Source organism: Rhodoblastus acidophilus (assembly GCF_025961575.1).
GTDB lineage: Bacteria > Pseudomonadota > Alphaproteobacteria > Rhizobiales > Beijerinckiaceae > Rhodoblastus > Rhodoblastus acidophilus_C.
Genome location: NZ_JAOQNX010000003.1, coordinates 1 through 57,671, shown reverse-complemented (window position 1 = coordinate 57,671; position 57,671 = coordinate 1). Strand labels below are relative to the sequence as shown.

Annotated in this window: 44 protein-coding genes; 17 read left to right on the top strand and 27 right to left on the bottom strand. The window is 64.7% G+C overall.

Features of this window, described 5'->3' with window-relative positions; translation table 11 throughout:
* Positions 1 to 58: 58 nt before the first annotated feature.
* The 3 genes from tatC to M2320_RS02635 are packed head-to-tail and all read right to left on the bottom strand — an operon-like array spanning position 59 to position 1,534.
* The gene (gene tatC / locus M2320_RS02645; protein ID WP_184425600.1) at positions 59 to 829 is read right to left on the bottom strand and encodes a twin-arginine translocase subunit TatC; all 771 of its coding nucleotides are present in this window, start codon (positions 827 to 829) and stop codon (positions 59 to 61) included.
* The gene (gene tatB / locus M2320_RS02640) at positions 826 to 1,242 is read right to left on the bottom strand and encodes a Sec-independent protein translocase protein TatB (RefSeq protein WP_264595971.1); all 417 of its coding nucleotides are present in this window, start codon (positions 1,240 to 1,242) and stop codon (positions 826 to 828) included. Before tatB ends, tatC begins: the two co-directional genes overlap by 4 nt.
* A 46-nt stretch (positions 1,243 to 1,288) precedes the next feature.
* Positions 1,289 to 1,534 (bottom strand): twin-arginine translocase TatA/TatE family subunit, encoded by a 246-nt coding sequence (locus M2320_RS02635; RefSeq protein WP_264595970.1) that lies wholly within the window; start codon positions 1,532 to 1,534, stop codon positions 1,289 to 1,291.
* Positions 1,535 to 1,756: 222 nt separating this feature from the next.
* On the opposite strand from M2320_RS02635, the gene accB reads away from it, so the two are divergent.
* From accB to M2320_RS02615, 4 genes are all read left to right on the top strand, one after another.
* Entirely contained in the window at positions 1,757 to 2,254 is a 498-nt protein-coding gene (gene accB, locus M2320_RS02630; RefSeq protein WP_264595969.1) for an acetyl-CoA carboxylase biotin carboxyl carrier protein, read from the top strand.
* Positions 2,255 to 3,613: an acetyl-CoA carboxylase biotin carboxylase subunit gene (accC, locus tag M2320_RS02625; RefSeq protein WP_184425592.1), complete on the top strand. Its 1,359-nt coding sequence runs from the start codon at positions 2,255 to 2,257 to the stop codon at positions 3,611 to 3,613.
* Between the two features lie 3 nt (positions 3,614 to 3,616).
* Positions 3,617 to 4,045, top strand: a complete 429-nt coding sequence (locus M2320_RS02620; RefSeq protein WP_264595968.1) for a hypothetical protein — start codon at positions 3,617 to 3,619, stop codon at positions 4,043 to 4,045.
* A gap of 186 nt (positions 4,046 to 4,231) precedes the next feature.
* Positions 4,232 to 4,435 carry a hypothetical protein gene (locus M2320_RS02615; RefSeq protein ID WP_264595967.1) on the top strand — a complete coding sequence of 68 codons (204 nt, stop codon included), beginning with the start codon at positions 4,232 to 4,234 and terminating at the stop codon, positions 4,433 to 4,435.
* A 70-nt stretch (positions 4,436 to 4,505) separates the two neighbouring features.
* Here the strand turns inward: M2320_RS02615 and M2320_RS02610 are convergent, their stop codons facing one another.
* Positions 4,506 to 6,257 carry a tetratricopeptide repeat protein gene (locus tag M2320_RS02610; RefSeq protein WP_264595966.1) on the bottom strand — a complete coding sequence of 584 codons (1,752 nt, stop codon included), beginning with the start codon at positions 6,255 to 6,257 and terminating at the stop codon, positions 4,506 to 4,508.
* A 217-nt stretch (positions 6,258 to 6,474) separates the two neighbouring features.
* Here M2320_RS02610 and aat point away from each other — a divergent pair, with 217 nt between their 5' ends.
* The gene (aat, locus tag M2320_RS02605; protein ID WP_264595965.1) at positions 6,475 to 7,134 is read left to right on the top strand and encodes a leucyl/phenylalanyl-tRNA--protein transferase; all 660 of its coding nucleotides are present in this window, start codon (positions 6,475 to 6,477) and stop codon (positions 7,132 to 7,134) included.
* A gap of 2 nt (positions 7,135 to 7,136) precedes the next feature.
* On the opposite strand, the gene M2320_RS02600 is transcribed toward aat, so the two are convergent.
* From M2320_RS02600 to M2320_RS02585, 4 genes are all read right to left on the bottom strand, one after another.
* Positions 7,137 to 7,997, bottom strand: a complete 861-nt coding sequence (locus M2320_RS02600; RefSeq protein ID WP_264595964.1) for a formate/nitrite transporter family protein — start codon at positions 7,995 to 7,997, stop codon at positions 7,137 to 7,139.
* A gap of 48 nt (positions 7,998 to 8,045) precedes the next feature.
* On the bottom strand, positions 8,046 to 10,241 hold the full coding sequence (locus M2320_RS02595; RefSeq protein ID WP_264595963.1) for a methyl-accepting chemotaxis protein: 2,196 nt from the start codon (positions 10,239 to 10,241) through the stop codon (positions 8,046 to 8,048).
* 233 nt (positions 10,242 to 10,474) lie between these two features.
* Positions 10,475 to 11,287, bottom strand: a complete 813-nt coding sequence (locus M2320_RS02590) for a DUF2155 domain-containing protein (RefSeq protein ID WP_264595962.1) — start codon at positions 11,285 to 11,287, stop codon at positions 10,475 to 10,477.
* Between the two features lie 3 nt (positions 11,288 to 11,290).
* Positions 11,291 to 11,698, bottom strand: a complete 408-nt coding sequence (locus M2320_RS02585; RefSeq protein WP_184425576.1) for an NADH:ubiquinone oxidoreductase subunit NDUFA12 — start codon at positions 11,696 to 11,698, stop codon at positions 11,291 to 11,293.
* 215 nt (positions 11,699 to 11,913) lie between these two features.
* On the opposite strand from M2320_RS02585, the gene M2320_RS02580 reads away from it, so the two are divergent.
* The 5 genes from M2320_RS02580 (at position 11,914) to M2320_RS02560 (ending at position 21,358) form a co-directional block, all read left to right on the top strand.
* Positions 11,914 to 12,273, top strand: a complete 360-nt coding sequence (locus M2320_RS02580; RefSeq protein ID WP_184425575.1) for a CidA/LrgA family protein — start codon at positions 11,914 to 11,916, stop codon at positions 12,271 to 12,273.
* A complete protein-coding gene (locus M2320_RS02575; protein ID WP_264595961.1) occupies positions 12,270 to 13,004 on the top strand; it encodes an LrgB family protein in 735 nt (244 codons plus the stop codon). The genes M2320_RS02580 and M2320_RS02575 overlap by 4 nt, the downstream gene beginning before the upstream one ends.
* 329 nt (positions 13,005 to 13,333) lie before the next feature.
* The gene (locus M2320_RS02570; protein ID WP_264595960.1) at positions 13,334 to 17,029 is read left to right on the top strand and encodes a vitamin B12-dependent ribonucleotide reductase; all 3,696 of its coding nucleotides are present in this window, start codon (positions 13,334 to 13,336) and stop codon (positions 17,027 to 17,029) included.
* A gap of 295 nt (positions 17,030 to 17,324) precedes the next feature.
* Positions 17,325 to 20,480, top strand: a complete 3,156-nt coding sequence (locus M2320_RS02565) for a metallophosphoesterase (protein ID WP_264595959.1) — start codon at positions 17,325 to 17,327, stop codon at positions 20,478 to 20,480.
* A 653-nt stretch (positions 20,481 to 21,133) separates the two neighbouring features.
* Positions 21,134 to 21,358: a hypothetical protein gene (locus M2320_RS02560; RefSeq protein WP_264595958.1), complete on the top strand. Its 225-nt coding sequence runs from the start codon at positions 21,134 to 21,136 to the stop codon at positions 21,356 to 21,358.
* Positions 21,359 to 21,409: 51 nt separating this feature from the next.
* On the opposite strand, the gene M2320_RS02555 is transcribed toward M2320_RS02560, so the two are convergent.
* Positions 21,410 to 22,492, bottom strand: a complete 1,083-nt coding sequence (locus tag M2320_RS02555; RefSeq protein WP_264595957.1) for an acyltransferase family protein — start codon at positions 22,490 to 22,492, stop codon at positions 21,410 to 21,412.
* A 167-nt stretch (positions 22,493 to 22,659) separates the two neighbouring features.
* Between M2320_RS02555 and M2320_RS02550 the strand changes: the two genes are divergently transcribed.
* Entirely contained in the window at positions 22,660 to 22,944 is a 285-nt protein-coding gene (locus M2320_RS02550; RefSeq protein ID WP_264595956.1) for a hypothetical protein, read from the top strand.
* Between the two features lie 3 nt (positions 22,945 to 22,947).
* Here the strand turns inward: M2320_RS02550 and M2320_RS02545 are convergent, their stop codons facing one another.
* From M2320_RS02545 to M2320_RS02510, 8 genes are all read right to left on the bottom strand, one after another.
* Complete coding sequence (locus M2320_RS02545; RefSeq protein ID WP_264595955.1) at positions 22,948 to 23,826, bottom strand: lipid kinase; 879 nt, start codon at positions 23,824 to 23,826, stop codon at positions 22,948 to 22,950.
* A gap of 103 nt (positions 23,827 to 23,929) precedes the next feature.
* Positions 23,930 to 27,100 (bottom strand): efflux RND transporter permease subunit, encoded by a 3,171-nt coding sequence (locus M2320_RS02540; protein WP_184425548.1) that lies wholly within the window; start codon positions 27,098 to 27,100, stop codon positions 23,930 to 23,932.
* A 26-nt stretch (positions 27,101 to 27,126) separates the two neighbouring features.
* Positions 27,127 to 28,281, bottom strand: coding sequence for an efflux RND transporter periplasmic adaptor subunit (locus M2320_RS02535; RefSeq protein WP_264595954.1), 1,155 nt, complete (start codon positions 28,279 to 28,281; stop codon positions 27,127 to 27,129).
* A 5-nt stretch (positions 28,282 to 28,286) separates the two neighbouring features.
* Positions 28,287 to 29,915, bottom strand: coding sequence for an efflux transporter outer membrane subunit (locus tag M2320_RS02530; protein ID WP_264595953.1), 1,629 nt, complete (start codon positions 29,913 to 29,915; stop codon positions 28,287 to 28,289).
* A 254-nt stretch (positions 29,916 to 30,169) separates the two neighbouring features.
* Complete coding sequence (locus M2320_RS02525; protein WP_264595952.1) at positions 30,170 to 30,655, bottom strand: hypothetical protein; 486 nt, start codon at positions 30,653 to 30,655, stop codon at positions 30,170 to 30,172.
* Between the two features lie 89 nt (positions 30,656 to 30,744).
* The gene (locus M2320_RS02520; RefSeq protein ID WP_264595951.1) at positions 30,745 to 31,752 is read right to left on the bottom strand and encodes a hypothetical protein; all 1,008 of its coding nucleotides are present in this window, start codon (positions 31,750 to 31,752) and stop codon (positions 30,745 to 30,747) included.
* A gap of 25 nt (positions 31,753 to 31,777) precedes the next feature.
* Positions 31,778 to 33,025: an arginine deiminase gene (locus tag M2320_RS02515; protein ID WP_264595950.1), complete on the bottom strand. Its 1,248-nt coding sequence runs from the start codon at positions 33,023 to 33,025 to the stop codon at positions 31,778 to 31,780.
* 25 nt (positions 33,026 to 33,050) lie between these two features.
* Positions 33,051 to 34,481 (bottom strand): basic amino acid/polyamine antiporter, encoded by a 1,431-nt coding sequence (locus M2320_RS02510; RefSeq protein WP_264595949.1) that lies wholly within the window; start codon positions 34,479 to 34,481, stop codon positions 33,051 to 33,053.
* Positions 34,482 to 34,885: 404 nt separating this feature from the next.
* On the opposite strand from M2320_RS02510, the gene M2320_RS02505 reads away from it, so the two are divergent.
* From M2320_RS02505 to M2320_RS02490, 4 genes are read left to right on the top strand one after another with little or no spacing between them, the layout of a single operon-like run.
* Positions 34,886 to 35,935 (top strand): patatin-like phospholipase family protein, encoded by a 1,050-nt coding sequence (locus M2320_RS02505; protein WP_264595948.1) that lies wholly within the window; start codon positions 34,886 to 34,888, stop codon positions 35,933 to 35,935.
* 2 nt (positions 35,936 to 35,937) lie between these two features.
* A complete protein-coding gene (locus M2320_RS02500) occupies positions 35,938 to 37,413 on the top strand; it encodes a GntP family permease (protein ID WP_264595947.1) in 1,476 nt (491 codons plus the stop codon).
* A 32-nt stretch (positions 37,414 to 37,445) separates the two neighbouring features.
* Entirely contained in the window at positions 37,446 to 38,531 is a 1,086-nt protein-coding gene (locus tag M2320_RS02495) for an efflux RND transporter periplasmic adaptor subunit (protein WP_264595946.1), read from the top strand.
* Entirely contained in the window at positions 38,528 to 41,575 is a 3,048-nt protein-coding gene (locus M2320_RS02490; RefSeq protein ID WP_264595945.1) for an efflux RND transporter permease subunit, read from the top strand. Before M2320_RS02495 ends, M2320_RS02490 begins: the two co-directional genes overlap by 4 nt.
* Before the next feature lie 126 nt (positions 41,576 to 41,701).
* On the opposite strand, the gene M2320_RS02485 is transcribed toward M2320_RS02490, so the two are convergent.
* The 7 genes from M2320_RS02485 to M2320_RS02455 are packed head-to-tail and all read right to left on the bottom strand — an operon-like array spanning position 41,702 to position 47,058.
* A complete protein-coding gene (locus M2320_RS02485) occupies positions 41,702 to 43,279 on the bottom strand; it encodes a proton-conducting transporter membrane subunit (protein ID WP_264595944.1) in 1,578 nt (525 codons plus the stop codon).
* Positions 43,276 to 44,757, bottom strand: a complete 1,482-nt coding sequence (locus tag M2320_RS02480) for a complex I subunit 5 family protein (RefSeq protein ID WP_264595943.1) — start codon at positions 44,755 to 44,757, stop codon at positions 43,276 to 43,278. The genes M2320_RS02485 and M2320_RS02480 overlap by 4 nt, the downstream gene beginning before the upstream one ends.
* A complete protein-coding gene (locus tag M2320_RS02475) occupies positions 44,754 to 45,089 on the bottom strand; it encodes an NADH-quinone oxidoreductase subunit K (protein ID WP_184425522.1) in 336 nt (111 codons plus the stop codon). Before M2320_RS02475 ends, M2320_RS02480 begins: the two co-directional genes overlap by 4 nt.
* A complete protein-coding gene (locus M2320_RS02470) occupies positions 45,086 to 46,036 on the bottom strand; it encodes a hydrogenase subunit MbhD domain-containing protein (protein WP_264595942.1) in 951 nt (316 codons plus the stop codon). Before M2320_RS02470 ends, M2320_RS02475 begins: the two co-directional genes overlap by 4 nt.
* Positions 46,033 to 46,311 (bottom strand): monovalent cation/H(+) antiporter subunit G, encoded by a 279-nt coding sequence (locus tag M2320_RS02465; protein ID WP_264595941.1) that lies wholly within the window; start codon positions 46,309 to 46,311, stop codon positions 46,033 to 46,035. Before M2320_RS02465 ends, M2320_RS02470 begins: the two co-directional genes overlap by 4 nt.
* Positions 46,308 to 46,577 carry a monovalent cation/H+ antiporter complex subunit F gene (locus tag M2320_RS02460; RefSeq protein WP_264595940.1) on the bottom strand — a complete coding sequence of 90 codons (270 nt, stop codon included), beginning with the start codon at positions 46,575 to 46,577 and terminating at the stop codon, positions 46,308 to 46,310. Before M2320_RS02460 ends, M2320_RS02465 begins: the two co-directional genes overlap by 4 nt.
* On the bottom strand, positions 46,570 to 47,058 hold the full coding sequence (locus M2320_RS02455) for a Na+/H+ antiporter subunit E (protein ID WP_264595939.1): 489 nt from the start codon (positions 47,056 to 47,058) through the stop codon (positions 46,570 to 46,572). Before M2320_RS02455 ends, M2320_RS02460 begins: the two co-directional genes overlap by 8 nt.
* Positions 47,059 to 47,204: 146 nt before the next feature.
* On the opposite strand from M2320_RS02455, the gene M2320_RS02450 reads away from it, so the two are divergent.
* Positions 47,205 to 48,614 carry a cytochrome ubiquinol oxidase subunit I gene (locus tag M2320_RS02450; RefSeq protein WP_264595938.1) on the top strand — a complete coding sequence of 470 codons (1,410 nt, stop codon included), beginning with the start codon at positions 47,205 to 47,207 and terminating at the stop codon, positions 48,612 to 48,614.
* Entirely contained in the window at positions 48,611 to 49,636 is a 1,026-nt protein-coding gene (cydB, locus tag M2320_RS02445) for a cytochrome d ubiquinol oxidase subunit II (RefSeq protein WP_319801406.1), read from the top strand. The genes M2320_RS02450 and cydB overlap by 4 nt, the downstream gene beginning before the upstream one ends.
* Positions 49,637 to 49,777: 141 nt before the next feature.
* On the opposite strand, the gene M2320_RS02440 is transcribed toward cydB, so the two are convergent.
* From M2320_RS02440 to M2320_RS02430, 3 genes are all read right to left on the bottom strand, one after another.
* Entirely contained in the window at positions 49,778 to 53,629 is a 3,852-nt protein-coding gene (locus tag M2320_RS02440) for a PAS domain-containing protein (protein ID WP_264595937.1), read from the bottom strand.
* Positions 53,630 to 53,784: 155 nt separating this feature from the next.
* Entirely contained in the window at positions 53,785 to 54,051 is a 267-nt protein-coding gene (locus tag M2320_RS02435) for a hypothetical protein (protein WP_264595936.1), read from the bottom strand.
* 26 nt (positions 54,052 to 54,077) lie between these two features.
* On the bottom strand, positions 54,078 to 57,671 hold a 3,594-nt coding region (locus M2320_RS02430), incomplete at its 5' end, for a beta strand repeat-containing protein (protein ID WP_264595935.1).

The window sequence follows — 57,671 nt, the reverse complement described above, 5'->3', positions numbered from 1 at the left end:
TCGCCCTTCGAGACGGCGCTGACGCGCCTCCTCAGGGTGAGGGCTCATCTGAGAAAAGTTACTCGGAAATCGCGGCGCGTTTCTTTTCGATCAGGCCGACCGCGATGACCGCGCCTTCGTAAAGCAGCACCATGGGCAGGACAAGCGCGATCATGGAGATCAGATCAGGCGGCGTTAGAATGGCCGCGATCACGGTGATCGCCACAATGGCGTAACGCCGCTTCTCCGTGAGAAACGCCCTGTCGATGATCCCCGCGTGACCCAGCAGGGTCAAAATCACCGGCAGTTGGAAGGCGATGCCGAAGGCGAAGATCAGCGTCATGATCAGCGACAGATATTCGCTGACCTTGGGCAAAAGCTCGATGGTCGGCTCGCCCGCCACGCCCAATTGCTGAAAGCTCACCGAGAATTTGATGAGGAACGGCATGACGGCGAAATAGACCAGCAGCGCGCCCAGGAAGAAGAACACCGGCGTCGCCACCAGATAGGGCGCGAAGGCCTGGCGCTCGTGCGAATAAAGCCCGGGCGCGACGAATTTGTAGAGCTGCAAGGCCATGATCGGAAAGGCGATGAAGCCGGCGCCGAACATGGACAGTTTCAGTTGCGTGAAGAATTGCTCGAGAAAATGCGTCGCGATCAGCTTGGCCTTTTCCGGCCCGACCACCATGACATAGGGGCCGAGCAGCACGTTGTAGATTTCGTGCGAGAACCAGAAGCAGATGACGAAGGCGGCGACAAAGGCGAGCAGAGCCTTGATCAGCCGCGCGCGCAACTCGATGAGATGCTCGATAAGCGGCGCCTTGGTGGCGTCGATGTCGGCCTGCGTCATGATTTGACTTCCGTGGGCGCGGGCGGAAGCTCGGCCGCAATGATTTTCGGATCAACAGCCGTGGGCGCAACTGGCGGCGCTTCAGCCATTGCCGGCGGCGCCTCAGCCAAGACCGGCGGCATCTCGGCCTTGGGCGGAGCGGCCTTCTCGGGATCGATCATGTCGGCGATGCGGTTCATCGTCCCCTCGATCGACGCCTTCTGCTTGATCTCGGAGAATTCGTCCTTGAGGTCGCGCATGTCGGCTTCGCGCATCGCCTCGTCGAATTGCGCGCGGAAATCCGAGGCCATGCGCCGGGCCTGGCCGAGCAGACGGCCGAGCTGACGCAAGGCGCTGGGCAAATCCTTGGGGGGAATGAAGATCAGGGCCACCACCCCAATCAGGAGCAGTTTGCCCACATCGAAGTCGAACATGAAGGCCCCTTACCTAGACCGCGACATGACAGCGCAGGTCCAGGCCTCAGCCGACCCTGTTGGGATCGTGCGTGGGCGCCGGAGCGGCGGGCTGATGGTCGATCGGCTTCGCCGGCGCGACGGTTTCGGCGGGCTTGGCCGCCGCCGAATCCTCGTCGCTCAGGCCCTTCTTGAAACTCTTGATTCCCTTGGCGACGTCGCCCATCAGCTCGGAAATCTTGCCCTTGCCGCCGAACAGGATGAGAATGATGACCGCCGCGAGCAAGAGATGGGGCAAGGAAAGACCGCCCATGAGCATTGACCTCCGAATTGGATTTTGTCTGGGAACCTAGTGCCGCTCGCACGCAAAAACAAGGCGGCGAGGCAAGATGCAAGCCAAATCTTGCAGGGGCTTCACCGTAACGCGCCCCTTTCAATGCTTGCACAAAAGTACTATACGGCGTCGTTCTTTAGCGTGAGCGCGACTCATCACCGGCGCCCGCCCCTTCCAGAAATTCAAGAGGCTCTCACTAGAATGCCCAAGACCCCCGGCTCCAAACCCGCCCGTGATGCGTCCTCCGACATTGACGCCGGCCTGGTGCGCGAAATCGCGCTGCTGCTGAGCGAGACGGACTTGAGCGAAATCGAGGTGGAGCGCGGCGATTTGCGCATTCGCGTCGCGCGTCAGGCTTTTGTGGCGCCGGCCCCGGTGGCCACAAGCTATGTCGCCGCGGCGCCGTCCGCGGTAGCCCCGGCCGCCGCCCCCGCGGGCGCGCCGGCCGCCCCCGAGCACGATCTCGCCGATGTGCTGAAATCGCCGATGGTCGGCACCGTCTACCTGCGTCCCAGCCCGGAATCGAAACCCTTCATCGAGATCGGCGCCCATGTCACCGCCGGCCAGAAGGTTTTGCTGGTCGAGGCGATGAAGACCTTCAACGACATCGTCGCCCACAAGACCGGCACCGTGACCGCCATTCTGGTCGATGACGCCAGCCCCGTGGAATATGACCAGCCGCTGATGGTGATCGCCTAAATGTTCGAAAAGATCCTGATCGCCAATCGCGGCGAAATCGCGCTCCGCATCCTGCGGGCGGCGAAGGAGCTTGGCATCGCGACCGTCGCCGTGCACTCGACGGCCGATGCGGAAGCCATGCACGTCAAGCTGGCGGATGAATCCGTCTGCATCGGCCCGCCGGCCGCGCGCGATTCCTATCTCAACATTCCCGGCCTGCTCGCCGCCTGCGAGATCACCGGCGCCGACGCCGTCCATCCCGGCTATGGCTTTCTCTCGGAAAACGCCAAATTCGCCGAGATTTGCGCCGATCACGGCATCGGCTTCATCGGTCCCAAGGCCGAGCATATCCGCATCATGGGCGACAAGATCGAGGCCAAGCGCACCGCGCGCGCCCTCGGCATCCCCTGCGTGCCCGGCTCGGAAGGCGGCATCACCGACGATGACGAGGCCATGCGGGTCGCCGAGGAGATCGGTTTCCCGGTTCTGGTCAAGGCCGCCGCCGGCGGCGGCGGACGCGGCATGAAGGTGGCGCGCACCGCGCTCGACCTGTCGGAAGCCCTCGCCACCGCGCGCACCGAGGCCAAGGCGGCCTTCGGCGACGACGCCGTCTATCTGGAAAAATATCTGGAAAAACCGCGCCATATCGAGATTCAGATCCTCGGCGACGGGCTCGGCAACGCCGTCCATGTCGGCGAGCGCGACTGCTCGCTGCAACGGCGCCACCAAAAGGTGCTGGAGGAGACGCCCTCGCCGGCGCTCAACCAGGACCAGCGGCAAAAAATCGGCGAAATCTGCGCCGAAGCCATGCGCAAGCTGAAATATTCCGGCGCCGGCACGATCGAATTTTTGTACGAGAACGGCGAGTTCTATTTCATCGAGATGAACACCCGCATCCAGGTGGAGCATCCGATCACCGAAATGATCTCGGGCCTCGACCTGATCGTCGAGCAGATCAAGATCGCCAGCGGCGCCCCCCTCGCCTACCGGCAAGAGGACATCGATCTGCGCGGCCACGCCATCGAGTGCCGGGTGAACGCCGAACATCCCGCCACCTTCCGGCCCTCGCCGGGCAAAATCCTCTATTATCATCCCCCGGGCGGCGTCGGCGTGCGCGTGGATTCCGCGGCCTACCAGGGCTATGTGATTCCGCCGAACTACGATTCCATGGTCGGCAAGCTGATCGTGCAGGGCCGCACCCGCAACGAGGCGCTGATGCGCCTGCGCCGGGCGCTCGACGAATTCATCGTCGATGGCGTCGACACCACTCTGCCGCTGTTCCGCGCCCTGGTGCGCAATTCGGAAATCCAGGACGGCGCCTACGACATCCACTGGCTGGAGAAGTTCTTGGCGGCCGGCGGCATGGATCACGTCGAGTAATCCATGCGACTCGCGGTCGGTCTCGGCCTTGTCCTCCTCGGTTTGGGCGGGTGGTGGTTTTTTCGCGCGCCCGCCGCGCCCCCGCCCGAGCTGATCGCCGGCCTCGCCGACGAGGGGTTTTCCGGCGCCCCCTGCCCCGCGCGCACGATCCTCGAACAGGACGCCCGCAAAAAACGCGGACCGCAGGCGCCAACCGCCTTCGCCCAGCGCCTGCGCGCGCGTTTCGCCCTGGGCTCGCCGGGCGAGGCGCTGAAGAAAACCCTTTTCGATCAGGGATTCGCGCCGATCTCCCCTTGCGCCAACGACGAAGGCGTGTTCGGCGCGCGCTGGCGGGGGAAAAACTGGGGCGATCCCGACGCCTATGTCTATTGGCGCGTCGACCCCGAGGAAAAGCTGGTCTTCGTCGACGGTCACGTCAGCCGCACCCCTTGACGCTACGCGATGCAAACTAACGCTTAGCAACCGTCACGCAACCCGCGTGACCCCTGCGATTAACGTGGCTTGACGCCCTTAACCTGTCTTTCACGTCAGGTTTGTCCTAGCTCTGGCGCTCTTGGCGAAAAGCTGTGCTCCGATTGGCGCATGTGCGAGCCGTTTCATCCTCGGGGGAGGAAAAGCATGTTTGAGCACCTGGAGCGGGCTCTGGTTGAGCTGTACTACGCCATCGCCGAATTCGAGCGGGACGAAGAGAACGGCGTGCTGACGCCGATGGAGAGCGAGGCCGCGCGGGCGCGGCTGATCGTGGTGCGCTCCAATCTCGAGCGCCTGATCGCGGAAGACCTAGAAAGAAAAGCCGAACGACCCAATCGGATGAGCGCGTGACCCCTAGAGGCCGCCGGTCCTCCCCCCCGGCGGCCTCTTTTCCCGCCGCGGGCGCCGACCGAACGTTTTTTCAGCGCGCGTCAAGGTCGGCTTGCACCGCGCGCCATTCTCCCCTCAGCTTGGTCACAATCTCCGGCGCCAGGGCGTAGCGGTCGAAAGCCGCGGGCACATCCGCGGCGACGCCGGGAAATTTGTCGCTCAGCTTTTGCGCGGCCTGACGCACGGCCTCCCGATCGCCGGCGCGATGCGCGGCGATGGCGCGCAGGATCAGGCCGATCGCGCCGTTTTCCATTGAGACCGCCCGGGCGAGCGAGCGGAACCGCGTCTCGTCGTCGCGCATGAACGCGGCGAGGCAGGTGAAGGCGTTGAGAAAACTCGGCGCGGCGCGGTCGAGGGCGCTCAGCGGCGCCAGCAAGGTCTCGCCCTTGGCATAGTCGCCCCGTGAAATATAACTCGCGCCGATCTGCGCGGCAAAAAGCGTGGCATTGGGATTGAGCTCCAGCGTCCTGCGCGCGGCGACGAACGCCTCCTCGAACCGCTTGTCGTAGAAGCGCGTCAGGAACAGCGCATAGGCGGAGCGCGCCCGCTGCGGATCGCGATCGAAGGATTCGCGGGCGAGCCGCGTGGCCCGCGCCAGGTCGGCGGGCCCGAGAGCGCCGGGCGCGGCGTCGAGATAGCGCCGCACCAGCAGGGCCGAGAGCAAGGCCTGCGCATAGGCGCTGTCGGGCTCGGCGGCGATGTCGGCCTCGAGACAGTCGAAGGCGCGCCGCACATCCTCAGGGACGCGGTGGGTGATCGCGTCCAGGCTCGCGAGAATGCACAGATGGCCGGTCGGCCGCGCCGGCCAGGGCTGGGCGCGCCGCATCATGTCCATGTTCAGGGCGCCGTGCGTGTCGGCGACCGCGCGCGCCGCCGAAGCGGCGATCGCGATCATACCCTCCTCGTCCGCTGGCGCCGCGTAATCGCCGCTCCAGACGACGGCGCCGCTCGCCTTGTGCAACAGGTCGATGGACAGGCGCGGCGCGCGGGCGGAGGCCGGCGCGTTGACGACGAGTTCATAGGCGCCGGGCGTGTCGCGACGGCTCTCGGCCGCCGAGCGGGTGACGATCAGGTTGTCGAAGGCGCCGAGCGCGCGCGAAAGCCCGTCACTCAAGCGCGCGAGGACGGTTGAGTCGCCCGGGCCGGAGGCGATCCGCAGCGAGACGGTGGGGCGCCCGCGGGTCCAGTCGCCCGGAGGGCACGGGCGGTTGGCGAGCCATAACGCCAGCCCCGCGAACAGCGCGGCGGCGATCAAGGCGGCGACGGTCAACCGCGACACTCGGGGCGGTGGCGGCGGCTCAATCGCCTTGGCCGCATCCGGGAGCGGCGCGAGCGCCTGTCGGGACGCCGCCGGCGCGTCTTCCAGCGATTCAGGCGGGTCCTGAAGGGCCGCAGGCGCGTCTTGAAGCGCCGCAGGCGCGTCTTGAGGCGCCGCGTCGCTCTTGCTGATCACGAGCCGGTAAGCCCCCACCGGCATTTCGATGCGGATGGGATCGCCGGCGCCGGGACCGGCATAATAGGCGTCCAGCAATTGCCGCAGCCGCGCGGCCTGCACGCGCACGATGGAATTGTTCTGCGCGTCAAAAGTCTCGTCGCGTCCGAAAACCGCGACGGCGATGGTGAACGCCTTCAGCCGCGCCCCCCGGCCCTCCAGCGTCTCCGCCACCACAAAGGCGAGGAAACGCGAAACGCTCGGGTTCCGCTCAAATTCCGGGTCGCGCAAGATGTTGGCGAGTTCGGTCTCGACCTCGCCGCGCGTCCAATCGTCCGCAGAATGCTCCATCAAAAAAAACCGACAGCCGGATGGCGACCGCGCCGCTCCGAAAGGTTCAACAATGCCCCCGATTGAGCACGGCGCCTTATTCTCGATCAAGTCGCCTCGTCATGCAAAGGCTAAAGCCGCGTTTATCCTGCGGAAAAAACGGAACTTCCTTAGGGGCATCCTTGGCGCCCACGCCGGCGGTCTTGTCGAAACGCGTTCCGGCGCCCACAATCACGCAATGTCGTCTTCCGCTTCGATCACGCCCGAAATCCTGCTGCACGCCTATGCCGCCGGCCTGTTTCCCATGGCCGAGGACGCCGACGACGAGGATTTGCGCTGGTACGACCCGTCGCGCCGCGGCGTGTTTCCGCTCGACGGTTTTCGAATATCGAAAAGCCTGGCCAAGACGATCCGCGCCGGGGGTTTTGAAATACGAATCGACACTGATTTTTTCGGCGTGCTCGCCGGCTGCGCCGAAAGCGCCCCGGGCCGGGAAAAGACCTGGATCAACCGCCGCATCGCCGAGCTTTACGGCGCGCTGTTCGCCCATGGGTTCGTCCACACCGTCGAGGCTTGGCGCGGCGACGACCTCGTCGGTGGGCTTTATGGCGTGGCGCTCGGCGGCGCGTTTTTTGGCGAAAGCATGTTCCACCGGGCGACCGACGCGTCAAAAATCTGCCTGACCTATCTGGTGGCGCGGCTCAATCGCGGCGGTTTCACTTTGCTCGACACCCAATATATCACGCCGCATCTCGCCAGCCTCGGCGCCGTGGAGATTTCGCGCGCCGCCTATCACCGGCGTCTGCGCGCGGCGCTGCCGCTGCAAGGCGATTTTCGCGCGCTGCCGCTCGATGCGCCCGCCGAAACCGTGCTGACGCTGGCGCGCGGTCCCGCCTGACCTCAATCCGCGTCTTCGCGCAATTGCGGGGCGAGCGGCGCGTGGTTAAGCATGGCGACCAGCGCCACCCCGCCCAGGGTGTTGCCCAAAATGGTCGGAACGAAGAAGCCGAAGGCGTAATCGCCAAGCGACGCCCGCCCGGTGAAGACCGCGTAAAATCCCTCCACCGAACCGGCGATGATGTGGGAGAAGCGGCCGAGCGCGACCACATAGGTCAAGAGCACGATGACGAACAGGCGCGCCGATTTGGCGCCCGGCAGCAGCCAGACCATCAGCGCGATCAGCCAGCCCGCCAGGATCGCCTTGATCAGGGTGGGACCGAAGGGCTCATGGACGCTCGCCGCCGCGATTTCGCCCAAAGCCTGGGTTTGCGCGGATGAAAACAGCTCGGGAAAGGTCAGCAGCGCGGCGAAGGCGACGGTCCCCAAAACATTCGTGGTGAGGACCACCGCCCAGAACCGCAGCAAGGCCAGAAGCGTGGCGGGATCGCGCCGCACCAGCAGCGGCAGCACGGCGCTGAGCGTGCTTTCGGTAAAGAGCTGCTGGCGGCCGAGCACGACGATGACAAAACCAATGCAATAGCCGAGGCTGTCGACCAGCGGCCGCCAGGGCGCTTCGGGCAGCGCGCTCTGGATCAGGGCGAGGCCGAGAAACGAAAAGCCCATGGACAGGCCGGCGGCGAGCCCCGACCAGCCGGTGGCGGCGGCGCCGCGCGCCAAAGCGGCCTCGCCCTCGTCGCGGATGATTTCGTGAATGACCAAAGCCGGCGGCGTGGCGTGCCGCTCGGCCTGGCTCTTTTCGGCCTCGTCGAGCTTGGCGCCCTTGGCGAAGGGGTCGCGCGAGGAATCGTCTTTCGGGGTCACGGCCTGCACAACCGGCCGCGCCCCAGTTTGTTCCGGACGGCGCGTCGCTCAGGCGGCGCGCACCGTGGTGAGGAACTCGCCCATCACCTTGCGCAGCGCCTCGGCCTGCCGCGCCAGATCGAGCACGGAGGTCTGCACCTGGCTGGCGGCGCTCGCGGAATCCTGCGCCGCCGCATTGATCCCATGCAGGTCCTGCGACACCTGCTGCGTCCCGTTCGAGGCCACCACCACGCTCTGCGCGATCTCGTGGGTCGCCTCGCCCTGCTGCTCGACCGCAAGGGCGATGGCGCCGGCGATGGTCTTGAGACGCTCGATCACATTGGCGATGTTGACGATCGCGGTGGCGGACCCTTCGGTGGAGCGCTGGATGTCGGAGATCTGCGCGCCGATTTCGGAGGTCGCGCGCCCGGTCTGCGAGGCGAGATCCTTGACCTCATTGGCGACCACGGCGAAGCCGCGCCCGGTTTCGCCGGCGCGCGCCGCCTCGATGGTCGCATTGAGCGCCAGCAGATTGGTCTGGCCGGCGATCGAATTGATGAGATCGACGATCTGGCCAATGGTCTGCGCCGAATCCGTCAATTCCTTGACCTTGCCGGAGGTCGCCTCGGCTTCATTCGCCGCATTGATGCTGATCGCGGCGGATTCGTCGACCTGCTGCTTGATCTCGCCAATGGCGGCGGTGAGCTGCTCGGCGGCGGCGGCGACGGTGCGCACGTTCTGCGACGCCTCCTCGGCGGCGGAAGCCGCGGATTGCGCCTGGTTCACCACGCGTCCGGTCGCCTGCGCCATGGTCGAGGAGGCCGCCTGCAACTGGTCGGAGGCGGCGACCACGCCCTGGACGAGATCGCTCATGGCGCGCTCGAAATCATCGGCGAGCTTGAACATGGCCTGCTGGCGCTCGCGCTCCTGGCGCAGGCGGTCGGACGCGGCGGCGTCCGCCTTGCGGCGGGCCTCCTCCTCGGCGACGACCCGGATCTGCTCCACGGCGCGCGAAATATCGCCGATCTCGTCCTTGCGCTGCGCCCCGGCGATTTCCGTCAGGGTTTCGCCGCGGGCGAGGGCGCGCAGGGCTTCGGCCAGCTTGGCGATCGGCGAGGAAATGCCGCCGGCGAAAAAGGTCATGACGGCCAGCGCCAGCACGCCGACGACCAGCGAGGCGACGACCTGCGCGGTGACATCGCTCCTGCCGCGCGCGGCGAGCGCGTCCGAGAGCTTTTGCGCATCGGCCATGACCACGGCGCGCGGTTCGGTGATGATCACCGACCAGGCGCCGTCGGTGCGTCCCAGCGGAATCGGCGAGAACACTTTGAGGACGTCGCGGCTCTTGTCGACGGACACGCCGGCCCGGCCCTCGCGGATGGTCCCGGCGTCCTGCTTGGCCGTCGGGTCCACCGCATCGAAGGGGCCGCCGATCGCCTGCGGCTTGCCGCTGGCGGCGACCACCAGCCCTGAATTGGTGACGATGGAGACGCTGCCCTTGCCGCCATAGATCGAGGAATTGACCTTTTCGGCGAGCGTCTGAATGAAGTCGAGGTTGAAATCGGCGCCCGCGACGCCGGCGAACTTGCCATCCACCATGATCGGAACGGACATTGTGGCGAGATGCACCGCCTTGCCCTGGACGATATAGGGCAAGGGCGCCAGGATGTTCTCCTTGCCGGTTTCCTGCGGTCCCAGGAACCAGCCGCCCTTGACGACGCCGTTGGGATGGAGTTCGCGGCTGTTATATTCGACCAGGGGCTGCAAGGCGATCTTGCCCGCGGCGTCGCGCGTCCAGTACGGCAGGGCGCGGCCGGTGTCGTCCGATCCCAGATCCTTGCGGTCGACATATCTTTCGTCCAGGCCGTCGAGCGCATGCGGCAGCCAGGCGCTGTAGGTTCCGTTGAAGCGCGGATTGTCCTTCAGGTTCTGCAGCAGAATGTCATTGAGCTGGGCGCGGCGCGCCTCGATCCGCGTGCCGAATTTTTCCGGGGGGCGGGCGATCATTTCCAGCGTCCGGGCCATGACGCGGGCGACGTCGAAGGCGGATTCGACCTCGGTCTGGATCACGCCGGCCTGGGTGGCGGCGAGGCGCGAGAGCGATTCCTTGCTCAGGCGGTCGAGCAGTTCATCGACGCTCTCGGCGACATAGGCGGAGGACTGGCTTGTCGAATAGATGCTGAAGCTGAGAATGGCGCCGGTGACCAGCACCACGCACAGAGCAGAGAGCGCGACAATGCGCACCCTGATGGAATGGATATTCATGGACAAGCCTCCGCTGCGGAGCGCCAAGCGTTGGGCGCGCCGGAGGTGAGCCTAGCGGTCCTGGGTTGCGCGGGGCTGGCTGTGCGGCCTCCGGACGCGTCGAGCGAAGCGTCGGGACGGGGCCATTCGACAGATGTTTATTATTTTAAAACAATAAATTAGCCCTCACCCTGAGGAGCCCGCCTTGGCGGGCGTCTCGAAGGGCGGGGGCGGCCAACGCGCTGATCGGCCTGCTAGAAGAGGTCGCGCAGATTGGGGAAGCCGCCGCGCGGTTCCGGCGCGCGCTGAGGTTGCGGCGGCGGCGCGGCCGTCGGCTGAGACTGCGGCGATTGCGGCGCAGGCGGCTTGGGCTTCGGCTTCTTTTTCGGCTTGGGCGGGGCCGCGGCGGGATCCGCCGGGTTCGCTGCAGGAGCAGCCGGCGCGGCGCCGGCGCCCGGAGGCGCGCCGACCTCGACGGGCGGCGGCAGCGGCGCGGGTCCAGCGGGCGGCGCGGCGATGTCGACAGGCTCGGCCGGCGGGGCCGGCTCGGCCGAAGACGCCGGCGCCTCGACCTTGGGCTCCTCGGGCTCCTGCGGTTTGAGAATGCGCGGCTTCTTGCCGGGCGTGGGCGCGGGTTGGGCGTTGGGCGGGGTCGCGGCGGGCGTTCCCGGCGCGGGCGACGCCACCACTTCCTTGCCGCCCTTGCAGTCCTTCAGCCAGACGTCATAGACGGGATGCTCGACGCCATGCAGGCCGGGGCTCGCGGCGAACATCCAGCCGGAGAAGATGCGCTTGGCGCTTTTGGCGCTCTCGACGTCGTCGACCTCGACAAAACCCTCGGTGAGCGGATTTTCCGTCTGCGGCCGGGTCAGGCAGACGCGCGGCGTGATCTGCAGCGTGCCGAACTGCACGGTCTCGTCGATGGCGACATCGAAGGAGATGATGCGGCCGGTGATCTTGTCCAGACCGGCGAACACGGCGTTGGGATTGCGGATCTGGTCGGCGCGCGCGGCCTGGCCGGCCAGCAGGCCCGCCGCGAGGCAGAGCGCGAGATAAGACTGTCGCATGGCTCAGGCGTCGGGCGACCAGGCCTGGTAATCGCCGCCCGCGGCCGGACGGACGCCGGAGCGCAGCGTCGAGCCTTGCGGGCGCCAGGCGTTGGGCGTGCCGGTCTGATTGGGAACATAGGGCTTTTCCCATTCGCGCGGCGTGTAGGCGGCGGCGGTGGGAATTTCATCGGTCTGGTAATGCAGCCAGCCGTACCAGCCGGGCGGGGTCTTGGAGCCCTCGGCGACGCCCTTATAGATCACCCAGCGGCGGTTGAAGCCGAGCGCGGGATCGATCTTGCCCTTCTTCCAGCGATAATAGACATTGCCGAACTCATCCTCGCCGACGCGCTCGCCGCGCAACGCCGTATGGATACGGGTCGCCAGGGTCTGCTCGTTCCACCAAGTGAAGAGCTGCACAAGCCATTTCATCGCGCGAATCCAGATTTTTGGGCCGGGTGACTTTTTCCGGGCGGACTATGGCGGCGCCGGCTGACGATGTCCAGTCGTTCATTGGGGCCATAGGGCGGCAAAGCGTTGACGAAAGCCCAAGCCTGGGTTTAACGCGAGCGCGTCCCCTCTTCCCGCTCGTGGGGAGACGGAGCGGGCGCGAGCATGCCGCGCCCGGAAACATGGGGAGGTCCCGCATGACCGCCGCCCTTGCCGGCATTTTCCTCTGCCAATTGCTCGGCGAACTGGTCTGCCGCCTGTTCGCTTTGCCCCTGCCCGGCCCCGTGGTCGGCATGGGCCTGCTGTTCGCCTATCTGCTCGCGCGCGGCGGCCAGGGCCAAAAGGCCGTGCCCAAAGAGCTGGGCGCCATCGCCGACCGGTTGCTCGGGCATCTGTCCCTGCTGTTCGTGCCGGCGACGGTCGGCATGATGCGCTATTTCGACATTCTCTCCGCCAACGCCCTGCTGCTCACCGTGACGCTGCTGGTCTCGACAGCGCTGACGCTGGCCGCGACCGCCCTCACCTTCCGCCTGCTGACGAAAAAGCCAAAGCCATGATCGACCACCTGCTGCCCCATGGCGCGGAAGCCTGGGTCTATCTCGCCCATACGCCGCTGCTGTGGCTGACCCTCACCCTGGTCGCCTATGTCATCGCCGACCGCATTTCCATGGCCTGCGGCCGCCATCCCGCCGTCAATCTGGTGGTGATCGCCGCCGCCATGATCATTCTGGCGCTTTATCTGACGGGCACCAGCTACGAGACCTATTTCGAGGGCGCCCAGTTCATCCATTTCCTGCTCGGCCCCGCCACGGTCGCGCTCGCCATTCCGCTCTATCGCCATTGGGAGCAGGTGCGGGCTTCGGCCCTGCCGATCGTGGCCTCGCTGACGGTGGGCGCGCTGGTCGGCATTTTCTCCGCCGCGTTTTTGGCGCGTGCGCTAAAGGGCTCGGACCTGATCGTCGCCTCGCTCGCGCCGAAATCGGTGACCTCGCCGATCGCCATGGGCCTGTCGGAACAGCTGGGCGGCGCGCCCTTTCTCACCACGGCGCTGGTGATCGTCACCGGCGTCGCCGGCGCGATGATGCTGACGCCGCTGATGCGGCTGATGCGAATCAAGGATTCGGCGGCGATCGGCATGGCGGCGGGGGTGGCCTCGCACGGAATCGGGACGGCGCGCGCCTTCCACATCGATTCGGTCGCGGGCGCTTTTGGCGGAATCGGCATGGGCCTGAACGGCGCCTTCACCAGCGTCATCCTGCCGATCCTGCGGCCTTTGCTGGGACTTTAGCTTGTGTCCGGCGGCGCTAGACGACTATGGCGGAAAAGGCAAAGAAATTCTTAACGACCCTTCAAATTCATCCCCACAATCCTCAAATTGTGGTGGCGGTTGATAACTCACCCACAATATCTTGACGACGCCGGGGCGCAGTCTTAGCATCGCCTCATTCCTTCGAGAGGCGGTTTTTGCGGCCCTGGCCGCGAATTTGGCATGCGCCCCCCTCGCCGAATGGAGCGTTCAAATCGGTTGCGTATCGTCCGCGTCGTCGGGTTTTCCCGACGCGAACGCGGTCGTGCGCCCGGCGTTATCGACAGGCACAGGCGGGGACGGACAGAAAAATGCGGATCGAGCGGCACTACACCAATGCAGGCCAGTCTCCCTATCAATCGATCGAATTTCGCGAAACCAAGAGCGAGATCCGCAATCCCGACGGCAGCACGGTGTTCTCGCAGACCGGCATCGAGACCCCGGCCGCCTGGAGCCAGGTCGCCTGCGACGTGCTCGCGCAAAAATATTTCCGCAAGGCCGGCGTCCCCGCGCGCCTGAAGAAAGTCGAAGAGCCCACCATCCCGTCCTTCCTGTGGCGCTCGGTCCCCGACGAAGCCGCGCTCGCCGAACTCCCGGAAAAGGAGCGGTTCGGCGGCGAAACCTCGGCCAAGCAGGTTTTTGATCGCCTCGCCGGCGCCTGGGCCTATTGGGGCTATAAAGGCGGCTATTTCGACTCCGAAGACGACGCCCAAGCCTTCTTCGACGAAATGCGCTACATGCTGGCCCGCCAGATCGCCGCGCCCAACTCCCCGCAATGGTTCAACACCGGCCTGCACTGGGCCTATGGCGTCGACGGCCCCGGCCAGGGCCATTTCTATGTCGACCACGAGACGGGAGTCCTGACCGCCTCGAACTCGGCCTATGAGCACCCGCAGCCCCACGCCTGCTTCATCCAGTCGGTGCGCGACGACCTCGTCAACGAGGGCGGCATCATGGACCTGTGGGTCCGCGAGGCGCGCCTCTTTAAATATGGCTCCGGCACCGGCGCCAATTTCTCCAGCCTGCGCGCCGAAAACGAGCGCCTGTCCGGCGGCGGCAAATCCTCCGGCCTGATGTCCTTCCTCAAAATCGGCGACCGCGCCGCCGGCGCCATCAAGTCCGGCGGCACCACCCGCCGCGCCGCGAAAATGGTGGTGGTCGACGCCGACCACCCCGACATCGAAGCTTTTATTGACTGGAAGGTCCGCGAAGAGGAAAAGGTCGCGGCCCTGGTCGCAGGCTCCAAAACCCTGCGCAAGCACATGAAGGCCGTGTTCAAGGCCGCGGTGAACTGCGAAGGCCCCGGCGACGATTGCTTTAATCCCGACAAGAACCCCGCGCTCAAGCGCGAAATCAAGCTCGCCCGCCGCGCCAACTGCCCGGACTCCTTCATCAAGCGCGTCCTGCAATACGCCAAGCAGGGTTTCACCTCGTTCGACATTGACGAATACAACACCGACTGGGATTCCGAGGCCTATCTCACCGTCTCCGGCCAAAACTCCAACAACAGCGTCCGCATCACCGACTCGTTCCTGCGCGCGGTCGAGCAGGATGGCGACTGGAACCTGATCCGCCGCACCGACGGCAAGCCCGCCAAAACTCTTAAAGCCGCGGACCTCTGGGACAAGATCGGTTACGCCGCCTGGGCCTCCGCCGACCCCGGCCTGCAATTCCACACCACCATCAACGACTGGCACACCTGCCCGGCCGGCGGCGAAATCCGCGCGTCAAATCCGTGCTCCGAGTACATGTTCCTCGACGACACGGCCTGCAATCTCGCCTCGCTGAACCTGCTGCAATTCCGCGACCCCGACACCAAGAAATTCGACGTCGCCGCCTATGAGCACGCCGTCCGCCTGTGGACCGTCGTGCTGGAAATCTCGGTGCTGATGGCGCAATTCCCGTCGCGCGAAATCGCCCAGCTCTCCTACGACTACCGCACGCTCGGCCTCGGCTTCGCCAATATCGGCGGCTTGCTGATGTCGTCCGGCCTCGCCTATGATTCCGACGCCGGCCGCAGCCTGTGCGGCGCGCTCTCGGCGATCATGACCGGCGTCTGCTACGCGACCTCCGCGGAAATGGCGCAACAGCTCGGCGCCTTCGCCCGCTATGCCGGCAATTCCAGCGCCATGCTGCGCGTCATCCGCAACCACCGCCGCGCGGCTTACGGCGAGACCATCGGCTACGAGGATTTGGCCGTAAATCCGGTCCCGCTCGACGCCGCCTCCTGCCCCGAGCAAAACCTGATCGAGCACGCCAAGCGCGCCTGGGACCGCGCCCTGACGCTCGGCGAAAAGCACGGCTTTAGGAACGCGCAAGTCTCGGTCGTCGCCCCCACCGGCACGATCGGCCTGGTCATGGATTGCGACACCACCGGCATCGAGCCCGACTTCGCCCTGGTCAAATTCAAAAAGCTCGCCGGCGGCGGCTACTTTAAAATCATCAACCGCGCCGTGCCCGAAGGCCTGCGCGCCCTCGGCTACAGCGAAGCCCAGATCGCCGAAATCGAAGTGTTCGCGGTCGGCCACGGCAACCTCAACCAGGCCGCCGGCATCAACCCGACGACGCTGAAAGCCAAGGGGTTTGGCGACGCCCAGCTCGCCGCGCTGGACCAGGCGCTGGTCGGCGCCTTCGACATCAAATTCGCCTTCAACAAATTCGTGCTCGGCGCGGAATTTTTAGCCAACACGCTCAAAGTGCCGTTCGAAAAACTGGACGACCCCAGCTTCGAACTTTTGCCCTTCCTCGGCTTCACCAAGGCCGAGATCGAAGCCGCCAACATTCACGTCTGCGGCGCGATGACGGTCGAGGGCGCCCCGCATCTCAAGCCCGAACATTATGCGGTGTTCGACTGCGCCAACCCGTGCGGCCGCACCGGAAAGCGCTATCTGTCGGTCGAAAGCCACATCCGCATGATGGCGGCCTCGCAGCCCTTCATTTCCGGCGCGATCTCCAAAACCATCAACATGCCCAATGACGCCAGCGTCGAGGACTGCAAGAACGCCTATCTGCTCTCCTGGCGCCTGGCGCTCAAGGCCAATGCGCTCTACCGCGACGGCTCAAAACTCTCGCAACCCTTGAACTCCCAGCTCATCAGCGACGAGGACGAGGATGAGGACGCCTATGACGCCTTCATCGAGCAGACCCAGCCGGCCCGCGCGACGCAGATCGCCGAAAAAATCGTCGAGCGCGTCATCGAGCGCGTCGAGCGCCGCCGCGAGCGCGAAAAGCTCCCGGACCGCCGCAAAGGCTACACGCAAAAAGCCGTGGTCGGCGGCCACAAGGTTTATTTGCGCACCGGCGAATACAGCGACGGCCGCATCGGCGAAATCTTTATCGACATGCACAAGGAAGGCGCGGCCTTCCGCAGCTTGATGAACAATTTCGCCATCGCGATTTCGGTCGGCCTGCAATATGGCGTGCCGCTCGAGGAATATGTCGACGCCTTCACCTTCACCCGCTTCGAGCCCGCCGGTTTTGTCCAGGGCAATGACGCGATCAAGAACGCGACCTCGATCCTCGACTATGTGTTCCGCGAACTGGCCATTTCCTATCTCGGCCGCAACGACCTCGCCCATGTCGACCCCTCGGACATCGGCCACACCGCCATGGGCGCCGGCGACGACCAGAGCCGCGCCCCCGCGGCGCAGCCGAACCAGACCCAGCGTTTCGTCTCGCGCGGCCTCGTCCGCGGCAAGACGGACAAGCTGATGCTGGTGCAGACGGATCGGGCGACGGAAAAGCCGGCGACGGTTGCGGCGACGACGGTGGGCGCGACCGCGCTGAAATCCGACGCTCTGGTCGAGCCGGGCGCGGCGAGTCTTTTGGACACGCTGACCTGGACGCCGCCGACCAAACTTCCCGACACCGCCCTGGACCGGAGAGCCGAAGCCCGCATGAAAGGGTATATTGGCGAAGCCTGCCCCGAATGCGCGAATTTTACCTTGGTCCGCAACGGCACCTGCATGAAATGCGACACCTGCGGCGCCACGACCGGGTGCAGCTGAGGGATTTATCCATATGTGGAATTTTGAACGTGGTTTTTCCGAAAAACCCCGCTTTTCTTCCGCAAATTTGAATCTGGTTTTTCCCGAAACCAGCTAAACGACTGACAAATATAGCCAATCCGGCAGAGCAATCTGCCGGATCTTCTGCGTTTCGCTAACGCCAACGTAAAAGACAAAAAGACGCGAAAAATCGCAAGAAAATCATTTTGATCGTTTGGTGGACGAAACGGTGCGAACCCTCGTCGGTGCCGCGAAAAGTTCGATATAATCAACGGAAACGAATCAAGGTTCTTAAATGCAAATTGTCCACATCACTGACCTCCATTACAAATCGGACAGCCCGTTTCAACGCGAAATTATTGAGAGTCTTTTCAAAGACATTGACGAACAACGCGAACACGGGTTCGAAGCGAATTTTCTGATTTTTACGGGAGATCTGGTCAACAACCCAGATGACGCCAATATATATAACGAGTTCGAACAACGATTTCTGATTCCGCTCGTTGCGAAACTCGGAGTGAATAACGAAAACGTCATCCTGTGCCCAGGAAATCACGACGTGAGCCGAAAAACTCAAAATGATAAAGAAATGGTCTACGCCACACTTCAGGGTGCACTGAAGGATCAGGATAAGTTATTCGCGCTTATTAAGAAGCCCGAGCTTAAGCAATACGCAAAAGATATATCTTCTGATTTTTTTAAGCTTGCATCCAAATATGGTGGCGCGTGGAACAATCCGTTCTATGCTGTTCATTCATTCGATTCAGAAAAGCTTTCGTTTGTCACTTTTAACAGCGCCTTCGGATGCAGCCTCAAAGGCTCCGAGGACGACAGAGGACATCTCGCAATCTGTACGGAAATGGCGACAGGTGCTTTCCAGGAAGTTCCAAAAGGCCACAGGATAATTACTCTAGCTCACCATTCACCATACGATATGAATGAGAGCACGACTCGCCATTTGGACAACACCTTTGATCGATATGTGGATATTCACTGCTATGGCCATGTCCACCAAAGCAAACCCACCGCAAAAATAAGCCCGTCAGGAAAGATGTTCCTTGCGCAAGGAGGCGCGCTATTCGAGCGAAATGGAAGTTACAATGGTTATTCAGTAATTCGAGTTGCAAGCGTAAAAGACCATTTCCATATCGAGGCCCGGTATAGAAGCTATTATGCAAACCGCAACGAGTTCGATGAAGGACTTGATGTCAATAAACGAGGGCTGTTTTACAACACCCAAGCGTCAGATAATTACTGGAAAAACATCGTACCGCCACCTACGCAGGATGACGTATGCTATTTGCTTATGGCCACGCAAGACGCCATGTGCAAACCGCTTGAACAGACAATTGTCGACAAAACATTAAGCGAGACCTTCGTTGATCCGTATTTGATTCGCCCCCACCAAGGCGATGAAAAAATCGACTCTTCGATATCAAATATCTATCGATTTTCTGAGTTGCTCAACGCATCTGAAAATATTGTAATTGCCGCCGACAAAGAGTTTGGCGCGACATCACTCATCAGATACCTTTACATACAATCATACAGAACTTGCGCAGAATTACCCCGCGCACGAGTTCCCGCAATCGTAGATTCTCGAAAACTAAAATCCTATGAAGCGAGCATAACATCAACTATACGGGCATCAATCCCCGATTCCAATAGCCCTTCTTTAAAATTACTGCCACTCCACGATGCTGGGCGGCTCCTCATATTAATAGACGACTTTGATGTAGCTAATCTTGAACACATGGATAGCTTAAAGGTTATGTATTCCACGTACCCAAAAGCCAAGTTCATTATTACAGCCAAGCTTCCGCTATTTAAGGGCGATGGCTTGAAGCCAATCCTCGGATTGGAAAAATTCATCTACCTTCAAATGCAGCCATTGAACCGCGGACGAGTGCGGGCACTCATAAAGCGATGGAAAGAGCCTGCTGGATACACGATCGACCAAGCAGTAGAAGAGATCATAACCCGCTTTGATGCTTTAGGCATTCCTCTCACCGCTGCGTACGTCACAATCTACCTGTCGATTTTGCAGGAGGACAAGGGCTTTTCGCCCATAAATACTTCTACGGTTCTCGAAAATTTTGTGGAAGGGGTGCTTAATAAATATAAACCAGAATATCGGTTTAGAAACGCGTTCGATTACCGAGACCAGATAAACTACCTTTCTTACATCGCGGAAATGATGTGTCGCGAGAACAAATTTATCGTCGAATACGAGTCACTCTACGGATGGACGACTAAATACTTTAAAGATATCGGAATCGAACAGGACTACACAAAGATCATAGAATTTTTTACAAACAATAAGATATTTGATTGTGATGGAAACAGTATTATGTTTCGTTACAATCTATTTTTATCGTTCTTCATTGCAACGCAGATGACGTACCAATGTGATTTCAGGGACTGGGTGTTCTCAGATAAAATATATATGAGCTACATGAATGAAATCGACATTTATTGCGGACTCAAACGCAATGACACTAAGGCGCTTGAATTTTTGGGAGAGAAATACGCTCACTATGCTGCCGAGGTAGCCAAACTGATAGCCCCTTTAGCGTGGACGGATCGTTTAGAAACACTCAAACTGCCATCCGTAGAAAAAAGCGGCGATGAATTTTCAGATCAGATCACTCATCAGCTAACAAGCCCCAACCTCTCGGATGAAACGAGAGACGAGGTACTTGATCGAAAGCAGAATGGCGACAAGATTAAACCCTCACTATCACGTCCAGACGTCGATCTCCAAGATCTTCTTGGATGCTGGGTGATAACATTAAGGTGTTATTCTGTTGCTCTAAAAAACTTGGAGGGCATAAGTGTCACAAAGAAGGAAGAACACCTGGATGTGATACTAAGCGGGTGGGCCACACTACTTCGTTATGCGTGTCTCACATTTGAAACACTGCTCTCGGAGCGGCAGATCACAATTGGACCGTTTCACTTCGAGCTAACGATACCAAAGGACGTTAGCGGACGTTTGCTGCGAGCAATGTTCCTCGTCATACCACTTGTCGTGTCTAATATCTTGAGGAGCGATCTCGGTTCTCAGAAATTAAAAACGCCTTTGTCCAAGACTGTCCTAAACGACGACAAGCCGCCTAAAAAGAAAACAGAGGAGTACCTTCGAGTCGGGCTATACGCAGACATGAAGCTCTCAGAATACATGCTTCAATTGAAGGCGCTTAGAAAGTCTCTTGCAGAGGACCCTCCGTCTCCGTTCCTGCTAGAGTCGTTGCTGTTTAAGCTGCGGGATATATATCTCCGGTATGGAATGTCTCAAATAGAACAAAAGCCATTCCGCGAAATCGTAACGGAGCTTAGCGCAGACTTGCGTGGACTAAAGGGCGATGCGAGATCAAAACATATAACGGAATATCTAAATAAGCTTGAAAAAGACGAGTTGGTGACAAAGCTCCGAGAAAACAGATCTTAGAAAGAGAAATGTGAGGGAGAGTTAACGACGCAAGACTGCTTCCCTTCCCCGCCCGGTGCCACGCGCGACTCTCGCGTTCTTCGGGCCTAGGTTCGGTTTTTTTTGGTACCTGTTCCAGTGGGTCTGAGTGGGCGTTTTTGCGGAATTTCTACCTTAGGTTGAAACCGACTCGCGAAAATTGAACGAAAATCGCGTGTTTTCTTGCATTTTCGTGCAAAAAACGCGCAAAAAACGTCGATTTTCGCGCATGCAACTTCGCGGTTGTCGCGACGGCGGCGCGGGGGATAGCGCGCAATAACGCACAGCAGATCAATGCTTTACCAGAAAAAGTTTCACGTGGAACATAACCGGAACAAATTTTTGGCGTTTGTCAAGGCCCGCCTGTTCATTTTCACTTTTCACAAAGAACGCGGTTTTGGTCCGTTGTTCGCTTGCGCGCCGCGCTCCACGGCGCCGTCCCCTCTCCCCGCAAGCGGGGAGAGGGTTAGGGTGAGGGGTTGGGGCGCGATCCTCGATGTCGTCAGGAAAGCTTGCTTGACGACACTGAAGCCAATGCCCCTGCCCCTCACCCCTGCCCTCTCCCCGCAAGCGGGGCGAGGGAGAGCCAACGCCGGAGGATCGCTCCCCCGGCCCCGCGCCGCTATAATGCGCACATGAGCGAATCCGCAGACCAGATCGCCCCTGACGACCTCACCCCAGAAGAACGCGCCGCCTATCGCGCCTCCCGCGGCGTCCTGCAAAACTGCGCCCAAACCCGCCCGCGGCCGCTGTGCCGCGCGCCGGACTGCCTCACCCCCCTACCCCCGCAAGAATGGCGCGCCGCCCGCAAAAAGCTGTGCGCCAAATCCGCGAAGCAAGGCCCGGGCGCCGTCTCCTAGCCCCGGGGGCCTCTGGCGTTGGCCTCAATCCATCAAAATCGAGGGACGCGGCTATCTACCCGGAATGAGCGCGACAGCGCGCCAAACGGGCTGGCGCAAGGCCAGTTTTAGGCGGTCGCACAGCGGCGTCAGCGCCGCCGCCGCGCCCAGCGCGCATCCCGCCGCAAGCACGGCCCGGCGCGGGTCCTCCGCGCCAAACGGGCTGAGCGCGCAGGCCAGGCAGAGCAGCGGATAGTGCAGGCAGTAAAGCGGAAAGGTCAGCGCGCCCGCCCGGCGGACCAGTTTTTCCAAAACCGGCGGCGCGCGCCCCTCGCCGTCGAACAGGCCGCGCAGGGCGTAAAGCGCCACGGCGAAACAGAAGGCGACGCCATAGTCCTCGACGAGATTGCGGTTGAAGGAGCCGCAGCCCCAGGGGAAGCGCAGGCCAAAATTGTCATAGGCGCCGAAAAGCTCGGGGGCGAAAACGACGCCGCCAAGACCCAGGGCCAGGGCGGCGGCGAGCAGCACACGCGGGGCGCGCGACGGCGCGAGACGATAAAGGAGGAATCCGAGAGCCCAGATCGGCGCGAGAACGGCGACGGTCGGCCCGGCAGCGAGCAGCAGCGCCGGGATCGCGACGACTTGCCAGCGGCGCGGGGCGAACAGGATGAGCCCGGCGAGCGCATAATAGCAGGCCTCGAAACTCAGGCTCCAGAACGGCGCATTGCCGCCCGGCATCAGACCGTCAAGGCCGAGGCCCCGGAATTCGTTGATGAAAAACAACGAGGCGCCATAGCCGGCAAGACTCGGCGGCGCCCACATGACTTTTTGCGCGGCGTAGAATTCGGGGTTCAGCGCCGCGCCGAGCGAATCGGCCAGCCAGGTCACGGCGATCGCGGGCAGAACCACGGAATAAAGCCGCGACAGCCGCGCCAGGGCATAGGTCGCGGCGTCGCGCTCGTTGCGGCCGACGACATGGGCGATGACGAAACCCGACAGGACGAAGAAAATCGTGACGGAAATGTCGCCATAGGCCCCGGCGCGCGCGGGCAGCACATTTGAGGTGAAGGGCGAGGAGGTGAGGTGGTCGAGCAGAACGCACGCAGCGGCGAGAAAACGCAGGGCGTCGAGAACCAGGGAAAAGCTTCGTGTCATTGTGCGCGCAGCCATAGGGGACGCGCCAGTCCCCCACAAGCGCGTTGCGCGAAGCTGGAGCCCCCGCCCCCCAAAAAACCGCAAACCACAAACCCGCAACCGCGACGGAACGCCCCCGGCGGGCTCGCGTTCAAATCGCAGGGATTTACAAACACCTGCGAGGACAAATGCGAGATCACCTGTCGAAGCGCGCTTCCATCGCGATCCTGATCTACATGATGGTCCAGGCGGTCACGTTCGGGGTCGGCGTGATTCTGGTGATGGCGACGCCGCTGGCGAATTTTGCCATGACGCTGATGCCCTATGTCGTCGCCACCAGCCTGATCGCCTCGGCGCCGCTGGCCTGGTTCATCGCGCCGCTGGCCCGCGCCCGGCACGAGCGGCTCCTGAACGCGCGAGACCCGAGCCGCGGCCACGATCAGCCGCCGCGCGGCCACCACTACACCGGCTGACGCTTAGGCAAAAACCTCCAGAGCCCCGCGATGGACCACAAAGGTCGCGGGGGTGCGCCCGACGATTTCCCCATCGGCATTGATGGCGCGCGGCGCCCGCGTGCGGATTTCGAATTTTTCGGCGCGCAACACCCGGACCTCGCGCCACAAGCCATGACGCCCCACCAGAAAATCCCGAGCCATGGCGACAAGCTTCCAGGGATGCGCGAATTCCAGCGAATAAAGGTCGAGACAGCCGTCGTCGATTTGCGCCGAAGATTCGACGGCGAGCCCGCCGCCATAAAACCGGCCATTGCCGACCGCGATTTGCAGGCTTTTCACGCGCACCACCGTCCCATCGGCGGCGATCAGCGCGCGAAACCGCCGCACCCCGAAAAAAACGCGCGCGCAGACGATCCAATAGCCGAACCGGCCAAACCGCCGCTTGGTGTCGCGGTCGAGCCGCCGCGCCAGTTGCACGCTCAAGCCCAGACTGGCGACATTGAAGAAAAACCGCCCATTGACCTCGCCCAGGTCGATGGCGCGCCGCCGCCCCGCCGCGATCACCCGCGCGGCGGCGACCGGCTCGGTCGGCAGCCCCAACGTGCGCGCCAGATCATTGGCGGTCCCGGCGGGAATGAGCCCGAACGGCAGTTTTGACGCCATCGCCCCCTGCGCGACGAGATTGGCCGTGCCGTCCCCGCCAACCGCCACGACCCCCGCCGCGCCCGCAGCATGACGGGCGATCCAGTCGCCAACCTCCTCATGCGTTTGCGCGCGCAAAACCAGGCAGTCGAACCCGGCGGCCCGCAATTCGGCCAAAGCCGGCTCCGCCCGCGCGGCGCCCTCGCGACTATGCGCGTTGACCACGACCAGCAGCCGCGGCGCAGACCCAGACTCCATCGTCACTCCCCAGCGTGAAATCGCGCCAGTATACAGGACGAGGCGGGAGGTGAGCTCATCGATGAAGAAAAAGCGGGCGCCGTCGCCGCCGCCCGCGCCGCCCTCACGCCGCCGGCTCGGCCGCCGCGCCCTCGACCACCTTCTTCTTGCCCTTGCCACGACGCTCCTCAAGCGCCTGCAACACGGCGAAGAACGACGGCACGAACAGCACGGCGAGGCAGGTCGAGGCGATCATGCCGCTGAACACGCTGATGCCCAGCGATTTGCGCGCATTGGCGCCGGCGCCGGTGGCGAGCACCAGCGGCAGCACGCCGAGAATGAAGGCGAAGGACGTCATCAGGATCGGACGGAACCGCACCCGCGCCGCCTCCACGGCGGAGTCCCAGATGGACTTGCCGTGGATGACCCGATTCTCGCGCGCCACCTCGACGATCAGAATGCCGTTTTTCGCCGAAAGCGCGATCAGCAGCATCAGGCCGATCTGGGTGTAGAGGTTGTTCGCCGCGCCCACAGCCGTCAGCGCGATCACCGGCCCGAGCAGCGCCAGCGGCACCGCCGACAGGACCGCAAGCGGCAGGATCCAGCTCTCATACTGGCCGGCGAGCACCAGATAGACCAGCAACAGCGACAAGGCGAACACGACATAGAGCTGGTTGCCGGTCAGCTTCTCCTGGTACGACATCGCCGTCCATTCGAAGGTCACGTCCGACGGCAGGATGCGCTTGGCGATCGCCTCCATGGCGTCCATGGCCTGGCCCGAGCTGAAGCCGGGCGCGGGTCCGCCGATGATGGTCGAGGACGGATAGAGATTGTACTGGGTGATCAGCGCCGGCGCGACGGTCGATCCCAAATGGGCGACCGCGCCGATCGGCACCATGCTGCCGTCCTGGCTGCGCACATAGAGGTTGAGCAGGTCCTCGGGATGCAGGCGGAATTTCGAATCCGCCTGGACGTAGATCTGCAGCGACAGCCCGAATTTGTTGAACTGGTTGACATAGGTCGAGCCGACATAATCGGTGAGCGCGGCGAACACATCGCCGACGCTGACGCGCAGGGTTTGCGCGCGATCGCGGTCCACCGTCAGCGCGATATGCGGCGCGTCATTGCGGAACGTGGTCAGCACGTTGCGCAAAGCCGGGTCCTTGTTGGCGGCGGCGACGATGGCGTCGGTGAGATTGCCGAGCTTTTCGAAATCCGTGCTGCCGCCGAGCAATTCGAGCTGCATCTGGAAGCCGCCGGCGTTGCCGATGCCCTGGATCGCCGGCGGCGGCAGCACATAGGCCTTGCCGTCGGGCAGCGAGGCCACCGCCGCCGACAGGTTCTTGTAAATGGAAATCAGGTCCTGGTCCTTGGCCTTGAGCCGCTCGTCGAACGGCTTGAGCATCACCCAGGCGGCGCCGGCGTTGAACATGTCGGCGCTGTTGTCGAGCAGCGACATGCCGGCGATCGCGATCACCTCGTCCACGCCGGGGATTTTCTGCGCCGCCTCGGTCACCGCCTTCAGCGACGCCTTGGTCCGGCCGATGGCCGCGCCTTCCGGCAATTGCGTCGCAACCAGCAAATAACCCTGGTCGTCGATCGGGATGAAGGCCGTGGGCAGCCGCGCCAGACCCCAAAAACCGAGGCCGGAGACGATCAGCGCGATCACCACCATCAGCTTGCTGCGCTTCACCATGCGGCCGATCAGCCCGGCATAGCGGCGCTCCATCGGGTCATAGACGGCGTTGAAGGCGCGGAAGATGAAATTGCGTTTTTGCGGCGGCACGGGCTCGCGCAGCCACAGCGCGCATTGCGTCGGCTTCAGCGTCGCGGCGTTGATGGCGCTGATCAAAGCGGTCACGGCGATGACGAGCGCGAATTGCGCGAACATATTGCCGGTCAGGCCGGGGACGAAGGCCGCGGGAATGAACACCGCCATCAACACCAGGGTGATGCCGATGATCGGCCCGAACAATTCGTCCATGGCCTTGATCGCGGCGTCATGGCCGGACAGGCCCTGTTCGATATATTTGGTCACGCCTTCGACAATGACGATGGCGTCGTCGACGACGATGCCGATCGCCAGCACGATGCCGAACAAAGTGGAGAGGTTGACGGTATAGCCGAGCGCCGCCATGCCGGCGAAGGCGCCGATAATGGTGACCGGCACGGTGGTCGCCGGCACCAGCGTGGCGCGGAAATTCTGCAGGAAGGCCAGGATGACGACCAGCACCAGAATGCCGGCTTCGTAGAGCGTCCGATAGACTTCCGCGATCGAATCCTTGACGAAAATCGTGGTGTCATAGGGGATGGCGAATTGCATTCCCGCGGGGAAGCGGGTGGCCATCTGCGCCATCAGCGCCTTGACCTCCTTGCCGACCTGCAGCGAATTGGCCTCGGGCGTCTGGTAGATGGCGATGCCGGCGGCGGGCCGGCCATTGACGATGAATTCCTGCGCGTAGGTCTGCGATCCCAGTTCGATGCGAGCGACATCGCTCAAATGGATCAGACGGCCGCCCTGCGCGGTCTGGTCCTTGATGACGATGCTGGCGAATTCCTCGGGCTGGTCGAGCCGCGATTTCACGTCGATGGTGAATTGGAACGGCGTGTCCGACGGCGCCGGCGGCATGCCGACTTGGCCGGCGGCGATATTCTGGTTCTGCTCGCGGACGGCGCGGATCACGTTGCTGGGATCGAGACCGAAAGATTGCAGCTTCTCCGGATCCATCCAGATGCGCATGGAATAGGTGCCCGCGCCGAACACCTTGACGCTGCCGACGCCGGGCAGGCGCGCCAGCGCATTGGTCAGGTTGATGGTCGCGTAATTGCTCAGAAACAAACTGTCGTAGCGGTCGTCAGGCGATTGCAGCGTGACGATCTGCAGGATCGCCGTGTTCTTCTTCTGCACGCTGACGCCCTGCGCCTGCACGGATTCCGGCAGCGAGGCCAAAGCCAGCTGCACGCGGTTCTGCACCAGCACCTGGTCGATATTGGGATCGGTGCCGATTTCAAAAGTCACGGTCAGGCTGTAGGTGCCGTCCGGCGCGGAGGTCGACTCCATATAGAGCATGCGGTCGACGCCATTGACCTGCGTTTCGATCGGCAGGGCGATGGTGTTGATCACGGTCTGGGCGCTGGCGCCGGGATAGCTCGCGGTCACCTGGACGGTGGGCGGCACGACATTGGGATATTCGGAAACCGGCAGCCGGTACATGCTGACGGCGCCGATGAGCACGAGCACGATCGCCAGCACATTGGCCAGCACCGGCCGCTCGATGAAGAATTTCGAGAGCATCGGCTAGTCCTTGATTGGGCGGGGGCTCAGCGGTCCGTCGCGGCGGGGGTCGGTTTGATCTTCAGGCCGGGCGAGACGCGCCAGAGTTCGCCGACGACGATCTGCTCGTTGCGCTCGACGCCGCTGGTGACGACCTGCCAGGAGCCGACCAGCGACCCCAGCTTGACATAGCGCTTCTGCGCGGTGTCGTCGGCGCCGACGACCAGCAGGAAGCGGCCGCCCTGGTCCTCCTGCAGCGCCCGCTGCGGAACCAGCAGCGCGCTCTGAATGACCTTGCCCATGGGCAGACGCACCCGGACGAACACGCCGGGCAGCAGGGTCCGGTTCGGATTAGGCAAAATGCCGCGCACAAAAAGCGTGCCGGTCGAGGGATCGATCGACGGCGCCACATATTGCAGCGTCCCCTTGTGCGGGAAGCCGCTCTCGTCGGAGAGCGAGGCCTCCACGGGAATGCGGTGCAATTCGTCCAGGCTCAGGCGGCGCTGATCGAGATTGGCGCGGATCTGCAGCGCCTGCTGGCTGCTGATATTGGCGACCACATAAATCGGATCGAGCTGGGTGATCTGGGCGAGCGACGCGCTCTTGGGATCGGCGCCCACCATATTGCCGGGATCGACCAGATGCTTGGCCATCTGGCCGTCGAAGGGCGCGCGCACTTCCGTGTAGGACAGGTTGAGCTCGGCGATCTCGACCTGCGCCTGGGCGGCGATGATATTGGCCTCGGCGGTCTTCTCCTGGAACACCCAATGGTCGACCTCGACCTGCGAGGTCGCATGCTGTTTCAGCAGCTGGGTGAAACGCCCGACTTCGAGATGGGCGTGGTCGCGGGCGACCTTTTGCGCCAGCAGCTGGCCCTGGGCCTGCTGCAGCTGCGCCTTGTACTGGTCCTGCTGGATGGTGAACAGCAGATCGCCCTTCTTGACCAGCGCGCCATCCTCGAAATGGATTTTCTCGAGATAGCCGGGGACGCGGGCGACCAGCATGACCTGGTTGACCGCCTCGGCGTTGCCGGTCACCTCCAGGCTTTCGTTCACCGTCTGCACCCGGGGGGTGATCACGGGAATGGCCGGCGGCTCGGCCTGGGCGACCAGGGTCGCGGGCTCGGCGGCCAGCGCGGGCGCTGTGGCGACAGCGGCCAGAAGCGCCGCGAAAAATGTCAACGAAGTTTTGAATTTGGTCATGGCGATCACCATTGCGGCGCCCTTACGGTCGGCCCGATATCGGACGGAGAGGGAAGTCCCGGCGCCGCCGGTTGCGGCTGGTCGGCGGGCGGCAGGACATCGCCCCAATTGGTGCGCGCGCGCATTTCGGCGCGGGTCGCCGCGTTGACGAAATCATGGCCTTCGCGAATCTGCCAGCCGCCGCCCAGCGCCCGATAGGTCGTGGTCAGGCCGATCGAGACATTGCCTTGCGCGACGGCGAGATTGTTCTGCGCCTGATAAAGATTCTGCTCGGCGGTCAAGACGGTGGTGAAGTCGCGCGAGCCCAGCTGATATTGCTGCAGGGCGATGACCAGCGCCTGGCTGGCGGCGGTGACGCTGCGCTTGAGATAGGCGACCTGCTGGCGTCCCTGCACCACGCTGCTGAGCCCGTCCTCGACCTCGCGCTGCGCCTTCAACACTGTGTTCTGGTAATTGATCAGCAGCGCCTGCAATTCGGCGTCCTGCACGCGAACATTGTTGGTGATCTGGCCGTAATTGAGGATCGGCCAGCTGAACGACGGGCTGAAGGCGAAGGTGATGCTCTGCGGGCTGAACAATTGGTTGAGGCTGTGGCCATTGGTCGAACTGGCCAGCGTGCCGAGCACGCCGCCCAGCGAAAAGGCCGGATAGAGATCGGCCTCGGCGATGCCGACCTGGGCGCTTTGCGCGGCAGCCTTGAGTTCGGCGGCGCGAATGTCCGGCCGGCGGCGCAGCAGTTCGGCGGGAATGCCGACCGCGACATTGGCGGAGGCCGAGGGAATGCCCTTGGAGCGGGTCAGCAGCCCGTCGAGCGAGTCCGGCGTCATGCCCAGCAGGACGCGCAAGGCGTTCTCCTGCTTCTGCAATTCCGCGGTCAATTGCGGGATGGTCGACTGGGTCTGCGCCAGCACGTTTTCCGCCTGCAGCGGATCGAGCTCGGAGGTGGCGCCGCCCTTGAAGCGCGCCTGCGCCAGGGCCAGCGCCTGCTTCTGCTTGACGACGTTGTCCCTAGCGATGGCGATCTGCTGCTGCGAGGTGCGAATGGCGATATAGGTGCTGGCGACATCGCCGATCAGCGTCACCAGCACGTCGTCATAAGTGGCGATGGTGGCGAGATAGGCCGCGTCGGCCGATTCGACGCCGCGGCGGAACTTGCCCCAGAAATCCAGCTCCCAGGCGACCTGGCCGCCGAGATTGACGCGCCAGAACTGCCGCGACAGCGTGTTGTACGGGTTCGAGGTGGCGTCGGTGCGGCTCGGCTGCATATAGTCGGCGGCGCCGTTGAGCTGCTGCGTCTGCGGGAAGAACTCGCCGATGGCGATGCCGAGGCTGGCCCGCGCCTTGATCACCCGAGCGCCCGCCTCCATCAAAGTGAGATTCTGCTCATAGGCGAGTTCGACCAGCCGGTCGAGGGTCGGGTCGCGATAGACGGCCCACCATTTCCGATAGTTTTCGCGATTGGTCTTGATCGAGGGGACATGCGCCTCCCGCCAGTTCGCCGCCACCGGCGCCGGCGGCGTGACGAAATTCGGCCCGACGGCGCAGCCCGCGAGCGGCGCGACCAGAGCCAACGCCCCCCATCGGGCGGCCGGGCCCCTGCGCAAGCGCCGGGAGATGTCGTGATCTCGACTCATCGGACATCCCGCCCGGCGAAATTAACCATGGGTTAACCCGTTTCTGATTACATCGAACAATATGCTTAGGGTTAGGCGCCGACCGCCAGGCGATCAAGCAATGGTTGCGCTTGAGCGCCGTTTTCCTCGCGCTGTTGCAACTTGGCAACGCCAGAAATTCCCGACTTTGGACAAACACAACAGGACGATACGCAGCGCGCCCGCGTTTTACGCGCGCGCGAAAAGTCTAATCAAATCGCCGGAAACAGGATGTTCTATGGGCGGCGCGGCTTTTTGGCGCCGGCGATCTGCCAGTTGGTCAGCAGCGGCCACAGGATTTGCATGACGGTGAACAGGAAGGCGGTGCTGATGCCGAACAGGATCATGCCGTCGGCGGCCTCGAGCGCGCCGAGCATCCGCCAGTCATGTTCGAGGAACAGCCCCGAGGCCCCGCGGGTGGTCATGGCGTCGATCGAATAGAGCATCGCCTGGGCCGGCGAGTCCAAGGCGCCGACCCCGTAATAGGCGGCGGCCCAAATGGCGTATTCAATGCCGTGCAGCAGAGCCAGCATCAGCCCGACCGAGGCGATCACCAGCATGACGAACAGCACGCCCCTGTGCAAACCGAGCTTCCAGTTCGCCACCCGGTCCTTGATCCCCGAACCGGCGAAGGCGATCAGCACCACGCCCATCGTGTGGAAGGCCGTGGTCACCACGATGAGCAGCAGGCCCAAAAACGTGTCTTTCAAACCCCAATACATGTCGAGCGGCCCAGGCGATGAAAGACGGTTGATGAATCATTGCCGCGCGGCCTCCGCAGGTCAAGCTTGCCTTTTCCGCAGGACCGCCGTCAGAAGCGCCAGCCCAGTTTCAGCGCGGCGACCGCCTGGAACTGCGCGAAACCGCCGCCGGGCGCGGTCGACCAGCATTTCAGATAGGAGCCCTGGAGGTCGAAGGCGGGATGGCCGAACAGCGCCGCATTGCCCTCGCCGCCGAACACGGAGGCCGGCACGACATATTCGACGGTGGCGATCGGTTGCACCTCGTAAATATGGTTCGCCGCGCCAAAACCGTTGCGGTCGAACCAGCGCCCCAACAATTCCAGGGCGAGGCTGGCGTTCCAGTCCGGGCTGAGGACATAGCTCATCGAGGGAATGACGAAGACGGCTTGCGAAGAGGTCTGCGGCTCGCGCAGACGCTGCTGCACGAAGGCGGTCAGGCCGAACGACAGCACGGTCGCCGCCGACGTATTGCCGGCGACGCCGACCGGCCGGAAGGCGCCGTCGAAATTGAACCTCTTGTTGAAGCCGAGATTGAAATCCTGGCGCGCCGAAAGCTGATTGCTGAAGATCGGCGAAAAATCCCAGCGCGGCGCGAAGGCGAAATAGGGGGAAAAGGCCTGATCGTTGCCGGGATCGACATATTGCAGCCGCGCCGACCCGCCGCTCTTGTCGAGATCGACCTGCGAGGCGCGGAAATAGCGGTCGGTCTCGGCGAAGCCCGTGACGGTCGCGCGCAAAGGCAGATCGCCGACGGGCGCCGCCCAGGACAGGGTCCCGACCGGCCGCCACTGGCCCGACGCAATGCCGCCCTGGTTGACCTCATTGGCGTTGGAGTTCCAGCCGAGCGGCAGCAGCGCATTGGCGCGAAACTGCGGCGCGGGGATCTGCGCTTCGAGATCGGGCGCGGTCGCATAGAGATTGGCGAGCGGCGCGGGCGTCGTCTTGTTGGGCGTGGCGAACAGCGCATCGTTCATGGCGTCCTGCGCGTCGCCGATCGCCTCGAGCCTCACCTGCGCCTGCGCCTGGCCACACAGGGCGGCGGCGCAGATCAGAGCGAGTCCAAAGGCGATGCGCATCCAAAACTCCCGCGAGGCCGGCGGATCAGAACTCGACGGGATCGCGGATGATCGGACAGGTCATGCAATGCCCGCCGCCGCGCCCGCGCCCCAGTTCGGCGCCGGTGATGGTGATGACTTCGATTCCCGCTTTCCGCAACAGCGCATTTGTATAGGTGTTGCGGTCATAGGCATAGACCACGCCGGGCGCCGCGCAGACCAGATTGGCGCCGCTGTCCCATTGGGTGCGCTCGCGCATATAGGCGGTGCCGCCGGTTTCGACGGTGCGGATCTGCTTCAGCCCCAGCGCGCCGCGCACGGTCTCGACCAGACCGCCTTCGTCCTTGCGCAAATCCACCGTCCCCGGCTTCGCACCCGGCCGATAAGAAAAACATTCGATCTTGTCGACAATGTCGGGATAGGACAGCACGCAATCCCGGTCGGCGAAAGTGAAGACCGTGTCGAGATGCATGGCCGCGCGCAATTTCGGCATGGCGGCGATGATGACGCGGTCGGCGGCGTTCTTCTCGAACAGGGTTTGGGCGAGCTGGCTGATCGCCTGGCGCGAGGTGCGCTCGCTCATGCCGATCAAAACATTGCGCTTGCCGATCGGCATGACGTCGCCGCCTTCGAGCGTCGCCAGCCCCCAGTCCTGGGTCGGGTCGCCCCACCAGACATTGACCTTTCCCGCGAAGCGCGGGTGGAATTTGTAGATCGAGGTGGTGAGGATGGTTTCTTCGTGGCGCGCCGGCCAGTAGAGCGGGTTGAGGGTGACGCCCCCGTAAATCCAGCAGGTGGTGTCGCGCGTATAAAGCGTGTTCGGCAGCGGCGGCAGCAGATATTCGGCGACGCCGGCGGCGTCGCGCACCATCTCCAGCATGGCGCCGCCGACGGAATCGGGAAATTCATGGGTCGACAGACCGCCGATCAGGGTTTCCGCAAGATCGCGGGCGGAAAGACCCTCGAGATAGGAGCGCACCTCGTCGACCAGCCCGACGCCGACCTGATTGGGCGTCACCTGATTGTCGAGGATCCATTTTTTCGCTTCAGGAATGGCGACGGTCTCGGCGAGCATATTGTGCATTTCGACCACTTCAATGCCGCGGTCGCGCATCTTGAGAATGAAATCGAAATGATCGCGCTTGGCGTTCTCGACCCAGAGCACGTCGTCGAACAGCAATTCGTCGCAATTGCTCGGGGTCAGCCGCTGGTGAGCGCGGCCGGGCGCGCAGACCATCACCAGCCGAAGCTGACCGACCTCCGAATGGACGCCGAAATTCACGTTCTCGGTCATTGCGAAATGCTCCCGTTGGCAAGATTCAGAGGGCGATGGCGCCGGTCGCGAGCGCATAGACGCCATAGAGCGCGGCCAGGACCAGCGCGACGAAAATGGCGAGTTCGACCGGGGTGAACAGGCTGCGGCCTTGTTCGCGGCGCGACCAGATGTAAAGCGCCGTGCCGGGCGCGTAGAGAATGGCGGCGAGCAGCAGATAGCGCACCCCGCCGGCGACCAGCATGAACAGCGTGTAGAGGGCGGCGATCGCCGCGAAGGCCAGGTCGCGCGAGCGCTCCTGCGGCCGCACCTCGTAAGTCTCTCCGCGCCGCGCCAGCAGCACGGCGTAAGCCGCGACGAAGGCATAGGGGATCAGCGACATCGAGCTGGTGAGATTGAGCATCAGCGAGAAGGCGTCGCGGGAGAAATAGGTGCTGATGACGAACAGCTGCACGACGATATTGGTCAGCCACAAAGCGGCGGAGGGCGCCTTGTTGGCGTTTTCGCGCGCGAACAGCCGCGGCATGTCCTTGGTCTTGGCGGCGGTGAACAAAACCTCGGCGCAGATCAGCGACCACGCGAGATAGGCGCCCAGAACCGAGATCAGCAGGCCGACGCTGATGAAGATCGCGCCCCAATGCCCAACCACCGCCTCGAGCACGGTCGCCATTGACGGCTGACGCATGCCGGCGATATCCGCGCGCGCCATGACGCTGTAGGGCAGCAGCGTCACCAGCACCATCACCGCGGTGACCGCGACAAAGCCGATGATCGTGGCCGCGCCGACATCGGAGCGTTTTTTCGCATAGCGCGAATAGACGCTCGCGCCTTCGATGCCGATGAAGACGAACACGGTGACCAGCATGGTCTGGCGCACCTGTTCGAACAGGCTCGCCTGCGGCATATCCGCGCCGCCCCAGAAATTCACCGAGAACAGGTCGCCCTTGAAGGAAAAGGCCATGACCACGATGAAGATCAGGATCGGCACAACCTTGGCGATGGTGACGACCTGGTTGATGAAGGCCGCCTGCTGCACGCCGCGCAAAATGGTGAAATGGAACGCCCAGATGCCGAGCGAGGCGACCAGGATGGCGACCGGCGTGTTGCCGTCGCCGAACACGGGAAAGAAGGCGCCCAGCGTCGATTTGATCAGCACCCAATAGGAGACATTGCCGATGCAGGTGCTGATCCAATAGCCGAAGGCGGAGAGGAAGCCGGGATAGTCGCCGAATCCGGCGCGGGCATAGGCATAGACGCCGGCGTCCATGTCGGGCTTGCGCTCGGCGAGCGACTGGAACACGCGCGCCAGCATATACATGCCGCCGGCCGCGATCAGCCAGGCGATCAAGGCGCCGAACGGTCCCGTGGCGAGGGCGAAGGTGCGCGGCAGGGAGAAAATGCCCGCGCCGATCATCGAACCGATGACCAAAGCGGAGAGCGAGAATAACGACAGCTTGTTCCCCGACGCGGAGGTCATTCGGCGCTCCCTGCTTTATTCATTTTTCGAAAACAATTCATTCCACTCGTGCAGCCAAGATGCAGCCGGCGCTCAACGCTTGTCAAGGCGCGAAGGACAGTGGAGCGAAGCCATGGTGAAAAGGATTATTGTTCAAGGCGAACGCCTCTATTATCGCAGCGCAAGAAATATTTGCTGCGTCGCAATAAAGACAGTCCCGATCAGCCTCGAGCCGACCGAAGCGCCGCCACCCCGTTGTTGTTGCACCAGATGCGCGCTCCCGCGCGAATCCCGCCCAAAGTCCCAGCCTCGCCCGGTTGACGGTCTGCATCGCAACTGCGAAAAATAGCCGCACCTTCCGGGGCCGGGCTGACCCAAAGTTTTGCCCAAATCCCTGATCTTTAATGCATTTTCAGCGAGACTCGATGACAGGCAATCCGGCTGCGAAGAACGAGGCGCCCCGCGAAACGGTTCTCATCGATCTCGCCTTGCAGGGCGGCGGCTCACATGGCGCCTTCGCCTGGGGCGTGCTCGACCGTCTGCTCGAAGAACCCTGGATCAAGATCGAAGCCATATCGGGCACCTCGGCGGGGGCGATGAACGCCGCCGTTCTCGTCAGCGGTTTTATGAAGGGCGGCGCGCCCGGCGCCCGCGCCGCGCTCGACGCCTATTGGGAGCGGGTCGCGGAGGCCGCTCGTTTCAGCCCGATCCAGCGTTCGCCGCTCGACCGGCTGATGAACCGCTGGTCGCTCGACGCCTCCCCCGGCTATGTGATGATGGACCTGCTGAGCCGGCTGGTGTCGCCCTATAATCTCAATCCGTTCGGCCACAACCCGCTGCGCCCGCTGCTCGAGGAGAGCATCGATTTCGCCCATCTCAACGAAGCCGACATCAAACTGTTCATCACCGCGACCAATGTCCACACCGGGCGCGGAAAAGTGTTCCGCAACAAGGAGATCACGCCCGAGGTCCTGCTCGCCTCGGCCTGCCTGCCCACCATGTTCCAGGCCATCGAGATCAACGGCGAGCCCTATTGGGACGGCGGCTATGCCGGCAATCCGACCATCACGCCGCTGGTGCGCGAGAGCCAATCGCGCGACATCCTCCTGGTCCAGATCAACCCGCGCCAGCGCCTGAAAACCCCGCGCACGGCCGCCGAAATTTTGGACCGGCTCAATGAGATCTCCTTCAACTCTCCGCTGATGAAGGAGCTGCGCATGATCGCGCTGCTGCGCCAGGCCGTCGATCCCGGCGCGGGCGAGGCGTGCCGCTGGGCGTCCATGCTCACCCATCGCATCCACACCGACAAGCTCGCGGAATTTGGCGCCTCCTCGAAACTCAACGCCGAAGGACCGTTCCTGCGCCTGCTCAAGCAGGAGGGCCGCGACGCCGCCGACGCATTCCTGGCCGCCCATGGCGACGACCTCGGCAAGAAATCCACCGCCGATCTCGATGTCCTGCTGGAGGAGTGCTGACCATGACCCTTTCCGATCTGGTCGGCCTGTTCGGCATTCTCCTCGGCCTGAGCCTGTTGATCTGGCTCGCCTTCCGCGGCTGGAGCGTGCTGCTGCTGGCGCCCATCGCCGCCATGGTCGCGGCGCTCCTGTCCGGCGAGCCCCTGCTCGCCCACTGGACCCAGACTTTTATGCGCAGCGCTTCGGTGTTTCTCGCGCAATTCTTCCCGATCTTCCTGCTGGGCGCGCTGTTCGGCAAGCTGATGGAGGACACCGGCTCGGTCGCCTCCATCGCCGACGCCATGACCCAAAAGCTCGGGACAAAACGCGCGATTCTCGCCGTGGTGCTCGGCGGCGCCGTCGTCACCTATGGCGGCGTCAGCCTGTTCGTCGCCTTCTTTGTCATCGCGCCCATGGCCATGGGCCTGTTCCGCGCCGCCAAAATTCCGCGGCGGCTGATGCCGGCGGCGATCATGCTGGGCACGTCCACCTTCACCATGTCGGCCATGCCCGGCGCGCCCTCGATCCAGAACACCATTCCCATGCCGTTCTTCGGCACCACGCCCTTCGCCGCGCCGGGCCTCGGCCTGATCGCCTCCGCCATCATGCTCGGCTTCGGCCTGTGGTGGCTGGCGCGCGAGGAAGCCGCCGCCCGCAAGCGCGGCGAGGGTTTTGGCGACGAAGCCGAACTCAAATCGGCGGACGAACTCGCCGGCGACGAAACCCTGCGCGAGCGCGCCACCGCCTCGCATGAATTCGATCCCGCCGAAATCGCCCATGGCGCGGTGGCGACCGCGACTCCGCCGTTCTGGAAGGCGGCGGCGCCGATCGTCGTCGTCATCCTCGCCAATCTGATTCTCTCGCTGGTCGTGCTGCCGCGCCTCGACCTCAGCTTTCTGGCCAAGCCCGAATGGGGCGGCATCCAACCCTCCGCCGTCACCGGCGTCTGGTCGGTGCTCACCGCCCTCACCCTGGCGATCCTGACCACGCTGGCGCTCAACGGGCGCCGCCTGCCCAATCTGCGCGCCACCATGGACGCCGGCGTCAACGCCTCGGCCCTGCCGGCGATCAGCGTGGCGAGCCTGGTCGGCTTCGGCGCCGTGGTCGCGGCGCTGCCGGCCTTCGCCATGGTGCGCGAAGCCGTGCTCGGCATTGGCGGGGGCCCGCTGGTGTCGCTGGCGGTGGCGACCAACATTCTCGCCGCGCTCACCGGCTCGGCCTCGGGCGGCCTGACCATCGCGCTCGACGCGCTCGGCGGAACTTACCTTCAGCGCGCGGCGGCGATCGGCATGGATCCCGCCCTGCTGCATCGCGTCGCGGTGATCGGCGCGGGCACGCTGGACAGCCTGCCGCACAATGGCGCGGTGGTCACCTTGCTGGCGGTCTGCGGCTCCAACCACAGCGCTAGCTACAAGGACATTTTCATGGTCGCCATTCTCGGGGCGATCGTGGCGCTGGTCGCGGTCATCGTGCTCGGCTCGACCGTCGGGTCCTTCTGAACCCTCAAAGCCGCCAATCCGGAGTTGGAACCATGTCGCTGATCCGCCCGCACGCGCGCCTGCTGCTCGCCGCATCCCTGCTGCTGTTTGCCGGCTGCAAGCAGGAGACCGCGCAAGAGGCGCCGCCGCCGCGCCCGGTGCGGACCATCATTGTGGAAAAGGCGAGCCTCGGTCAGGCCATTTCGCTCACCGGCCAGCTCCAGGCGGAAAAAGAGGTTTCTTTGGCCTTCCGCATCGGCGGAAGGATCATCGAGCGCAAGGCCGAAGCCGGCGACCGCGTCACCCCGGACCAGATCGTCGCCAAACTCGATCCGCAGCAGGAAATCAACGCGCTGCGCTCGGCGCGCGCCGCGCTCTCCGCGGCCAAGGGACGGCTGGAGCAGGATTCCAATCATTTCGACCGCCAGCAAACCCTTTTGCGCCAGGGCTGGACCACCCGCGCCAATTTCGACAAGGCGCAGCAGGCGCTGCGCTCCGCCCAGGCCGCCGTGGACGACGCCAAGGCGCAGGTCGAAATCGCCGAGGATCGCGTCGGCTATACCGAACTCAAGGCGGGCGTCGAAGGCACGGTGACCCGCCGCAGCGCCGAATCCGGCGAAGTCGTCCAACCCGGCCAAACCGTGTTCACCATCGCCCGCGACCATGGCTGGGACGCGGTCTTCGACGTCCCCGCGCAAGTCTTGCGCACGGCGCCCTCGGACGCCGAAGTCACCATCGCCCTCACCGACGCGCCGCAGGTCACCGCCAAGGGCCGGGTGCGTCAGGTCGATCCCCAGGCCGATCCGGTCACCCGCACGTTCAAGGTCCGGGTCGCGGTCAACGATCCGCCGCCGGCCATGCGCCTGGGCGCGACGGTCACCGGGCGGGTCGATGTCGACGAGGGCCATGGCCTGTCGATCCCCGCCAGCGCGCTCACCGCGTCAGGCGGCGGCCCAGCCGTGTGGGTGGTCGATCCCAAAACCTTGTCGGTCGCGCTCAAACCCGTCGAAGTCCAGCGCTTCGATCCCGGCACGGTCGTCCTGTCCGGCGGGCTTGAGCCCGGTGAAATCGTTGTGACCGCGGGCGTCCAGGCGTTGCATCCCGGCCAGCAGGTGCGCCTGCTCGGAGAGCGCTCATGACCGGCCCCAATCTCTCCGACTGGGCCCTCAAACATCGATCCTTCGTCATTTTCGCGATGATCGCCATCGTCGTCGCCGGCCTGATGTCCTACTTCAAGCTCGGGCGCAACGAGGACCCCGCCTTCACCTTCCGCACCATGGTGGTGCAGGCGGGCTGGCCGGGCGCGACGCTCGACGACACGCTCGATCAGGTCACCGAACGCCTCGAACGCAAATTGCAGGAAACCCGGGGCATCGACTTCGTCCGCTCCTACACCACTGCCGGCCGCACCACGATTTTCGTCAACCTCAAGGGCGCAACCCCGCCCAAGGACGTGCCGGACATCTGGTACCAGGTGCGCAAGAATATTGGCGACATAAGACGCACCCTGCCCCAAGGCGTCGTCGGCCCGTTCTTCAACGACGATTTCGGCGACACCTACGGCCTGATCTACGGTTTTACCGCCGACAACGGTTTTAGCACCCGCGAACTCCGAGACTATGTCGAGGACGTGCGCTCAAAACTGCTGCACGTGCCCGACGTCTCAAAGATCGAAATCCTCGGCGCGCAGGACGAGCAAATCTATTTCGAATTCTCGACCCGCGAACTCGCCGGCCTCGGCATCGACCGCGCCGCGCTGATCGCCGCGATCCAGGCGCAGAACGCCGTAATCCCCGCGGGCGCCATCCAGACCGGCGACGAAAAAATCTCGATCCGCGTCACCGGCGCGTTCCAGTCCGAAAACGACCTCCTCGACGTCAATTTCTCCTCCAACGGCCGGCTGATCCGCCTGCGCGACATCGGCACGATCCGCCGCGCCCCGATCGACCCGCCCCAACCCATGTTCCGCGTCAACGGCAAGCCGGCCATTGGCCTCGCCATCGCCATGGCCGACGGCGGCGACATTCTGGCGCTCGGCCGCAATGTCAAGAAAACCCTCGACGAAGCGACAGCCGACCTGCCGCTCGGCATCGACGTGACCCTCGTCTCCGACCAACCCGTGGTGGTCGATCACGCCATCGGCGAATTCATGGAATCGCTGTGGCAGGCGATCGCCATCATCATGGCGGTGAGCATCGTCAGCCTCGGCCTGCGCCCCGGCGCGGTGGTGGCGCTTTCCATCCCGCTGACGGTCGCGATCATTTTCCCGATCATGCAATATTTCGGCATCGACCTGCAGCGCATTTCGCTGGGCGCGCTGATCATCGCGCTCGGCCTGCTGGTCGACGACGCCATGACCACGGTCGACGTGATGATCTCGCGCATGGCGGCGGGCGACAGCAAGGAAAAGGCGGCGACCGTCGCTTACGAATCCCTCGCCTTCCCCATGCTCACCGGCTCCTTCATCACGGCGGCGGGCTTCGTCCCGATCGGCTTCGCCAAAAGCTCGGCCGGCGAATACACATTTTCCATTTTCGCCGTCGTCTCGATCGCGCTGATCGTCTCCTGGTTCGTCGCCGTCCTGTTCGCGCCGCTGCTCGGCGTCTGGCTGCTCAAGGCGCCGAAAGCGAAGCCGGACGCAAAACCCAGCCGGATCATGGCCGCCTTCAAATTCGTCCTGCTCGGGGCGATGCGCTGGCGCTGGCTCACGGTCACGGTCACCATCGCCTGTTTCGCCGCCTCGCTCCTGGCCCTGCAACTGGTGCCGCGCCAGTTCTTCCCGGCCTCCGACCGGCCGGAGCTGGTGGTCGACCTGACCCTGCCGCAAAACGCGTCGATTTTCGCCACCGACCGCGCGGCGCAAAAACTCGACGCGCTGCTAAAAGACGATCCCGACGCCGCGAGCTGGAGCACCTATGTCGGGCGCGGCGCGATCCGTTTTTATCTGCCGCTGAACGTGCAGCTCGCCAATGATTTTTTTGCTCAGGCGGTGGTCATCGCCAAGGATGTTTCGGCACGGGAGCGGTTGCACGCCAAGTTGGAGAAGGAGCTGGCGGAAAAACTTCCGGGCGTGGTCGCCCGCGTCTCGCCGCTGGAGCTGGGGCCGCCGGTCGGCTGGCCGGTGCAATATCGCGTCAGCGGCCCCGACCTCAGCCAGACCCGCGACATCGCTTTGCGGCTCGGCGCCCTGCTCGGCGCCAACAACGACCTGCGCCGCGTGAACTACGACTGGATGGAGCCCGCGCGAAAGGCGCGCGTGGTGATCGACCAGGACCAGGCGCGCCTGCTGGGCCTCAGCTCCCAGGCCCTGTCCGCCTATCTCAACACGGTGATGATCGGGACGCCGATCACCCAGGTGCGCGACGACATTTATCTCGTCGACGTGGTCGCCCGCGCCCAGGACGAGCAGCGCGTGTCGCTCGACACATTGCAATCCCTGCAAATCCCGCTGCCGAGCGGAGGCGCCGCGCCGCTGAGCCAGATCGCGCGGTTCGAATTCGAGCAGGAATATCCGCTGGTCTGGCGGCGCGACCGCACGCCGACGCTGACGGTGCGCGCCGACGTCATCCCCGGCGCGACGCCCGAGGGCGTGGTGTCGGCGCTCACGCCAAAAGTCGAAGCGCTCAACGCCAGCCTGCCCAAAAACTACCGCATCGAAGTCGCCGGCACGGTCGAGGAAAGCGCGAAATCGCAAGCCTCGGTGTTCGCCATGATCCCGTTGATGCTGTTCCTGATGCTGCTGTTCCTGATGGCGCAGCTCCACAGTTTCAGCCGACTGGCCATGGTGCTGAGCCTGGTGCCGATGGGCCTGATCGGCATCGTCCTCGCCTTGCTGCTGTCCGGACGACCGCTCGGGTTCGTGGCGATCCTCGGCATATTGGCGCTGATGGGCATGATCGCGCGCAATGCGGTGATCCTGATCGAGCAGATCGAGGCCGAGCGCAAACAGGGGCTTCCCATGTGGGACGCGATCGTCGAAGGCGCGATGTCGCGCTTCCGGCCGATCATGCTGACGGCGATCTCGACGGTGCTCGGCTTCATCCCGATCGCCCCGACGGTGTTTTGGGGCCCGATGGCCTTCGCCATCATGGGCGGCCTGTTCGTCGCGACGATCCTGACCCTGCTGGTCCTCCCGGCGCTCTACGTGATCTTTTTGCGCGTCAAGGAGCCGGCGTCAGCTTAGCCGCGGTTTTACAGACACGAGCCCATCCGCGTCGTTTGCTGCGATCCTCGGGCGCGTCCCTTCTCCCCTTGCGGGAGAAGGTGGCGCGCGTAAGCGCGCCGGATGAGGGGTTCGTTCCTGCCTGACTTATCTCACAAAGTCGCCCAACCCCGCCGCCAGCAAAGCGAGCACGATCACCAGCAGCGAGACGCCCGCCGCCGGCCATTGCCGCAAGCCGACGTCCGCCCGCTCAAAGGCCGGGCCGAGCCTGACCAACCGCGCAAACCCGCGTTCAAAAAAGACAATACTGTCCCCGGTCGGAATCTGCGGAACCGACAGCCGCCGCCAGACCGGCGCGAGCGCGACGCCGATTGCGACCGGCCAAAACCCATCCCAGAGCGCGTCAAGCGTCAAAGCCTTACCGGGATCGACGGCGAACGCCCAGGGCAAGAAAAGCGCGCCAAGCGCCAGCGCCGGCCACACCCGCGCCAGCGGGACGGGCGTCTCGCTCGCGGCCTCCGCCTCTCCCGACACAAGCCGCGTCAAAAAATGCGTCATCAGCATGGCGCTGCCGATGGACGAAAGCGTCGCCAAAACTTTCGCCCAGCCCGCGTCAAACTGCGCCTTCGACGCAAGTTTCGCCAACGCCCCGCCGGTCAGCGGCAGTCCGGCGAGGCTCAGGGCCAGCGCCCCCGCCAGCGCCAAAGCCCAAACCGGCCGCCGCACGGCGAGCGCGCCAAGGGCGACGAACAAAGCCGCCTTCACCAACAGATGATTGGCGGCGTAAAACGCCATATCGCCCGCGGCGGAAACCTGCCCCGCCGCCAGCCCCAACCCGAGCGCCGCGGAAATCACCCCCATCTGGCTGATGCTGGAATAGGCCAGAACATTCTTGGCATCGCGCTGGGTCAGGCCGACCACCACGCCGTAAAAAGCGGTGACAAACCCCAAAATGGCGAGCGCCCCGCCCGCCTCCGCCAGCGGCGCCTCGAACGGCAGGAAGCGCAGCAACCCGATCACCCCGGCTTTGACCCCGGCGCCGCTGAGCACGGCGGCGACCGGGATCGGCGCGGCGCGGTAATTCAGCGGCATCCAGCCATTGAAGGGCACAAGCCCCATCTTCATGCCGAAGCCGGCGACAACCAGCACAAGCACGGCGCCGCGCCACGGCGACGCCGGCAGCGCCGCCATGACTTCGGCGATCCCCACACCCTGCGGCGCGCCGGCCGCGAGCAGCGCGAAAGCCGCGAGCAACACGGCCTCGCCGGCCAAAGCAAAAGCCAGATAGACGGCGCCGGCGCGCTGTTTCTCCGGATCGTCGGAAAAGGCGAACAGCCCATAGGCGGGCAGGCTGACCAGAGCATAAAGCAGATAGAACGACACGAGATCGCCGGCGACGAACACGCCGAGACTGCCGATCATGGTCAGCAGCCAGCAGACGCCAAAACGCGCATCCTTGTCGCGCCAAAGCGTCGCGCTCACCACGATCCACAGCAGAGCGGCGAAAGCGAGCAGCAGCGCCCCCGGCGCATCGAGCCGCAGCACAAACCCCAAAGCCGAAACCGACACAGGCGGCCCGCTCAGCCCCATCAGACCGGCGGCCAGTCCCGGCGCCGGCGCCAGAAATTGCCATGCGAGCGCGCGAGGCCGCCACGGCCGGACAAAACAGGCGGCCAGAAACGCCAGCGGCCAGGCCAAGGTCGCGACCAGCAAGATTTGGATCACGACGCCCCTCCCCCCGCCAAGGGGCGGCCGATCCGAATGAATTCAAAGAAATTTTCCGGCGCAAAAGCCAGCGCCAGCGCGATCACGACGAGTCCGAGCGCAACCAGTTCCTGCGAACGTCTTGGGCTCGCCTTGACCTTGACCTCCCCGTCGCCCAGCGCCGGCGCGAGGATGCGAAAAACATAGCCGCCGGCCAGCAAGCCGCCGCCAAGGATCGGCACAGCCCAAATCCATTGGCCGGATGCGGCGCAGGCCCGCAACAAAAACCATTTGGCCTCGAAACCGCCGCTTGGCGGCAGCCCCATCAGCGACAGCCCGCCAAGACCCAGCGTCAAGAACGTCAGCGGCAGCGCCCGCGCCGCGCCGCCAAATTGCGCGATCCGGTCATGGCCGAGCGCCTCCGCGAGCACGCCGGCGGACAGAAACATCGCCGCCTTGGCGAAGGCATGGGCGAGCACCTGCATAAAACCGCCGCTCCAGCCGAGCGCGCCGCCCGCAGGCGCCGCCGCCAACGGAAACATCAGAAACAAATAGCCGATCTGCGCCACGGTCGAATAGGCGACCAGCAGTTTGAGCCGCGCCTGACGCAGAGCCAAAATGCTGCCGAACAAAGCGGCGCAGCCGCCGAGCGCGCCGAGAAGCGCGGCGGGCGCCGCGATCGGCAGCCCCGGCAGCACATAGAACCACAGCCGCAGCGCGAGAAAAAACGAGCCCTTCACCACCAGACCCGACAGCACCGCGCTCGCCGCAGCGGGCGCATTGGCGTGCGCCGGCGGCAGCCAGATGTGCAGGGGGAACAGAGCGGTTTTGGCGAGCAGCCCGGCCGTCATCAGCGCGGCCGCCGTCCACACCAGCGGCGTCCCCTCGATCTTTTGCCCGAGCAGGACGATGTCGAGCGTCCCATAGCCGCCATAAAGCAGCGCCACGCCCAGCAGATAGGAGATCGAGCCGAACAGCGCGAACAACAGATAGCGCAAGGCGGCGGCGAGCGTTTCCGGGCGCCCGTCGATGCACACGAGCGGGACCGCGGCAAAAGTCAGAAGCTCCAGCGCGACATAGAGATTGAACAGGTCCGAGCCGAGGAAAACAAGATTCAGCGCCGCCCAGATCGCCTGCAGCATGATCCAGAAGGTCAGCGCGCTCCGGCTTTCTCCCCCCTGGGGCGTGGCGAACTTTTCGCGCGCGTAAAAGGCGGCGGCGGGCACGATCAGCGCCGTCACCACCATCATGGTCGCGGAAGCGCCGTCGGCGCGCAAAGCGATGCCCAGCGGCGGCGCCAAGCCGCCGATCTCATAGACCAGCGGCGCGCCGCTCCAGGCGACGAGCCAGGCGACGAATCCGGCCAGCACCAGCCCGACCGGCGCCAAAGCAAGCGTGATGGCTTCCGCCGCCCGCCCGCCGCGGGCAAAGGACAGCAATATGCCCAGAACGGGCGTCAGAACGGCGAAAACCAGCAGCTCGCCCCCCGGCGCCGTCACTGGCCGCCCTCCCCGGGCTTGGTCCAGGCCCGCGGATCGAGCGTCACCTTGCCGCTCGCGGCGGCGAGCCGCAGGATCAGCGCCACCGCCAAGGCGCTGGCGGCGAAGGCGACGACAATGCCGGTGATGACCATGGCTTGCGGGACGGGATCGAAGGCGAAGCCCGCCGCCGCGCCGCGCCGCGCGACAATGCCGAACACCAGAAAAACCCCGCTGCCCACCAAATTGAAGGCGAGCAATTTGCGCAGCGGATGCGGGTTGGAAATCAGCCCGTAAAGTCCGAGCCCGACCAGAGCGGCGCCCACCAGTCCCGCCAGCACGGAGGGGGTCATTTCGCGCCCCCGTCCGGCGGTCCGGAGACCAGCATGGGCAAGGCGACCGCGATCGAAACAACCATGAAAGCCTCGATGAACAGAATGAGCGGCTTGGCGAAATTTTGCGGATAAGCGAACAAATGTCCCGCCAGCATCAGCCCGGCGACGCCGACGACCAGAAAGACCGCGGGTCCGGCGACCAGCGCCAGCCGCAGCTTGCGCGAATCGATGCGCGGCGGCGCCATCAGCCGCGCCATCATCGCGACCATGCCCATGGCGGCGAGCAGGGCGCCGCCTTGAAAGGCGCCGCCGGGCGCGTCGGCCCCGACCCAGAAAATGTGGAGGCCGATCAGCAAGCCGACGGGCGCAAGAACTTGCGCCAGCAGGATCATCGCGCCATCGGGCTCCGGCTTGCGCAGCGGCGCCGGCGCCCGGCCCCAGGCCGCATCGGCGCCGACCGACCAGACGCCGAGCACGGCGAGGATCAACACCACCTTTTCCAGCATGGTGTCGAAGGAGCGATAGGAAATGAGCACGGCCGTGATGGGATTGCCGAGCCCCGCGCCGGGACCGCTCGCCGCTTCGGCGGCGGCCGGCGCCAGACTCGGCGGCGTCGACGGCAGGGTCAGCACGACCCAGGCGAGCGCCCCGGCGACCAGCGCCGCCAGCGCCCCCGCAAAAATTTTCAACCCGCGCCCGGGCGGCGCGCCGATCTCCGCCGAGGCCAGCGCGTCGAGCCTTTTTCCCGCGGTGACCAGCAGCACGCCGGTGACGCCGCCGCCGACCGCCGCCTCGGTCAAGGCCACATCGGGAGCGTAAAGCCGGACCCAGACCAGCGCGAGAAGCAGCCCATAGGCGACATAGCCGACCACGGCGGCGAACAGATTGCGCGCGGAAACGGTCCAAGCCGCGACGCCCACCACGAGCAGGGCGAGGCCAAGGTCGAGCGCGGCCAGCACGCTCATTTGCGGCCTCGGCGCAGGGCGCGGCCGATCAATTGCGCGGTCGAGGCGCCCGACACCAGAGCCAGCGCCCAGACCACCACCAGCTTCAACGCCGCCAGCGGAGTGTCCGCACGGGGAATGAGCCCCAGCACGACCAGTCCGAGCCCAAGATTGTCGGCTTTCGACAAAGCGTGCAGCCGGGTGAGCGAATCGGGAAAGCGCAGCAATCCCACCGTTCCCGCGAAGAAGAAGAACACGCCGGCGCAGATCGCGACCAGGCTGAAAAGGTCGCTCATTCGCTTTCCCCCTCGCTCGCGTCGAGATGATTAAGAAAAGCCATGGCGGCGAAAGCGGCGAGCAAGGCGAGGCCGAGCGCGACATCGTCGACGCCGGGCACGCGGGTCGCATAAGCGGTAAGCAGCAAGGCGGCGATGCCGCCCGCGCCGAGCAATTGCACCGCCATCAGCCGGTCGACATCGTCGGGGCCGCGCAGAATGCGGGCGAGGCCGACAGCGACCGTCAACACGATCACGCCGGCGGCGGCGAGCAGGAACTCATCCATGGCCGATCGCCCTGTTGAAGGCCCGCTCCTGCGCGGAAAAATCCTCCGCGACCGGCTGCGACACATCCAGCGCGTGAACGAAGACGACACCGCCCTCCGCCCCGGTCGGCAGCGTCCCCGGCATCAGGCTCTGGAGCAGACAGAACAGGTTTTGCCGCTCGCCCTCGGGCAGGGTGATGGCGCAAGAGACGAAGCCCGGTGAAAGCCTCGGACGCGGCGCCAGCGCGCGCCAGGCGACATCGAGACCGGCGGCGAACGAGCCGCGCAGCAGGCGGCCGACAAGCAGCAGGAAACGTCCCGCGTGAAGGCTGATTCGTCCGGGAGCCAGCAGCCTCAGGCTCACCCAGGTCGCCGCGATGGCGCCGGCGACGGCGACCGGCAAATCCTTGACCGACCAGCCCGCGATCACCAGCCAGAACAACAGGAAGAAACCGAGACGCGCGAAAGAGCGCAGGATGCCGATCGGCGCGCCAGAAAACATTCAGGAGCCTCGAAATATTGCGCTGCACAAAAAGCTAACATTCCCCTGCGGGCTTGGCAATATCGGCCGGCCCGACGCGGACCCTTCCGAATCCGGCTTGGCTGCGCAATACTCCAGGCTCGGTCTCCAGCGAGGAGCGCGCAGACATGACCACGACCGCCCTTGAACTCGCGCGGCTTCAGTTCGCCTTCACAGTGGCGTTCCACATCGTGTTCCCGGCGCTGTCGATCGGCCTCGCCTCCTATCTCGCCGTCCTCGACGGCCTGTGGAACCTCACCAAACGCACCGTCTATCTCGACCTCTTCAACTATTGGAAAAAGATTTTCGCCATCGGCTTCGGCATGGGCGTCGTCTCCGGCCTGGTGATGAGCTACCAGTTCGGCACCAACTGGAGCGTGTTTTCCGACAAGACCGGCCCCGTGCTCGGCCCGCTGATGGGCTATGAAGTTTTGACAGCGTTCTTCCTCGAAGCCGGTTTTCTCGGCGTGATGCTGTTCGGCGAGGGACGGGTGTCGCCAAAGCTGCGGCTGTTCGCCTCCTGCATGGTGGCGCTGGGCACCGCGATTTCGGCCTTCTGGATCGTCGCGGTCAACAGCTGGATGCAGACCCCGCAAGGCCACGCCCTCAACGCAGCCGGCCAGTTCGTCCCCCAGGACTGGCTGAAAATCGTCTTCACGCCCTCCTTCCCCTATCGCTTCGTCCATATGGTGCTCGCCGCCTATCTCACCACCGCATTCGCCGTGGGCGGCGTCGCGGCCCTGCACCTGTTGCGCGGGCGCGCGACGCCGCAGGTCAAGACGATGTTCTCCATGGCGCTGTGGATGGCGGCGCTGGTCGCCCCGGTCCAGATCCTCGCCGGCGACATGCACGGGCTCAACACGCTCGAACACCAGCCGGCCAAGGTCGCCGCCATGGAAGGCCATTTCGACAGCCAGGACGGCGCGCCACTGATCCTGTTCGGCTGGCCCGACATGGCCAAGGAAAAGGTCGAATACGAAATCGCCATTCCCCATCTCGGCGCGGTCATCCTCACCCACAGCTGGAATGGGCGCCTGCGCGGCCTCAAGGAATGGCCGAGGGATCAATGGCCGCCCGTGCCGCTGCCGTTCCTGAGTTTCAGGATCATGGTGGCGCTCGGCTTCGCCATGGCCGGCTTCGGCCTGTGGAGCCTGGTCGCGCGCTGGCGCGGCAGGCTTTACGACAACCGGCTCCTGCACCGCGCCGCGCTCGCGCTCGGCCCCAGCGGCTTCGTCGCCATCGTCGCCGGCTGGACCACCACCGAGACGGGCCGCCAGCCCTACACGGTCTACGGACTGCTGACCACGGCGCAATCCGCCTCGCCCGTCCAGGCCTCCGCCGTCGGCGCGTCGCTGATCGCCTTCGTCCTGGTCTATTTCGCCCTGTTCGGCATGGGCCTCTATTACATGGGCAAGCTGATGAACCGCCCGCCCCTGCCCCATGAGCCCTCGCTGCCGCCGGCGCCGGCCCATGCGACCGGCCTGACGCCGGCCGCCGGCCTGATCGTCGAAGGCGCCGACCGGGAGGCGCGGCCATGAGCGGCGTCAGCGGCCTGACCTTCGATCTGCCGACCATCTGGGCCGGGCTGATCGCTTTCGCCGTACTCGCCTATGTGGTGCTCGACGGCTTCGACCTCGGCCTGGGCGTGTTGTTCCCCTTCTTCAAGGGCAAGGCCGAGCGCGACGAGGTGATGAATTCCGTCGCGCCGGTCTGGGACGGCAACGAAACCTGGCTGGTGCTCGGCGGCGGCGGCCTGTTCGCCGTCTTTCCCCTCGCCTACGCGATCATCATGCCGGCGCTCTATCCGCTGGTCATCGGCATGTTGCTGGCGCTGGCGTTTCGCGGCGTCGCCTTCGAATTCCGCTTTCGCGCCGACAGATCGGCCCCGCTCTGGGACTGGGCGTTCTGGGCGGGCTCCACTTTCGCCGCGCTGTGCCAGGGCATGATGCTCGGCGCGCTGGTCCAGGGCATAAAGGTCTCGGGCCGCGCCTATGCCGGGGGCCCGCTCGACTGGCTCACGCCGTTCAGCCTGCTCACCGGCGTCGCCCTGGTGCTCGGCTATGCGCTGCTCGGCGCCTGCTGGCTGATCTACAAGACCGAACACGCCGTGCTGCGCCGCGCCTTCCGCCTGGCGCGCCCGCTCGCGCCAACCGTGCTGCTGCTGATCGCGGCGATCAGCCTGTGGACCCCGTTTCTGCACCAGGACTATTGGACCCTGTGGTTCGGCTGGCCGCGCGACCTGCTGTTCGCGCCGCTGCCGATCGCCTGCGGCGCGCTGGGCCTATGGCTGATCAAATTTCTGCGCGAGGAGGAGCGCGAGGGCGCGCCCTTCCTGCTCGCCATGGCCATTTTCATCCTGTGCTATGTGGGGATCGGGATCAGCTTCCACCCCTATATCGTGCCGCGCGCGGTGACGATCCACGAAGCCGCGGCGCCGGAGTCCAGCCTCGCCTTCCTGCTGGCGGGCGCAAGCGTGCTGATCCCGGTCATCCTGATCTACACGGGCTACGCCTATTGGGTGTTCCGCGGAAAAACCAACGCGGCCGGCGGCTACCACTGACAGATGATAACCCGTTCCGTGAACGGAGGCTGGGGGAAAGCCTCCCTATAGAGAAATCCCTCATGGTGAGGAGGCTGCGAAGCAGCCGTCTCGAACCATGGCCATCGCAACGAGACTCATCAGCCTGCGCGCGCCCGCCCCTCACCCGTTTCGCGCGCGCCGAAACGTCTCCAGCGCCTGAGGGAAAAAATAGTCGGCGATCTGCTGGCGCAGCGGCGCGTAGGCGTCGCCGAGCGCGGCGCGCAAGACCTCGGCCGACGCGTCGGCGATCGAACCCGCCCTCACGTCGCCGGCGGCGAGCGCCGCCTCGAGTTCGTCGAGCACGATCTGCACATCCGCAGGCGCGCCGCCGCCGGTCGGCGCGGAATCCGCAGGAAGCGCGGCGCGGATGGCCGGGACCAGCGCGGCCAGACGCGTCTGTATCGCGGCCAGGGCCTGTTCGACGCCTTCACCCGTCTCCCCGGCTTTCAACACCGCCTCGAGCCGAGCGGCCGCCTGGAAAAGCTCGGTCGCGCCAATATTTCCGGCGGCGCCCTTCAAGGAATGGGCGATCAGAACGGCGCCCTCGGCGTCGCCGCCGTCAAGACGCGCCCGGAGCCGCCCGGCGTCGTCCGCATGGGCGGCGGCGAAGCGCCCGATGATCCTGAGATAGGCGCCGACCTGCCCGTTCACGCGGCCGAGGCCGTCGGCAAGGTCCAGGCCCGCGATCGGCGAGAGCCCGCTGACCGACCCGCCGGTCGGGGGCGCGGCCGCGGGCTCGCCGTCGCCGGCCGCGGGCAGCCAGCGCGCCAAAGCGGCGTAAAGCTGCACGGGATCGACCGGCTTGGTGACGAAATCGTTCATGCCGGCCTCGAGACAGGCGCGCCGGTCGGCGCTGAACACATTCGCCGTCAGCGCCACGATCGGCTTGGCCGCCCATCCGGGCAGAAGGCGGATCGCCCGCGTGGCCTCCATGCCGTCCATCACAGGCATTTGCACGTCCATCAGGATCAGATCGACCGGTCCGGCCTTCGCCAGTTCGACCGCTTCCGCGCCATTGACCGCAGTGACGACATCGAGGCCGCCCGCCCGCAGAATCGCGACCGCCACCTCCCGATTGATTTCATTGTCCTCGACCAGCAGGATGCGGCTGTGCGCCCCGCCGAATTTCGCGGCGAAATCCCGCGACGACGGACGCACGCCATGCGCCAAGGCCACGCCCTTCTTCAGGCGCGCCGTGAACCAGAAGATGCTGCCCACGCCGGGCGTGCTGTCGACGCCGACCTCGCCCCCCATGGCTTCGGCGAGCCTGCGGGTAATGGCGAGCCCCAGCCCGGTGCCGCCGAACCGGCGCTTGATCGAGGCGTCGGCCTGTTCGAAGCTGCTGAACAGGCGCGGCAGCGCCTCGGGCGCGATGCCGACGCCGGAATCCTCGACCTCGAACCGCAGGAGCACCGAGCCATTGCTCTCGCTCACGGCGGCGCGCAGGGTGATGAATCCGGCCTCGGTGAATTTCACCGCATTGTTGGCGTAATTGAGCAGGGCCTGGCGCAGCCGGGTCACATCGCCGGCCAGCCGTTGCGGCGTGGACGCAATGTCGATGTTGAGCCGCAAGCCTTTCGCCAGCGCCGCGGGGCTGATCAGCGAGCTGATGTCGGCGAACAATTGGCCGAGATCGAAATCGCGCTCCTCCAGTCGCAGGCCGCCGGCCTCGATCCGCGAGAGATCGAGGATATCATCGATCAGGACGAGCAGATGTTGCGCGGCGACATCGATCTTACCCAGCCGATCCGCCTGCGCAGGCGTTGGATTTTCGCTCTCGAGCAGACGGGTGAAGCCAAGGATGGCGTTCATCGGCGTGCGGATTTCGTGGCTCATATTGGCGAGGAATTGCGAGCGCGCCGCCATCGCCCGCTCCGCCGCGAGCTTGGCGTCGTGCAGCGCCGTCACGTCGTAAAGCCAGGCCAGCGAGGCCGTCTTCCCTTCGTAGGGAATGGTCATGTAGGAGGCCAGCGCCCAGAGCGGCGGACGCTCGGGCTGGTCGGGAAGATGGAATTCGATCAGCCGGTTCATCACGGCTTCACCCCGGCGAAGCCGCGCGCAGATCTCGTCGAACACCTCGGGATCGCGATAGGCGCTGCGGATGTCCCAGGCCAGCGCCTCCTTCTCGGTGCGGCGGACGACCTCGGCATAAGCGGGATTGACGAACAACACCTTGTTGTCGGACAGCGAGGCGATGCGCACCGAGATCGGCGCCGCCCGCATCACCTGGCGCAAGGTCTCCTGCTCCATGCGCAGCCGGGAACAATCGAGCACCACGGAGCGGGTCGCCACGAACGCGCCCTTGGCGTCATACAAGGCCGTCGCCGAGATCAGCACCGGCCGCGACTCGCCATTGGCGGCGCGCAATTCGAATTCGAGTTCGTCGATCCGGCCGGCGTCGAGGAAACTCTGGAACGACTCCCTGAAGACGTGCTCCCAATCCTTCGACATGAAGGCGGTGATGTGCTGGCCCAAAGCCTGTTCGCGGGTCACGCCGAGCCAGACGAGCGAGGTGTCGTTGATCCGCGTGATCACGCCGTTGGCGTCAAGAGAATGGTAGCCGCAGGGCGCATTGTTGTAGAGGTCCTCGAATTCCTCCGCCTGGGCGCTCAGCTCGGCCTGCACGCGCTTGAAGGCGGTGATGTCGGTCATCTCGACGACGAAGCCACGCACCGTCCCCGCGAAAATGTCGGGGACATAACTGATCAGGGCGTGGCGAACGGCCCCGTCGGGGCTGACGACCTGGGTCTCGAATTGTTGCGGCTCGCCCCTCAGCGCGGCGCGGATGTGCGACTCGCGGCCGGCGAACACCTCGGGTCCGAGAAAGTCCTGGATGCGCTGGCCATTCAACGCTTCGGGCGTGACGCCGAACCAGTCGATATAGCGGCGGTTGGCGAAACGGTTGCGCAGCTCGGCGTCCCAATAGCCGAGCAGCCCCGGCGTCACGTCGGTGAGCGTCGCCAGGAAGCGCTGTTTTTCCTGCAAATCGGCGGTGCGCTCGGCGACGCGTTCGCGCAAGCCGCGAGTCTGCAGGTCCAGCCGCCGGGCGCCCCAGACGAGCAGCCAGGTCAAGGCGGCGGAGAGCAGCGTCAACAGCGCCGCGCTTTGCCGCCAATATGTCGAGAAATCATCCACGGCGCGGCCGACCGTCATCCAGAACGGCGCATGGTCGAATCTCACGACGCCATAGACGCGCTGGGCGCCGTCGATCGGCGCCACCGTCTCATAAACGAATTCGGTTGCGTCGGGGCGCTCGCGCAGCAAGGCGCGAAACGTGCTGGAGACGGTGCGGTTGCCGGGTTCGCGGCTTTCGCCTTCGAGCGCCGGGCGGCGCACGATATCGGTCAAATCCAGCGCGCGCATGTTGACGACGCCGGACTGGCCGAGATCGATTTGCGCAAACATCTTGCCGATGCCCTGCACGGGGATGACGGCGAGCGCCACGCCGCGGAAGGCGCCGCGATGATCCTCGAGCCGGCGCGCCAGGACGAGAATCCAGTCGCCCCTCGTCAGCGAGCGCAAGGGACCGTCGATCAGCAGGCCCTGTTCATTCGCCTTGGCGCGCTGAAAATAGCCGCGCTGCGCGATATTGATGGATTTCCCTTCCGTCTCCCAATCGCCGGCGCCGAAGACGACGAGGCCGGTCTCGTCGCTCACTTCGATGCGTCGCAACAAGGGGAATTTGGGGATGCCGCGCAACGCGTCCTCGGCCAGCGCCCGCTCCGGCGATTCGCCCTTCTCGCTCGAAATACGGTAGCGTTGAACCACCGACAGGAGTTCGGCGTCGGCGACGTCGAGCGAATTCTCCACCTGCGCGGCGAGCACGCGCGCGGTGTTGAGCACCGAGGTTTCGGCGGCCGTATAGCCTTCGCGCCATTCCCTCCAGACGATGAAGGCCGACAAAGCCATGATCGCCAATGCGGGGATCCACACGATGGCGGTGAAGCGCAGCCTGGATTCGGAACCTTGCACGGTAGGGGCCCGCCATCAGGGAAAGGAGGTGATCCAAGTTTCCGAGCAACAGTAACCCCGATCATCCGATCCATGCTAGAGCGGGAAAGGCGGCGCTGAGCGCCGCCAGACTTCGCGTTAGGAAAGCCTGCTAACGCAAGTAAACTGTCGTCCCTTCAGTTCGGAACGCCCTCGGCATGACCGCCGGAGGCCTCGCGTTTCACCAGCGTTCCCTTTTCGACCATGATCGAAATCATCTTGGCGACGGTATCGCCGAGCTCGACAAAGGCCTCGATCGGCAAAACGACGCGCTGGCTGAACACCAGCGCGGGCTGACCGTCGTCCCGCTTCTGCGCCGGCGACAGATTGGCGAAGTCCAGACGGACCACGCCTCCCGTCACCGCAATGTCGACCAGCCTGTCCACAAAAATATCGCTGCTCACGTTCATCTCCTCAATCCCAGCGGCCCTCAGCTCGTCGTGGTCACGGTGAACTGCGTCCACGCGCTCCAGGCGCCGCCGTCATAGGCGCGCACCGCCAAAGTATCGACCGACCCGGCCGCGCCCGCCGCGAACGAGGCGGTCGGCAGCAGCGCGGAGGGGAAGTCGACGATCTGACCCGCCGGCGCGGCGGTGGTTCCAAGCGCGATGTGGCCGCTGGTCGCGGAGGTGTTCAAATCGACGAACTGGTATTCGCTGATGGCGAGACCGTTCGGATCCGTGACCTGGAACAGCGACGCCAGGGCGAGGCTCGCATTGGCCGCGACCTTGGCGGCGCCCGCCGCAATTGTGGGCGGCGTGACGCTCGGACCTTGGGTCTGGACCTGGACGTCGATCCAGTTTCCGTAATCGAGCGCGTTGGAGGCGCGCACCCAGATGTCGTCGACGCCCACGGCGCTGCCGCCGACGAATTTGAGCTTGGCGATGTCGGAGGCCGCCACGTCGAGAACGCCGCCGGCGCTCTGCGTCACGCCGTTCAGCACGAAAGACCCGCTCGACGCCCCGGCATTGGCGTCGATGAATTCATAGGTCGTGATCGCGTCGCCATTCGCCAGGGTCGCGGAGAACAGGCTGGAGGCGGCGACCGACGCGCCCATGGCGACGGTGGCGTCCTTGGGCGAAAGCACCGGCGCGGAAGCGAGCGTGAAACTCAGCGAGGCCGTTCCGACATTTCCGGCGGCGTCGGTTTCGCTGGCGACGATCGTGTGCGCCCCGACCGCGAGGCCGGTCGGCGTGTAGGACCACGCGCCGGTCGCGCCGGCGGTCGCCGTCACCGTGGCGGCGACGCCGTCCACGGTGAAACGGACCACGGCGTTGGGGTCGCCCAGACCATAGAGGCTGGGGTCGGTGGTGACCTTGTCGCTGGAGGAGGCGCCCGTGTCATTGGCCAGGCCGATGGTGGGCGCGGGCGCCTTGGTGTCGAGCGTGAAGGTCAGCGAGGCCGAGCCGACATTGCCGGCCGCATCGGTCTGGCTGGCGACGATGGTGTGCGCGCCATCGGCGAGGCCAGTCGGCGCATAGGTCCAGGCGCCCGAGGCGTTGGCCGTCGCGGTGGCGGTGGCGGCCACGCCGTCGATGGTGAAGCGGACCACAGCGTTGGGGTCGCCCGTTCCGCTCAGGGCCGCATTGGAGGTGATCTTGTCGGTCGCCGACGATCCCGTGTCGGAGGTCAGCTTCGCCGTCACCACCGGCGCCTTGGTGTCGAGCGTGAAGGTGAGCGAGGCCGAACCCGTATTGCCCGCCACATCGGTCTCGCTGGCGACGACCGTATGCGCGCCGTCCGCGAGCCCCGTCGGCGCATAGGTCCAGGCGCCGGTGGCGTCGGCGGTCGCCGTCGTGGTCGCGGCCACGCCGTCGACGACGAACTTGACGACGGCGCTCGCCTGGCCGGTTCCGCTCAAGCCAGCCTTCGACGTGATCTTGTCGGTGGCGGAGGCGCCGGTGTCGCTGGTCAGCTTTTCGGTCACGACCGGCGCCGTCTTGTCCAGCGTGAAGGCCAGGCTGGCGGAGCCTTTGTTGCCGGCGGCGTCGGTCTCGCTGGCGACGATCGTATGCGCGCCATCGGCGAGGCCGGTCGGCGCAAAGCTCCAGGCTCCCGTCGCATCGGCGGTCGCGGTCGTGGTGACGGCGACGCCGTCCACCACGAAGCTGACCACGGCGTTGGGATCGCCGGACCCGCTGACGCCCGGGTTCGACGTGATCTTGTCGGTGGAGGAGGCGCCGGTGTCGCTGGTCAGCTTTGCCGCGACAACCGGCGCCGTCTTGTCCAGCGTGAAGGCCAGGCTGACGGAGCCGGCGTTGCCGGCGGCGTCGGTCTCGCTGGCGATCACCGTATGCGCGCCGTCCGCAAGGCCGGTCGGCGCATAGCTCCAGGCGCCGGCCGCGTCCGCGGTGGTGGTGACGCTGACGGCGCCGCCATCGAATTGCAGGCTGACGACCGCATTGGCCTCGCCCGAACCGCTGAGCGCCGGATTGGAGGTGATCTTGTCGGTCGAGGAAACGCCGGTGTCGCTGGTCAGCTTTTCCGTGACGACGGGCGCGGTGGCGTCCAGCGTGAAGGTCAGGCTCGCGGAGCCGGCGTTGCCGGCGAGGTCGGTTTCGCTGGCGACAATGGTGTGCTGGCCATCGGCAAGGCCGGTCGGCGCAAAACTCCAGGCGCCGGTCGCATCGGCGGTCGCGGTCGCGCTGGCCGCAACGCCGTCGATGGTGAAGCTGACCACAGCGTTCGGATCGCCCGACCCGCTCACAGCCGCATTCGAGGTGAGCTTGTCGGTCGCGGAGGCGCCGGTGTCGCTGGTCAGCGCTGCGGTCACAGCCGGCGCCGTGATGTCGCGGGTGACGGTAAGCGTCGCCTTGCCGACATTGCCGGCGATATCCGTCTGACTGGCGACGATCGTATGGACGCCGTCGGCAAGACCCGAGGGCGTGAACGTCCATGCGCCCGAAGCATTGGCGGTGGCGGTCGTGGTCGCGGCGACGCCGTCAACGGTGAAGGACACGACGGCGTTGGCGTCAGCGGTTCCGCTCAGGCTTACCGCCGACGTGACCTTATCGGTCCCGGAAACGCCGGTATCGTTGACCAGCGCCGCAGTGACGGTCGGCGGCGTCGTGTCGAGCGTGAAGGTCAGGCTGGTCGCGCCGACATCGCCGACCGGATCGGTTTCGCTGACGATAACAGTATGCTTGCCGTCGGCAAGACCGGTCGGGACATAGGTCCACGCGCCCGTCGTCGTGGATGTCGCGGTCGTGGCGGCGGCGACGCCGTCGATGGTGAACTTGACGGTCGTGCTGATGTTGCCCGTTCCGGTCAGGGACGGAGTGTTGGTGATCAGGTCGGTCGCGCTGGACCCGGTGTCGCTGGTCAGTTTCGCCGTCAGGATCGGGGTGGTCGTCGCAACGAATTTGTAGGCCGTCGTCGACGAGGCGCCCGACACTTCGGCGAAATACTGGCCCGCCGCGAGCGTTTTCAGAATGGTTGCGTAGGAGCTCGCGCCGCCATAGGCCGTGGTGATCCTCTGGCCGCTGGCGTCGAACAGGGTCAGCGTGGCGTTGCTGGTCAATCCCGTGAGTTGCAGCGCGACCGGACGCTGCCCGCCGACGGTGAAGCTGTAGTAGTCGACCGGCGCGGCGGTGTTGATCGAATCCGACACGGTCACGGTTCCGAGCGTTCCCAGCGCCTTGGCGCTCGCCAGCGTCGCGCCGCCCTGGTTCGTCGTCGCCGTCGCCGACGCCGTCAGCGTATAAGCGGTGTCGGAATTGGGATCGTCGATATGGACGTAATAGGTCCCGGCGGCGAGATTGGCGAGCAGCGTCGAAGGAGTCGTCGGCGAGACGGACTCCCAGTCAATCTGGTTCCCGGCGCTGTCCAGCAGAGCCACGTTGACATAGGACGATCCAGTTTGCCCGGACAGATTGAGCGCGACCGAGGACAGGCTCGCGAGTGTGAAGCTGTAATAATCGTCCGGCGCGGCGGCGCCGACCCAGTCGGATTTGGTGACGGCGGTCGAGGAGAGCGCGCCGAGGCTGGTCGCAATGGCCAGCGTCGTTCCGGCCGCGTTGGGCAG

Excerpts from the sequence above, each read along its gene's own strand:
- M2320_RS02575 (WP_264595961.1), top strand. The coding sequence starts at position 12,270 with ATGATCGACCACCTGCTGCCCCATGGCGCGGAAGCCTGGGTCTATCTC.
- M2320_RS02565 (WP_264595959.1), top strand. The coding sequence starts at position 17,325 with ATGCAAATTGTCCACATCACTGACCTCCATTACAAATCGGACAGCCCG.
- M2320_RS02615 (WP_264595967.1), top strand. The coding sequence starts at position 4,232 with ATGTTTGAGCACCTGGAGCGGGCTCTGGTTGAGCTGTACTACGCCATC.
- M2320_RS02540 (WP_184425548.1), bottom strand. The coding sequence starts at position 27,100 with ATGCTCTCGAAATTCTTCATCGAGCGGCCGGTGCTGGCCAATGTGCTG.
- M2320_RS02550 (WP_264595956.1), top strand. The coding sequence starts at position 22,660 with ATGCGAGATCACCTGTCGAAGCGCGCTTCCATCGCGATCCTGATCTAC.
- M2320_RS02455 (WP_264595939.1), bottom strand. The coding sequence starts at position 47,058 with ATGTTTTCTGGCGCGCCGATCGGCATCCTGCGCTCTTTCGCGCGTCTC.
- M2320_RS02535 (WP_264595954.1), bottom strand. The coding sequence starts at position 28,281 with ATGACCAAATTCAAAACTTCGTTGACATTTTTCGCGGCGCTTCTGGCC.
- M2320_RS02530 (WP_264595953.1), bottom strand. The coding sequence starts at position 29,915 with ATGAGTCGAGATCACGACATCTCCCGGCGCTTGCGCAGGGGCCCGGCC.
- tatC (WP_184425600.1), bottom strand. The coding sequence starts at position 829 with ATGACGCAGGCCGACATCGACGCCACCAAGGCGCCGCTTATCGAGCAT.
- M2320_RS02560 (WP_264595958.1), top strand. The coding sequence starts at position 21,134 with ATGAGCGAATCCGCAGACCAGATCGCCCCTGACGACCTCACCCCAGAA.
- M2320_RS02620 (WP_264595968.1), top strand. The coding sequence starts at position 3,617 with ATGCGACTCGCGGTCGGTCTCGGCCTTGTCCTCCTCGGTTTGGGCGGG.
- accC (WP_184425592.1), top strand. The coding sequence starts at position 2,255 with ATGTTCGAAAAGATCCTGATCGCCAATCGCGGCGAAATCGCGCTCCGC.
- M2320_RS02505 (WP_264595948.1), top strand. The coding sequence starts at position 34,886 with ATGACAGGCAATCCGGCTGCGAAGAACGAGGCGCCCCGCGAAACGGTT.
- M2320_RS02520 (WP_264595951.1), bottom strand. The coding sequence starts at position 31,752 with ATGCGCATCGCCTTTGGACTCGCTCTGATCTGCGCCGCCGCCCTGTGT.
- M2320_RS02590 (WP_264595962.1), bottom strand. The coding sequence starts at position 11,287 with ATGCGACAGTCTTATCTCGCGCTCTGCCTCGCGGCGGGCCTGCTGGCC.
- M2320_RS02510 (WP_264595949.1), bottom strand. The coding sequence starts at position 34,481 with ATGACCTCCGCGTCGGGGAACAAGCTGTCGTTATTCTCGCTCTCCGCT.
- accB (WP_264595969.1), top strand. The coding sequence starts at position 1,757 with ATGCCCAAGACCCCCGGCTCCAAACCCGCCCGTGATGCGTCCTCCGAC.
- cydB (WP_319801406.1), top strand. The coding sequence starts at position 48,611 with ATGAGCGGCGTCAGCGGCCTGACCTTCGATCTGCCGACCATCTGGGCC.
- tatB (WP_264595971.1), bottom strand. The coding sequence starts at position 1,242 with ATGTTCGACTTCGATGTGGGCAAACTGCTCCTGATTGGGGTGGTGGCC.
- M2320_RS02635 (WP_264595970.1), bottom strand. The coding sequence starts at position 1,534 with ATGGGCGGTCTTTCCTTGCCCCATCTCTTGCTCGCGGCGGTCATCATT.
- M2320_RS02475 (WP_184425522.1), bottom strand. The coding sequence starts at position 45,089 with ATGACCCCCTCCGTGCTGGCGGGACTGGTGGGCGCCGCTCTGGTCGGG.
- M2320_RS02610 (WP_264595966.1), bottom strand. The coding sequence starts at position 6,257 with ATGGAGCATTCTGCGGACGATTGGACGCGCGGCGAGGTCGAGACCGAA.
- M2320_RS02450 (WP_264595938.1), top strand. The coding sequence starts at position 47,205 with ATGACCACGACCGCCCTTGAACTCGCGCGGCTTCAGTTCGCCTTCACA.
- M2320_RS02570 (WP_264595960.1), top strand. The coding sequence starts at position 13,334 with ATGCGGATCGAGCGGCACTACACCAATGCAGGCCAGTCTCCCTATCAA.
- aat (WP_264595965.1), top strand. The coding sequence starts at position 6,475 with ATGTCGTCTTCCGCTTCGATCACGCCCGAAATCCTGCTGCACGCCTAT.
- M2320_RS02470 (WP_264595942.1), bottom strand. The coding sequence starts at position 46,036 with ATGAGCGTGCTGGCCGCGCTCGACCTTGGCCTCGCCCTGCTCGTGGTG.
- M2320_RS02500 (WP_264595947.1), top strand. The coding sequence starts at position 35,938 with ATGACCCTTTCCGATCTGGTCGGCCTGTTCGGCATTCTCCTCGGCCTG.
- M2320_RS02525 (WP_264595952.1), bottom strand. The coding sequence starts at position 30,655 with ATGTATTGGGGTTTGAAAGACACGTTTTTGGGCCTGCTGCTCATCGTG.
- M2320_RS02580 (WP_184425575.1), top strand. The coding sequence starts at position 11,914 with ATGACCGCCGCCCTTGCCGGCATTTTCCTCTGCCAATTGCTCGGCGAA.
- M2320_RS02545 (WP_264595955.1), bottom strand. The coding sequence starts at position 23,826 with ATGGAGTCTGGGTCTGCGCCGCGGCTGCTGGTCGTGGTCAACGCGCAT.
- M2320_RS02515 (WP_264595950.1), bottom strand. The coding sequence starts at position 33,025 with ATGACCGAGAACGTGAATTTCGGCGTCCATTCGGAGGTCGGTCAGCTT.
- M2320_RS02585 (WP_184425576.1), bottom strand. The coding sequence starts at position 11,698 with ATGAAATGGCTTGTGCAGCTCTTCACTTGGTGGAACGAGCAGACCCTG.
- M2320_RS02495 (WP_264595946.1), top strand. The coding sequence starts at position 37,446 with ATGTCGCTGATCCGCCCGCACGCGCGCCTGCTGCTCGCCGCATCCCTG.
- M2320_RS02465 (WP_264595941.1), bottom strand. The coding sequence starts at position 46,311 with ATGAGCGACCTTTTCAGCCTGGTCGCGATCTGCGCCGGCGTGTTCTTC.
- M2320_RS02555 (WP_264595957.1), bottom strand. The coding sequence starts at position 22,492 with ATGACACGAAGCTTTTCCCTGGTTCTCGACGCCCTGCGTTTTCTCGCC.
- M2320_RS02490 (WP_264595945.1), top strand. The coding sequence starts at position 38,528 with ATGACCGGCCCCAATCTCTCCGACTGGGCCCTCAAACATCGATCCTTC.
- M2320_RS02595 (WP_264595963.1), bottom strand. The coding sequence starts at position 10,241 with ATGAATATCCATTCCATCAGGGTGCGCATTGTCGCGCTCTCTGCTCTG.
- M2320_RS02460 (WP_264595940.1), bottom strand. The coding sequence starts at position 46,577 with ATGGATGAGTTCCTGCTCGCCGCCGCCGGCGTGATCGTGTTGACGGTC.